General features: G+C 68.4%; 59 protein-coding genes (1 of these 59 only partly in view). 29 read left to right on the top strand and 30 right to left on the bottom strand.

Annotation, left to right across the window (positions count from 1 at the left end):
• Positions 1–920: the 3' portion of a methyl-accepting chemotaxis protein gene (locus CA234_RS13860; protein WP_241213499.1), read on the top strand. 904 nt of this gene lie to the left of the window's left edge; 920 of the gene's 1824 nt are visible here — the last part of the coding sequence; its start codon lies off the left edge, out of view; it ends in the stop codon at positions 918–920.
• A 129-nt stretch (positions 921–1049) separates the two neighbouring features.
• Here the strand turns inward: CA234_RS13860 and CA234_RS13855 are convergent, their stop codons facing one another.
• From CA234_RS13855 to queG, 4 genes are all read right to left on the bottom strand, one after another.
• Entirely contained in the window at positions 1050–2027 is a 978-nt protein-coding gene (locus tag CA234_RS13855) for an agmatine deiminase family protein (RefSeq protein WP_126001963.1), read from the bottom strand.
• Between the two features lie 190 nt (positions 2028–2217).
• The gene (locus tag CA234_RS13850) at positions 2218–3852 is read right to left on the bottom strand and encodes a M28 family metallopeptidase (protein WP_126001962.1); all 1635 of its coding nucleotides are present in this window, start codon (positions 3850–3852) and stop codon (positions 2218–2220) included.
• Positions 3853–3959: 107 nt separating this feature from the next.
• The gene (gene rpsD / locus CA234_RS13845) at positions 3960–4574 is read right to left on the bottom strand and encodes a 30S ribosomal protein S4 (RefSeq protein WP_019369873.1); all 615 of its coding nucleotides are present in this window, start codon (positions 4572–4574) and stop codon (positions 3960–3962) included.
• 146 nt (positions 4575–4720) lie between these two features.
• Complete coding sequence (queG, locus tag CA234_RS13840) at positions 4721–5866, bottom strand: tRNA epoxyqueuosine(34) reductase QueG (RefSeq protein ID WP_241213498.1); 1146 nt, start codon at positions 5864–5866, stop codon at positions 4721–4723.
• Positions 5867–5908: 42 nt separating this feature from the next.
• Here queG and CA234_RS13835 point away from each other — a divergent pair, with 42 nt between their 5' ends.
• Positions 5909–6835 (top strand): ATP-binding cassette domain-containing protein, encoded by a 927-nt coding sequence (locus CA234_RS13835; RefSeq protein WP_126001961.1) that lies wholly within the window; start codon positions 5909–5911, stop codon positions 6833–6835.
• Positions 6832–8040: an ABC transporter permease gene (locus CA234_RS13830; RefSeq protein WP_125974112.1), complete on the top strand. Its 1209-nt coding sequence runs from the start codon at positions 6832–6834 to the stop codon at positions 8038–8040. Before CA234_RS13835 ends, CA234_RS13830 begins: the two co-directional genes overlap by 4 nt.
• Before the next feature lie 179 nt (positions 8041–8219).
• On the opposite strand, the gene CA234_RS13825 is transcribed toward CA234_RS13830, so the two are convergent.
• A complete protein-coding gene (locus tag CA234_RS13825; RefSeq protein WP_125974110.1) occupies positions 8220–8483 on the bottom strand; it encodes a hypothetical protein in 264 nt (87 codons plus the stop codon).
• Positions 8484–8535: 52 nt separating this feature from the next.
• Here CA234_RS13825 and rpiB point away from each other — a divergent pair, with 52 nt between their 5' ends.
• The 4 genes from rpiB to CA234_RS13805 are packed head-to-tail and all read left to right on the top strand — an operon-like array spanning position 8536 to position 11473.
• Complete coding sequence (gene rpiB, locus CA234_RS13820) at positions 8536–8988, top strand: ribose 5-phosphate isomerase B (protein ID WP_126001960.1); 453 nt, start codon at positions 8536–8538, stop codon at positions 8986–8988.
• A complete protein-coding gene (glyA, locus tag CA234_RS13815; protein ID WP_126001959.1) occupies positions 8985–10292 on the top strand; it encodes a serine hydroxymethyltransferase in 1308 nt (435 codons plus the stop codon). The genes rpiB and glyA overlap by 4 nt, the downstream gene beginning before the upstream one ends.
• Positions 10293–10754 carry a transcriptional regulator NrdR gene (nrdR, locus tag CA234_RS13810; RefSeq protein WP_084582537.1) on the top strand — a complete coding sequence of 154 codons (462 nt, stop codon included), beginning with the start codon at positions 10293–10295 and terminating at the stop codon, positions 10752–10754.
• A gap of 8 nt (positions 10755–10762) precedes the next feature.
• Positions 10763–11473 (top strand): RNA methyltransferase, encoded by a 711-nt coding sequence (locus tag CA234_RS13805; RefSeq protein ID WP_277600217.1) that lies wholly within the window; start codon positions 10763–10765, stop codon positions 11471–11473.
• A 171-nt stretch (positions 11474–11644) separates the two neighbouring features.
• On the opposite strand, the gene CA234_RS13800 is transcribed toward CA234_RS13805, so the two are convergent.
• Entirely contained in the window at positions 11645–13366 is a 1722-nt protein-coding gene (locus CA234_RS13800) for a DEAD/DEAH box helicase (RefSeq protein WP_126001957.1), read from the bottom strand.
• 68 nt (positions 13367–13434) lie between these two features.
• Entirely contained in the window at positions 13435–13683 is a 249-nt protein-coding gene (locus tag CA234_RS13795; protein WP_125974102.1) for a hypothetical protein, read from the bottom strand.
• A 75-nt stretch (positions 13684–13758) separates the two neighbouring features.
• Between CA234_RS13795 and CA234_RS13790 the strand changes: the two genes are divergently transcribed.
• From CA234_RS13790 to CA234_RS13780, 3 genes are all read left to right on the top strand, one after another.
• On the top strand, positions 13759–13971 hold the full coding sequence (locus CA234_RS13790) for a hypothetical protein (RefSeq protein WP_125974100.1): 213 nt from the start codon (positions 13759–13761) through the stop codon (positions 13969–13971).
• 123 nt (positions 13972–14094) lie between these two features.
• A complete protein-coding gene (locus CA234_RS13785; RefSeq protein ID WP_125974098.1) occupies positions 14095–15867 on the top strand; it encodes an SLC13 family permease in 1773 nt (590 codons plus the stop codon).
• A gap of 14 nt (positions 15868–15881) precedes the next feature.
• Positions 15882–16859, top strand: a complete 978-nt coding sequence (locus CA234_RS13780; protein WP_125974096.1) for a quinone oxidoreductase — start codon at positions 15882–15884, stop codon at positions 16857–16859.
• Positions 16860–16925: 66 nt separating this feature from the next.
• Here the strand turns inward: CA234_RS13780 and CA234_RS13775 are convergent, their stop codons facing one another.
• Positions 16926–17312, bottom strand: a complete 387-nt coding sequence (locus tag CA234_RS13775) for a hypothetical protein (protein WP_125974094.1) — start codon at positions 17310–17312, stop codon at positions 16926–16928.
• 73 nt (positions 17313–17385) lie between these two features.
• On the opposite strand from CA234_RS13775, the gene CA234_RS13770 reads away from it, so the two are divergent.
• Positions 17386–18384 (top strand): adenosine kinase, encoded by a 999-nt coding sequence (locus CA234_RS13770; RefSeq protein WP_125974092.1) that lies wholly within the window; start codon positions 17386–17388, stop codon positions 18382–18384.
• 245 nt (positions 18385–18629) lie between these two features.
• Here CA234_RS13770 and CA234_RS13765 read toward each other — a convergent pair whose 3' ends face one another.
• The 3 genes from CA234_RS13765 to CA234_RS13755 all read right to left on the bottom strand — a co-directional run bounded on the left by CA234_RS13765 (position 18630) and on the right by CA234_RS13755 (position 21205).
• Positions 18630–20183, bottom strand: a complete 1554-nt coding sequence (locus CA234_RS13765; RefSeq protein ID WP_126001956.1) for an amino acid permease — start codon at positions 20181–20183, stop codon at positions 18630–18632.
• A 129-nt stretch (positions 20184–20312) separates the two neighbouring features.
• A complete protein-coding gene (locus tag CA234_RS13760) occupies positions 20313–20690 on the bottom strand; it encodes a histidine triad nucleotide-binding protein (RefSeq protein ID WP_125974088.1) in 378 nt (125 codons plus the stop codon).
• A 200-nt stretch (positions 20691–20890) separates the two neighbouring features.
• Positions 20891–21205, bottom strand: coding sequence for a phosphoribosyl-ATP diphosphatase (locus CA234_RS13755; RefSeq protein WP_126001955.1), 315 nt, complete (start codon positions 21203–21205; stop codon positions 20891–20893).
• Between the two features lie 108 nt (positions 21206–21313).
• Between CA234_RS13755 and CA234_RS13750 the strand changes: the two genes are divergently transcribed.
• On the top strand, positions 21314–21715 hold the full coding sequence (locus CA234_RS13750; protein ID WP_126001974.1) for a YbaN family protein: 402 nt from the start codon (positions 21314–21316) through the stop codon (positions 21713–21715).
• 60 nt (positions 21716–21775) lie between these two features.
• Here the strand turns inward: CA234_RS13750 and CA234_RS13745 are convergent, their stop codons facing one another.
• The 6 genes from CA234_RS13745 to hisB all read right to left on the bottom strand — a co-directional run bounded on the left by CA234_RS13745 (position 21776) and on the right by hisB (position 25258).
• Complete coding sequence (locus CA234_RS13745) at positions 21776–22123, bottom strand: hypothetical protein (protein ID WP_126001954.1); 348 nt, start codon at positions 22121–22123, stop codon at positions 21776–21778.
• Between the two features lie 170 nt (positions 22124–22293).
• Positions 22294–23055 carry an imidazole glycerol phosphate synthase subunit HisF gene (gene hisF / locus CA234_RS13740; protein ID WP_126001953.1) on the bottom strand — a complete coding sequence of 254 codons (762 nt, stop codon included), beginning with the start codon at positions 23053–23055 and terminating at the stop codon, positions 22294–22296.
• The gene (gene hisA / locus CA234_RS13735) at positions 23052–23780 is read right to left on the bottom strand and encodes a 1-(5-phosphoribosyl)-5-[(5-phosphoribosylamino)methylideneamino]imidazole-4-carboxamide isomerase (protein ID WP_125974080.1); all 729 of its coding nucleotides are present in this window, start codon (positions 23778–23780) and stop codon (positions 23052–23054) included. The genes hisF and hisA overlap by 4 nt, the downstream gene beginning before the upstream one ends.
• Positions 23781–23787: 7 nt before the next feature.
• Positions 23788–24390, bottom strand: a complete 603-nt coding sequence (hisH, locus tag CA234_RS13730) for an imidazole glycerol phosphate synthase subunit HisH (protein WP_125974078.1) — start codon at positions 24388–24390, stop codon at positions 23788–23790.
• Positions 24387–24671, bottom strand: coding sequence for a YciI family protein (locus tag CA234_RS13725; RefSeq protein ID WP_125974076.1), 285 nt, complete (start codon positions 24669–24671; stop codon positions 24387–24389). The genes hisH and CA234_RS13725 overlap by 4 nt, the downstream gene beginning before the upstream one ends.
• A complete protein-coding gene (gene hisB, locus CA234_RS13720; protein WP_116470859.1) occupies positions 24671–25258 on the bottom strand; it encodes an imidazoleglycerol-phosphate dehydratase HisB in 588 nt (195 codons plus the stop codon). Before hisB ends, CA234_RS13725 begins: the two co-directional genes overlap by 1 nt.
• A gap of 72 nt (positions 25259–25330) precedes the next feature.
• Here hisB and CA234_RS13715 point away from each other — a divergent pair, with 72 nt between their 5' ends.
• The gene (locus tag CA234_RS13715; protein WP_125974074.1) at positions 25331–25825 is read left to right on the top strand and encodes a ClpXP protease specificity-enhancing factor SspB; all 495 of its coding nucleotides are present in this window, start codon (positions 25331–25333) and stop codon (positions 25823–25825) included.
• 361 nt (positions 25826–26186) lie between these two features.
• On the opposite strand, the gene radC is transcribed toward CA234_RS13715, so the two are convergent.
• The gene (gene radC / locus CA234_RS13710) at positions 26187–26870 is read right to left on the bottom strand and encodes a DNA repair protein RadC (protein ID WP_125974072.1); all 684 of its coding nucleotides are present in this window, start codon (positions 26868–26870) and stop codon (positions 26187–26189) included.
• A 296-nt stretch (positions 26871–27166) separates the two neighbouring features.
• Here radC and CA234_RS13705 point away from each other — a divergent pair, with 296 nt between their 5' ends.
• The 11 genes from CA234_RS13705 (at position 27167) to CA234_RS13655 (ending at position 40751) form a co-directional block, all read left to right on the top strand.
• Complete coding sequence (locus CA234_RS13705; protein WP_126001952.1) at positions 27167–27451, top strand: AtpZ/AtpI family protein; 285 nt, start codon at positions 27167–27169, stop codon at positions 27449–27451.
• A gap of 20 nt (positions 27452–27471) precedes the next feature.
• The gene (locus tag CA234_RS13700) at positions 27472–28230 is read left to right on the top strand and encodes a F0F1 ATP synthase subunit A (protein WP_206431199.1); all 759 of its coding nucleotides are present in this window, start codon (positions 27472–27474) and stop codon (positions 28228–28230) included.
• A 69-nt stretch (positions 28231–28299) separates the two neighbouring features.
• Complete coding sequence (locus CA234_RS13695; protein WP_010544368.1) at positions 28300–28512, top strand: F0F1 ATP synthase subunit C; 213 nt, start codon at positions 28300–28302, stop codon at positions 28510–28512.
• A gap of 21 nt (positions 28513–28533) precedes the next feature.
• Positions 28534–29028 carry an ATPase gene (locus CA234_RS13690; protein WP_125974067.1) on the top strand — a complete coding sequence of 165 codons (495 nt, stop codon included), beginning with the start codon at positions 28534–28536 and terminating at the stop codon, positions 29026–29028.
• Entirely contained in the window at positions 29021–29575 is a 555-nt protein-coding gene (locus tag CA234_RS13685; protein WP_126001951.1) for a hypothetical protein, read from the top strand. The genes CA234_RS13690 and CA234_RS13685 overlap by 8 nt, the downstream gene beginning before the upstream one ends.
• A 36-nt stretch (positions 29576–29611) precedes the next feature.
• Positions 29612–29815, top strand: a complete 204-nt coding sequence (locus CA234_RS13680) for a hypothetical protein (protein ID WP_126001950.1) — start codon at positions 29612–29614, stop codon at positions 29813–29815.
• 266 nt (positions 29816–30081) lie between these two features.
• Entirely contained in the window at positions 30082–33897 is a 3816-nt protein-coding gene (locus CA234_RS13675) for an autotransporter outer membrane beta-barrel domain-containing protein (protein WP_126001949.1), read from the top strand.
• Between the two features lie 110 nt (positions 33898–34007).
• A complete protein-coding gene (gene uvrC, locus CA234_RS13670) occupies positions 34008–35930 on the top strand; it encodes an excinuclease ABC subunit UvrC (protein ID WP_126001948.1) in 1923 nt (640 codons plus the stop codon).
• A 99-nt stretch (positions 35931–36029) separates the two neighbouring features.
• A complete protein-coding gene (locus CA234_RS13665) occupies positions 36030–38834 on the top strand; it encodes a DUF3857 domain-containing protein (protein WP_241213497.1) in 2805 nt (934 codons plus the stop codon).
• An 82-nt stretch (positions 38835–38916) separates the two neighbouring features.
• Entirely contained in the window at positions 38917–39870 is a 954-nt protein-coding gene (locus tag CA234_RS13660; RefSeq protein WP_126001946.1) for a polysaccharide deacetylase, read from the top strand.
• Positions 39867–40751, top strand: coding sequence for a GNAT family N-acetyltransferase (locus CA234_RS13655; RefSeq protein ID WP_241213496.1), 885 nt, complete (start codon positions 39867–39869; stop codon positions 40749–40751). Before CA234_RS13660 ends, CA234_RS13655 begins: the two co-directional genes overlap by 4 nt.
• A gap of 306 nt (positions 40752–41057) precedes the next feature.
• Here the strand turns inward: CA234_RS13655 and CA234_RS13650 are convergent, their stop codons facing one another.
• The 5 genes from CA234_RS13650 to dnaK all read right to left on the bottom strand — a co-directional run bounded on the left by CA234_RS13650 (position 41058) and on the right by dnaK (position 46138).
• Positions 41058–41435 (bottom strand): PRC-barrel domain-containing protein, encoded by a 378-nt coding sequence (locus tag CA234_RS13650; protein WP_126001945.1) that lies wholly within the window; start codon positions 41433–41435, stop codon positions 41058–41060.
• A 126-nt stretch (positions 41436–41561) separates the two neighbouring features.
• Positions 41562–41948, bottom strand: coding sequence for a hypothetical protein (locus CA234_RS13645; protein ID WP_126001944.1), 387 nt, complete (start codon positions 41946–41948; stop codon positions 41562–41564).
• 220 nt (positions 41949–42168) lie between these two features.
• Positions 42169–42837 (bottom strand): spermidine synthase, encoded by a 669-nt coding sequence (locus CA234_RS13640; protein ID WP_126001943.1) that lies wholly within the window; start codon positions 42835–42837, stop codon positions 42169–42171.
• 136 nt (positions 42838–42973) lie between these two features.
• Positions 42974–44092 (bottom strand): molecular chaperone DnaJ, encoded by a 1119-nt coding sequence (dnaJ, locus tag CA234_RS13635; protein WP_126001942.1) that lies wholly within the window; start codon positions 44090–44092, stop codon positions 42974–42976.
• Between the two features lie 123 nt (positions 44093–44215).
• On the bottom strand, positions 44216–46138 hold the full coding sequence (gene dnaK, locus CA234_RS13630; protein WP_126001941.1) for a molecular chaperone DnaK: 1923 nt from the start codon (positions 46136–46138) through the stop codon (positions 44216–44218).
• 243 nt (positions 46139–46381) lie between these two features.
• Between dnaK and CA234_RS13625 the strand changes: the two genes are divergently transcribed.
• Positions 46382–46753 carry a copper chaperone PCu(A)C gene (locus CA234_RS13625; RefSeq protein WP_241213495.1) on the top strand — a complete coding sequence of 124 codons (372 nt, stop codon included), beginning with the start codon at positions 46382–46384 and terminating at the stop codon, positions 46751–46753.
• Positions 46754–47127: 374 nt separating this feature from the next.
• Here the strand turns inward: CA234_RS13625 and CA234_RS13620 are convergent, their stop codons facing one another.
• On the bottom strand, positions 47128–47868 hold the full coding sequence (locus CA234_RS13620; protein ID WP_125974043.1) for a TorF family putative porin: 741 nt from the start codon (positions 47866–47868) through the stop codon (positions 47128–47130).
• A complete protein-coding gene (locus CA234_RS13615; RefSeq protein WP_125974041.1) occupies positions 47868–48293 on the bottom strand; it encodes a hypothetical protein in 426 nt (141 codons plus the stop codon). The genes CA234_RS13620 and CA234_RS13615 overlap by 1 nt, the downstream gene beginning before the upstream one ends.
• A gap of 190 nt (positions 48294–48483) precedes the next feature.
• Between CA234_RS13615 and fumC the strand changes: the two genes are divergently transcribed.
• From fumC to gmk, 3 genes are all read left to right on the top strand, one after another.
• Positions 48484–49875 carry a class II fumarate hydratase gene (gene fumC, locus CA234_RS13610; protein WP_125974039.1) on the top strand — a complete coding sequence of 464 codons (1392 nt, stop codon included), beginning with the start codon at positions 48484–48486 and terminating at the stop codon, positions 49873–49875.
• Between the two features lie 65 nt (positions 49876–49940).
• Positions 49941–50159, top strand: coding sequence for a hypothetical protein (locus tag CA234_RS13605; RefSeq protein WP_125974037.1), 219 nt, complete (start codon positions 49941–49943; stop codon positions 50157–50159).
• A gap of 56 nt (positions 50160–50215) precedes the next feature.
• Positions 50216–50902 (top strand): guanylate kinase, encoded by a 687-nt coding sequence (gene gmk / locus CA234_RS13600; RefSeq protein WP_125974035.1) that lies wholly within the window; start codon positions 50216–50218, stop codon positions 50900–50902.
• 6 nt (positions 50903–50908) lie between these two features.
• Here gmk and CA234_RS13595 read toward each other — a convergent pair whose 3' ends face one another.
• The 5 genes from CA234_RS13595 to crcB all read right to left on the bottom strand — a co-directional run bounded on the left by CA234_RS13595 (position 50909) and on the right by crcB (position 54085).
• Positions 50909–51586, bottom strand: a complete 678-nt coding sequence (locus tag CA234_RS13595; protein ID WP_125974033.1) for an ATP12 family protein — start codon at positions 51584–51586, stop codon at positions 50909–50911.
• Positions 51583–51804, bottom strand: coding sequence for a hypothetical protein (locus tag CA234_RS13590; RefSeq protein ID WP_125974031.1), 222 nt, complete (start codon positions 51802–51804; stop codon positions 51583–51585). The genes CA234_RS13595 and CA234_RS13590 overlap by 4 nt, the downstream gene beginning before the upstream one ends.
• Entirely contained in the window at positions 51801–52460 is a 660-nt protein-coding gene (locus CA234_RS13585) for an HAD-IA family hydrolase (protein WP_125974029.1), read from the bottom strand. The genes CA234_RS13590 and CA234_RS13585 overlap by 4 nt, the downstream gene beginning before the upstream one ends.
• A 141-nt stretch (positions 52461–52601) precedes the next feature.
• Complete coding sequence (locus tag CA234_RS13580; RefSeq protein WP_126001940.1) at positions 52602–53708, bottom strand: RluA family pseudouridine synthase; 1107 nt, start codon at positions 53706–53708, stop codon at positions 52602–52604.
• The gene (crcB, locus tag CA234_RS13575; protein WP_126001939.1) at positions 53705–54085 is read right to left on the bottom strand and encodes a fluoride efflux transporter CrcB; all 381 of its coding nucleotides are present in this window, start codon (positions 54083–54085) and stop codon (positions 53705–53707) included. The genes CA234_RS13580 and crcB overlap by 4 nt, the downstream gene beginning before the upstream one ends.
• Positions 54086–54696: 611 nt before the next feature.
• On the opposite strand from crcB, the gene CA234_RS13570 reads away from it, so the two are divergent.
• Positions 54697–54945 carry a hypothetical protein gene (locus tag CA234_RS13570; RefSeq protein WP_125974023.1) on the top strand — a complete coding sequence of 83 codons (249 nt, stop codon included), beginning with the start codon at positions 54697–54699 and terminating at the stop codon, positions 54943–54945.
• The last annotated feature ends 192 nt before the right edge of the window (positions 54946–55137 follow it).

Here is a 55137-nt window from a genome sequence, read left to right as displayed (position 1 = left end):
AGCTGAAGAGCAACTTCAACGAGGCGCTGGACAATCTGCGCACGCTGATCGGCACCGTGATCCAGAGCGCGCAGGGGATCAGCACGGGCTCCAAGGACATCGCCCAGGCCTCCGAGGATCTTGCCCGCCGCACCGAAAGCACCGCCGCCTCGCTGGCCGAGACCGCGGCCTCGATCGGCGAGATCGACGGCCGGCTGAAGGCCACCGCGGCGGCGGCGACCAACACGGTCGAACGCGCCAACGGCGCGATCCACACGGTGGAGGGCGGTCGCGCGATCACCGACGAGGCGGTGCAGGCGATGAGCCGGGTGGCCGACAGCGCCAAGGGGATCGACGGCGTGATCGAGGGGCTCGACAAGATCGCCTTCCAGACCCGCGTCCTCGCGATGAACGCCGCGGTGGAGGCGGGGCGTGCCGGCGAGGCCGGCCGCGGCTTCGCGGTGGTGGCGGATCTGGTCTCGGCGCTGGCGATGCGCGCCGAGGAAGAGGCCAAGCGCGCCTGCGACCAGCTTACCGTCACCCAGTCCGAGATCGGCACGGCGGTGGAAGCGGTGCAGAAGGTCGACGGTGCGCTCTCGAACATCTCGCAGGACGTCGCGCAGGTGCACCAGCTGCTCGGCAGCATGGCGACCGACAACAACGCCCAGGCTGCCGCGATCGTGCAGGTGACAACCGCGGTGCACACCATGGACAGCGCTACCCAGCAGAACGCCGCGATGGTCGAGGAGACCTCGGCGGCGGCGCGCAACCTGTCGAACGAGACGCGGTTGCTCAGCGATCAGGCGAGCAGGTTCCGCGTGGCAGGCGACGGCGGTGCGTCGCTCCAGGGCAGGTTCGCCACCCCCGCCGAGGCGCGGCCGCTGCCTGTCGCCGCCGTCCGCGCGATGACCCGCGATGTCGAGGACTGGCAGAGCTTCTGACGCACCGGAGCGGGCGCAGAGCGTGATGCCGAAGCGCGCGGGCGCCGCGACGGTCACGCAGCAGAGCAGATCGTCCGCGCGATGCCGGCGACGATCAGCCGGACAGCAGCGCGCGGACGGCCAAGGCGGTCACCCGATCGTCGGGATCTGCTGCGAGATGCAGTGGAAGCTGCCCCCGCCGGTGAGAATATGGTCCGCCCGCTGGCCGACGATTTCGCGGCCGGGGAAGAGGCTCTGCAGCGTCTGAATCGCGGCAGGATCGTTCGGCTGGCCGTAGAGCGGCACCACCACGGCGGCATTGCCGATATAGAAGTTCATGTAGCTGGCCGGGATCACCTCGCCATCCTCGTCCAGCACGGCGCCGGGGGAGGGCATCCGCACCACCTCGACGCCGAACGCCTCGGCGCGGGCGACCGCATCGGCGTAGATCGCGGCGTTGGGATCGTCCTCGGCCGGGGTGGGGATCAGCAGCCGGTTGGGGCCGACGAAGCGGGCGAGATTGTCGACATGGCCATCGGTATGGTCGTTGGCGAGGCCGTCGCCCAGCCACAGCACGCGGGTGTAGCCCAGGTCGGCAGCCAGCTTCGCCTCGATGGCCGCGCGGTCGAGATCGGGGTTGCGGTTGGGGTTGAGCAGGCACTGTTCGGTGGTGACGCACAGGCCGGTGCCGTCGCCGTCGATCGCGCCGCCTTCGAGCACCCAGCCATGCTTGACGGCGGTAAGCTGCCGGCGGGCGGCGAGGCGGGCGCCGATCGTGTCGTCGCCTTCCAGGTCGTATTTGCCGCCCCAGCCGTTGAAGCCGAAATCCTGCGCGACATTGTCGCCGGTGACGATGCCGGCGGTGTCGCGCAGCCAGATGTCGCCGAACAGCTCGGTCACGACCTCGGCGGCGTCGCCGGCCATGGCGCGGGCGGCGTCGGCGGCAGCCGCATCAGCGGCGACGAGGATCACGCGCTCGCCGCGGCCTTCGGCATGGACCGCGCGGGCAAAGGCGATCACTTCTTCGCGGGCCGGCGCCAGGTCTTCGACCCAGAGGTCAGCGTGGCTGGGAAAGCCGATCCAGACCGCATCGTGCGGCGCCCATTCGGGGGGAGGGGTACGAGTCATGGCGGGGGCTTTAGCCCCGTACGGTTACAGGGGAAAGGCCGCGGTGGGCGGCGGCAGCTTCCACTCTTCGATCGTCATCCCGGCGGAAGCCGGGACCCATTCGCCTCTCGGTATCGGCAGGTGCCGTGACGGAGACCCCAATGGATCCCGGCTTTCGCCGGGATGTCGACGGAAGGGGCGCTGGACCGCGTTACTGCCCCGCCCGCGCCTTGTCGCGGATGCCGCGGAATTCGGCGTCCTTGAACCAGTTCGGCCAGCCGCTGCCTTCGGCCAGCGCGCGGCCCAGGCCGTAATAGATCCGTAGGTCGGACAGCGCGCCGTCCCAAGTCCAGTTCGGATCATATTCGTCCTGCGGCTTGTGGTAGCGCTGGTCGGTATAGTCCTCCGCCGCCTTGGCGCCGGCCGCCTTGCCGCCGACCACCAGATCGTCGCCGCTCTCACCGTAGAGCATCGGCACCCCGAGCTTGGCGAAGCTGAAATGGTCCGAGCGGTAATAGCTGCCCTTCTCGGGCGTCGACTCGACGCCGATCACCCGGCCCTCGGCGGCGACCAGCGGCTTGACCATCTCCTCCAGCTCGGACTTGCCCGCGCCGACCAGCACGAAGTCCTTCGCCTTGCCGTGGATGTTGAGCCCGTCCATGTTCACGCCGCCCACCGTCTTCGCCAGCGGGTAGACCGGATGCTCGGCATAATATTGCGAGCCGATCAGCCCCTGTTCCTCGGCGGTCACCGCCAGGAACACCATGCTGCGCCTGGCAGGGCCTGCCTTGGCATGGGCCTCGGCGAGCGCGACCAGCCCGGCGGTGCCGGTGGCATTGTCGACCGCGCCGTTGCAGATATCGTCGCCGTTCACCGGCTTGCAGCGGCCGAGATGGTCCCAGTGCGCCGAGAACAGCACCACCTCGTCCGGCGTGGCGGTGCCGGGCAGGATGCCGACGACGTTCTTCGAGGCCTGGCGCTTGATGCCGACGCCGAAGCTGGCCGAGGCCTTCACCCCCAGCGGCACCGCCTTGAAGCCCTTGTGCCTGGCCGCCTCGACCAGCGCGGCATAGTCCTTGCCGGCGCTGGCGAAGAGCGCCTTGGCCGCATCCTGCTGGATCCAGCCGATCAGCTGCGACTGGTCTTCATGGTCGCCGGGCGTATCCTGCTCAAGCTTGGGGCCGCCCCAGCTGCTCTCGACCACGCCCCAGCCATAGGCGGCGGGCTCGGTATCGTGGATGATGATCGCGCCCGCGGCGCCCTGGCGGGCGGCTTCCTCGTACTTGTAGGTCCAGCGGCCATAATAGGTCATCGCGCGGCCGCCGAACGGGCCGTCCAGCGTCATCGTCTGCCAGTCGGGATCGTTGATCAGGATGACGACCGTCTTCCCCTTCACGTCGAGCCCGGCATAGTCGTTCCAGCCGCGCTCGGGCGCGTTGATGCCATAGCCGACGAACACGACCTCGCTGTCCTTCAGGTCGATTTTGGGCGTGACGCGATAGGTGGAGAACACCGCCTCGCTGCCATAGGCGAGCGACACCGGCGTCTTGCCGCCGGTGAAGGCGAGCTTGCTGGGGCTCTGCACGCTGAGTTCGACCAGCGGCACGTCCTGGACCCATTGCCCCTTGTTGCCGGGCTTGAGCCCCGCCTTCTGGAAACGCTCGATCAGATAGGCGATCGTCTTGTCCTCGCCCGCCGTGGTCGGCTTGCGCCCCTCGAAGGCGTCGGAGGACAGCGTGCTCGTGACGGTCTTCAGCGTATCGAGCGAGATGGCCGGGGCGGCGGTCTGCGCCTGGGCGGCGGCAGTGGTCGAGAGCAACGCAAGGGCAAGCAACGAAAAGCGCATGGAATTCCTCCTGGTGCGCTTGTTCTGCGGATTCGTGCCCATCCGCACAACGAAAAAGGGCGGCCCCGAAGGACCGCCCCGTTTCTCGTTTCCCGAAGGAAGCCGAATTAGCGCGAGTAGAACTCGACGACCAGGTTCGGTTCCATCTTCACCGGGTACGGCACTTCGTCGAGCGTCGGCACGCGGGTGAAGGTGACCTTCGCCGCGCCGTCCGGAGCGACATAGTCGGGGATGTCGCGCTCGGCGAGGCTCTGCGCTTCCATGACCAGCGCCATTTCCTGCGCCTTGCTGCTCAGGCTGATTTCCTGGCCCGGCTTGATGCGGCGCGAACCGATGTTGCACTTCTCGCCGTCGACGCGGACATGGCCGTGGTTGACCAGCTGGCGGGCCGCGAAGATCGTCGGCGCGAACTTGGCGCGGTAGACGATCATGTCGAGGCGCTGCTCGAGCAGGCCGATCAGGTTCTGACCGGTGTCGCCCTTCATGCGCGACGCGTCTTCGTACGAGCGCTTGAACTGCTTCTCGGTGATGTCGCCGTAATAGCCCTTGAGCTTCTGCTTGGCGCGCAGCTGGATGCCGAAGTCCGACATCTTGCCCTTGCGGCGCTGGCCGTGCTGGCCCGGGCCATATTCGCGCTTGTTCACCGGGGACTTCGGACGACCCCAGATGTTTTCGCCCATGCGGCGATCGAGCTTATGCTTGGCGCTGGAGCGCTTCGACATGTCAATTCCTTACCAATTGCTGTGACGTTGACCCGGGCGGCACGCCGTCCTGATCGCGATCCCGGTTTCGCCTGTGCTTCTCCGTCAGGAAAAGCGCAGGGCCACCGCTTCACCGGGGGTGCGGGGCCAATTGCGAAGCGGCGCGCCTAGCGGGGTGGGGCGGGTGAGTCAAGCCCGAGCCATTCGGCGCGAACCTGCGGGTCGGGGTCGTGCGCTGCCCGGGCACCGCTTTCTATCTGCCAGCGAGCCCGATCGAGCCGTTCCAGCGCCCACGCAGCTGCGCCCCGTACGACCGGCGCGGGATCGTCGAGCAGCGCCAGCACCGGCGCAACCAACCGATCGCTGCCGCTGTTGCCGGCGGCGATCAGGCAGTTGCGCACCATCCGGTCGCGGCCGATGCGCTTGATCGGCGAGCCGGCGAAGACTGCGCGGAAGCTTGCGTCATCGAGCGCCAGCAGATCGGCGAGGTAGGGCACGGTCAGCTCGGCGCGGGGGTGGAAGGCGAGGTTCGCCTGGGCGGCGGCGGCGAACTTGTTCCACGGGCACACCGCCAGGCAATCGTCGCAGCCATAGATACGGTTGCCCAGCCCCTCGCGCAGCTCGCGCGGGATCGGCCCCTTGTTCTCGATGGTGAGGTAGGAAACGCAGCGGCGCGCGTCGATCCGATAGGGCGATGGGAACGCGTTCGTCGGGCAGGCGGTCTGGCAGGCGTCGCAACTGCCGCAGCCGCCGCCGCTCGGGCCATCGGAGGCGAGGTCGAGCGTGGTGTAGATCGCGCCGAGGAACAGCCAGCTGCCATGGCTGCGGCTGACCAGATTGGTGTGCTTGCCCTGCCAGCCGAGCCCGGCGGCTTCGGACAGCGGCTTTTCCATTACCGGCGCGGTATCGACGAACACCTTCACGTCGGCGCCCGGCGCCTCGGCGACCAGCCAGCGCGCGAGCTCCTTCAGCCTGCGCTTGACCACGTCATGATAGTCGGCGCCTTGCGCATAGACCGAGATGCGGCCGATCTCGCCCTCGGCCGCCAGCGCCAGCGGATCGGCGGCGGGGGCGTAGCTCATGCCGAGCGCGATCACCGAGCGGACCTCGGGCCACAGGCCTTTGGGGCTGCCGCGCTGCTCGGCGCGTTCCTCCATCCACAGCATGTCGCCATGCGCGCCCTCGTCCAGCCATTGGCGCAGCCGCTCTGCGGTACGCGGCGCGGCATCGGCATGCGCGATCCCGCACGCCGCGAAGCCGATCTCCGCCGCCTTCGCCTTCAGCCGTTCCTCGATGGACTTGTCTTGCCGCACGCGCACCCGCTACCACGTTGCGATTGCTAGGGGGAGGCATCGTTGCAGCAACTCGCCGTCAGTGCCTCCGGGCTGGTCAAGCGCTTCGGAGACCGGCGCGCCGTCGACGGCGTCGGCATCGCGGTGCCCAAGGGGCTGATCTACGGCGTGCTCGGTCCGAATGGTGCGGGCAAGACGACGACCTTGCGCATGCTGCTCGGCATCATCGAGCCCGACGAAGGCGAGCGCACCCTGCTCGGCAGCCGCCACCCGCGCGACCGGAGCGACCAGGTCGGCTATTTGCCCGAGGAGCGAGGGCTCTACCCCAACATGAAGTGCCGCGAGGCGATCGCCTTCATGGGCGCGCTGCGCGGGCTGCCCTGGGCGACCGGCCGCAAGCGGGCAGGGGAACTGCTCGAAAGCGCGGGGCTCGGCCATGCCGCCGACGACAAGATCCGCAAGCTGTCCAAGGGCATGGCGCAGCTCGTCCAGCTGCTCGGCTCGGTGGTGCACGAACCCGAGCTGCTGGTGCTCGACGAACCCTTTTCGGGGCTCGATCCCGTGAACCAGGAGCGGCTGGAATTGCTGATTCGCGGCCAGCGCGATCGCGGCGCGACGATCCTCTTCTCCACCCATGTCATGGCGCATGCCGAGCGGCTGTGCGAGCGGATCTCGGTGATCGCGGGCGGCAAGGTGCGGTTCGAAGGCACCGTCGACGAAGCGCGCGCGCTGCTGCCGCTGCGTGCCCGCTATACGCCGCACCACGATGCCGATGCGATCGGCGCGATGCTGCCGGACGACGCGGTGCGCGAGGGCGGCAGCTGGCGCTTCACCATGCCCGATGGCGGGATCGAGGCGCTGCTCGTCCGGCTGATCGATGCGGGGCACGGCATTTCCGGCCTGTCGATTGAGCGGCCGGGGCTGCACGATGCCTTTGTCCGGATCGTCGGTGCCGAGGCGCTGGCCGACCAGCCGGAGACGATCGCATGATGCCGCGCTTCCTCCGTCAGGCGCTGACCATCGCGCGCCGCGACCTCACCGCGACGGTGATGACGCCGACCTTCCTGCTGTTCCTGCTGAGCCCGCTGCTGATGATCGGGTTCGGGATCATCGGCGGGCTGAGCGGGCAGGCGGCGGGCGCCGCCGGCGAGGCCCGGCAGGTACTCGTCGCAATCGTGCCTGTTGACCAGCACGAGGACCTGCGCGCCGCCGATCGCGAACTGCGCAGCGTGTTCAGCCGCGATTCCGCGCGGCCCCGGCTGCAGCTGGAGGCGCCGCAGGGCGACGCGGCGCGGCAGGCGCGCGCGCTGTTCGACTCGGATGCGATCGAGGCGGCGGCGGTTCTGTATGGCCCACTCGATCATCCGATGGTGCTGCGCCGCGCCGGTGCCGAGGCGGAAGGACGCTATCTCGCCGCGCTCGCCACCCAGACGCTGCGGGCCGCGCATGCGCCGGACGTCCGCAGCACCGCGCGCTTCGAGATCATTGCCGTGCAGGCGCCCACCGTCAGCGGACGCGGGCAGGCGGCCTATTTCTCCACCTTCGCGATCTTCCTCGTCACGCTGATGCTCTCGGGCCAGGCGGTGGGGGCGATGGCCGAGGAGCGGTCGAACAAGGTGATCGAGATCCTTGCCGCGGCGGTGCCGTTGGAAAGCGTGTTCTTCGGCAAGCTGCTCGGCGCCTTCGGGTCGGCGCTGCTGTTCGTTGCCTTCTGGGGCACGCTGATCGCCAATCTGCCCAAGCTGCTGCCTGCGGGCATGGGGAGCGGGCTGTCCGATCTGAGCGTCGCGGTGGGGCCGATCTTCCCGCTGCTGCTGATCGGCTATTTCGTAATGGCCTATCTGCTGCAGAGCGCGGTGTTCCTCGGCATCGGCGCGCTCGCCTCCACCCAGCGCGAGATCCAGATGCTGTCGCTGCCGATCACCATCTTCCAGTTCGCGATGTTCGGCATGGCCTCCTATGCGGCGGGCAATCCGGAAAGCTGGGTGGCGATGGCGGCGGAGATCATGCCGTTCAGCTCGCCCATGGCGATGGCCGCGCGCGCGGCGAATGCGCCCGAGCTCTGGCCCCACGCGCTCGCCTTTGCCTGGCAGGCGCTGTGGGTGGCGATCACGTTGACGATCGCGGCGCGGCTTTTCCGGCGCGGGGTGCTCAAGTCCGGGAGCCCGAAGCGGGGAAAGAAGGCGGTGGCGTAGGATCCTCTCCCTTGAGGGAGAGGATAGCGAAGCTTGGCGCGGCAGCGCCTAGCGTAGCTTGGAGAGGGTGAGCGGCTGCGGAGCAGTCGCGCGAGGCAACGCCGCGCATTGCCCCTCTCCCTCCCACCGCCTCCGGCGGCGGGCCCCTCCCTCTCCCCGGTGGGGAGAGGGAAGGAAGGTCAATGCGTCGCGTCGTCGATCGCGTTGCCGGTGCGGTCCACGCCGTTGGCGAGCGCATCGCCGGTGTCGTCCGCGCCCTCGCGGATCGCGCGACCGGCGGCATCGGCGCGGTTCTCGATCCGATCGCCCAGCCGGTCGGCCGCATTGGCCAGCGAGTCGCCGGTACGGTCGAGCGAATTGTCGACGCGGTCCTCGGTGCTCGGCGAGCAGGCGGCGAGGCCGAGAGCGAGCGCGGGAAGCAGAACGGACAAAGTCTTCGGCATATGGTCTCCTGGGTGTCTAGCCAGCGGGCGCACACGCGCGTAGAGGGCCGCCATGTCACATCGCATCGCCCTCGCCTCGGATCACGCCGCCTACGGAATGAAGGCAGAACTCGCCGATTGGTTGCGCGCAGCCGGTCATGACGTGCTCGATCTGGGCACCAACGGACCCGAGAGCGTCGACTATCCCGACTATGGCTACCGCCTCGGCAAGGCGATCGAGACCGGCGAAGCCACCTTCGGCATCGCGCTGTGCGGATCGGGGATCGGCATCTCGATCGCGGTCAACCGCAACCCCGCCGCCCGCTGCGCGCTCGTCTCCGAGCCGCTCTCCGCCGGCCTTGCGCGCGAGCATAACGATGCCAATGTCATCGCCCTCGGCGCGCGGATGATCGGCATCGAGATGGCCAAGGCCTGCATCACCCAGTTTCTCGAAACGGCTTTCCTTGGCGACCGGCATGTCCGCCGCGTGGAGAAGCTGAGCAACCCCGAAAGGAGCCCCGCATGAGCACCAACCCAGTTACGGCAGGCCTTCAGCCGGATGGCTTCTTCACCAAGACCCTGAGCGAAGTCGATCCGGCGGTATTCGCCGGCGTCGAGCACGAGCTCGCCCGCGAGCAGTATCAGATCGAGCTGATCGCCTCGGAGAACATCGTCTCCAAGGCGGTGCTCGAGGCGCAGGGCTCGGTGTTCACCAACAAATATGCCGAGGGCTATCCGGGCAAGCGCTATTACCAGGGCTGCCACCCGTCGGACGAGGTCGAGCAGCTGGCGATCGATCGCGCCAAGCAGCTGTTCAACTGCGGCTTCGCCAACGTCCAGCCGCACTCGGGCGCGCAGGCAAACGGCGCGGTGATGCTCGCGCTGACCAAGCCGGGCGACACCATCCTCGGCCTCAGCCTCGATGCCGGTGGCCACCTGACCCACGGCGCCCGCGCGGCGATGAGCGGCAAGTGGTTCAATGCGGTCCAGTACGGCGTGCGCCCCGACGATCACCTGATCGACTATGACCAGGTCGCCGCGCTTGCCCGCGAGCACAAGCCCAAGCTGATCATCACCGGCGGCTCGGCCTATCCGCGCCACATCGACTTCGCCCGCTTCCGCGCGATCGCGGACGAGGTCGGCGCGATGTTCATGGTCGACATGGCGCACTTCGCCGGCCTGGTCGCCGGCGGCATGCATCCAACGCCGTTCGGCCACGCCCATGTCGTCACCACCACCACGCACAAGACGCTGCGTGGCCCGCGCGGCGGCATGATCCTGACCAACGACGAGGCCATCGCCAAGAAGATCAACTCGGCGGTGTTCCCAGGGCTCCAGGGCGGCCCGCTGATGCACGTGATCGCCGCCAAGGCGGTCGCGTTCGGCGAGGCGCTGCGTCCCGAGTTCAAGAGCTATGCCGCGGCGGTGGTCGAGAACGCCAAGGTGCTGGCGGCGACGCTCAAGGAGCGCGGCGCGAACCTCGTCTCGGGCGGCACCGACACGCATCTGGCGCTGGTCGACCTCACCCCGCTGGGCGTGACCGGCAAGGACGCCGACGAGGCGCTGGAGCGCGCCGCGATCACCTGCAACAAGAACGGCATCCCCAACGATCCGCTGCCGCCGATGAAGACCAGCGGCATCCGCGTCGGCTCGCCGGCGGGCACCACCCGCGGCTTCGGCCCGGCCGAGTTCCGCGAGATCGGCAACATGGTCGCCGACGTGCTCGATGGCCTCCGCAACAAGGGCGAGGCGGGCGATGCTGCGGTCGAGGCCGATGTGAAGGCCCGCGTCCGCGCGCTGTGCGAACGCTTCCCGATCTACGGCGGCTAAGTGCGCTGCCCATTCTGTTCCAATGAAGCCAGCCAGGTAAAGGATAGCCGCCCCACCGACGACGGGGCGGCGATCCGCAGGCGCCGGCAGTGCGAGGCGTGCGGCGCGCGCTTCACCACCTTCGAGCGCATCCAGCTGCGCGACCTGACCGTGGTAAAGAGCGGAGAGCGGCGCGAGCCGTTCGAGCGCGAGAAGCTGATGCGCTCGGTCTCCACCGCGTGCCGCAAGCGGCCGATCCAGCCCGCGCAGATCGAGCGGCTGGTCTCCGGCATCCAGCGGCAACTTGAGACGACGGGCGAGAGCGAAATCCCCTCCCAGCGCATCGGCGAGCTGGTGATGGAGGCGCTCAAGGGCCTCGATTCGGTGGCCTATATCCGCTTCGCCAGCGTGTATAAGGATTTCCGCGAGGCGAAGGATTTCGAGGAATTCGCCGGTAACGTCAGCGAGGTCGGCAAAAGTTGAATTCCCCCGTGATCGTGCTCGTCCGCCCGCAGCTGGGCGAGAATATCGGCAAGGCCGCGCGCGCCATGCTCAACTTCGGGCTGACCGAGATGCGGCTGGTGAGCCCCCGCGACGGCTGGCCCAATCCCTCGGCCGGTCCCGCGGCGAGCGGCGCCGATATCGTGCTCGAAAAGGCGCAGCTGTTCGAGAGCGTCGCCGATGCGGTGGCGGACTGCACCCATGTCTATGCCACCACGGTGCGCAAGCGCGGCGTGACCAAGCCGGTGGTGACGCCCGAGGTCGCCGCGCGCGAGATACACGGTGCGCCGACGCGCAGCGCGATCCTGTTCGGGCCGGAGCGCTCGGGGCTGGAGACCGACGATGTGGCGCTCGCGCGCACGATCATCACCGTGCCGATCAATCCCGAGTTCGGCTCGCTGAACCTGGCGCAGGCGGTGATCCTGATCGCCTATGAATGGTCGAAGCATGTCGGGCTGGAGAGCCCGCCCGCGGTCGATCTCGATCCCCCTGCGCCGCAGGAGGAGCTGGACGGGATGATCGGCCAGCTCGATGCGATGCTGGACGATTCGGGCTATTATTTCCCGCCGGACCGGGTGCCCTCGACCAAGCGCACGCTGCGCACGCTGCTCACCAAGCCGCGCTGGTCGAGCCAGGAACTGCGCACGCTGCGCGGCGTGCTGTCGGCGCTGGATGGCCGGAAGCGTCACCGGGCGGAGTAACGGCCCAGCCCATAATCGTCATTCCGGCGAAAGCCGGAATCCATTGGGGTCCCCGGTGCGGCTTTTGCTTTGGCGTAGTGGCGAATGGATCCCGGCTTTCGCCGGGATGACAGCTTCAAGTAGAGCGAACAGCTCCCCCTCCGTGCCGGGAAGGGGAGCATATTCCAAAGCTCAACGCCCGCGCGGCGGGCCCTTGCGGAAGCCGCCGGGCTTGCCGTTGGCGTTGCTGCGGTTCGGCGGCCCGCGACGCGCGGGGCCATCGGCACGCGCACCCGGCTGCGGCGCATCGGTCGCGCGCTCGATGCGGATGCCGTCATCATCGTCGCCCGCAGTGCGCGCGAACTTGTCGACAGCCGCCGCGAACTTCGCCGCCAGCGGCGCCGGGATCTGGAAGTGCGTCTCGTTCGCCGCGATGCGGATCGCGCCGACTTCGTTGCGGGTGATGTGCCCGCGACGGCAGATCAGCGGCAGGATCCAGCGCGGGTCGGCGTTCTGGCGGCGGCCGATATCCATGCGGAACCACACGGTGTCGTCGAAGCCGGGGCGGTGACGCTCCTGCTGCGCGGCGCGGCGTGCCTCCGGCGTCGCCTCGATCAACTCCTCGGGCTCGGGCAGCCGCGAACGGTGCGCACGCACCAGCGCCGCGGCGATCTCGGCCGGGGTCTTCTCGGCGAGCAGGCGCTCGGCGAGTGCGACGTCTTCCTCGTCCGTCTCGATCGGCTGGAGCAAGGCGGCGATCAGCCGCTCGCGGTCCGCCGCGCGGATCTGCTCGGGCGTGGGTGCGTCGATCCACTCGGCCGGGATGCGCGCGCCGTGCAGCATCTGCTCGACGCGGCGGCGGCGCGGATAGGGGACGATCAGCACCGCGGTGCCCTTCTTGCCCGCACGGCCCGTACGGCCCGAGCGGTGCTGCAGCGTCTCGGCATCGCGCGGCAGTTCGACGTGCACCACCAGCGTCAGTGTCGGCAGATCGATGCCGCGCGCGGCGACGTCGGTCGCGACGCAGACGCGGGCACGGCGATCGCGCAGCGCCTGCAGCGCATGGTTGCGCTCGGACTGCGAATGCTCGCCGGAGAGGGCCACGGCCGCGAAGCCCCGCTCCATCAGGCTGGCATGGAGGTGGCGGACATTGTCGCGCGTCGCGCAGAACAGGATCGCCGTCTCCGCCTCGTGCAGGCGCAGCAGGTTGATCACGACATGCTCGATATCGGCCGGCGCGACGGTCACCGCCTGGTAGCTGATGTCGCCATGGCCGCGATCGTCGCTCTTGGTGGTGATCTGGAAGGCGTTGCGCTGGTAGCGCTTGGCCAGCGCCACGATCGGGCGCGGCATCGTCGCCGAGAAGAGCAGCGTGCGGCGGTCTTCGGGCGTTGCATCGAGGATCGCCTCCAGCTCTTCGCGGAAGCCCATGTCGAGCATCTCGTCGGCCTCGTCGAGCACCGCGACGCGCAGGCTGGAGAGGTCGAGCGCGCCGCGCTCGAGATGGTCGCGCAGGCGGCCCGGCGTGCCGACGACGATATGCGCGCCGTGGTTGAGCGTGCGACGCTCCTTCGAGGCGTCCATGCCGCCGACGCAGGTGGCGATGCGCGCGCCGGCCGGGCTGTACAGCCAGATCAGCTCGCGGCTGACCTGCAGCGCCAGCTCACGCGTCGGCGCGATGATGAGGGCGAGCGGCGCGCCGGCGGGCGGCAGCATCTCTTCGCCGGCGAGCAGTTCGGGCGCCATGGCGAGGCCGAAGGCGACCGTCTTGCCCGAGCCCGTCTGGGCGGAGACGATGAGGTCGCGGCCGGCGGCCTGGTCTTCCAGGACGGCGGACTGAACGGGGGTCAGCGTGGAATAGCCACGCTGTTCCAGCGCCTCGGCGAGGCGCGTCGGTAGATTCGAAATAGACATTGAGACCCTAAAATTGGGGCTACGCGCGGCGCACCGCAAGCCCGATACAGTGTTGCAGGCGCGCCCCTCTAACCTCGCGCGCGATCGATCAGCCAGACGGCGAGCGTGAGGAGACACCCCACTGCCAGCCCGGCCAGCAATCCCACCGTCGCTTCTCCGCGTAGGGCCCCGGCCACTGCGCCGACGAGAATGCTCGCCGTCAACAGGAAGCCGCCGGCCATCGGCGTGCGCGAAGGGGTGGACTGCATGGTGCCCCTTGCCACGAATCTGCGCGAAGCGCCAGCCTTAGCCATGGTTTCCCGATCGTTCACCAGCATCGTCCACCGGAGCGGAAGGGAAACCGGTGTATCAGGCCGGCACGGGCCGGGGGCTGCCCCAGTGTTGGAGTTGCAATGGACGTCTACCCCTATCTGAGCGATCGCGACGAAGTGCACGACGCGGCCGATCTGATTCGGCGCTTCGGCCATGCCGCCTGCGGCGAAGCCGCCGCGCGCGCCGAGGCGAGCCGCGATCTCGGCAACGTCATCCACTTCTGCCGCTGGCGCCAGATCGAACGGCTGGTGGTGCTGCTGTCCGTGCCCAAGGTGCTGGGGACGGTCCACTGAGGCTGTGCTGAGCATCCGAAGGTAAAAAGCGTATCCCTCCCCCTGTGGGGAGGATGTAGCGGGCTTCGGACCCAACCTCGCACCGCGGCGTTCCATCCTCGCACCCCCTTCCGCGAGGTACGCTTGACCACACCCCAGATCCTGTCCCTCGTCGTGCTCGCCGGCATGATGCTGCTCTTCATATGGGGCAAGCTCCGCTACGACATGGTGGCCGTGCTGGCGCTGCTCGCGGCGCTGGCAGTGGGCGTGGTGAAGCCCAAGGAGGCGTTCACCGGGTTCGCCGACGACATCGTCATCATCGTCGCCTCGGCGCTCGTCCTCTCCGCCGCCGTCCAGCGCTCGGGCGTGATCGAGCGCGCGATGCTGCTGCTCCAGCGACGGGTGACGCGGGTGCGGTCGCAGCTGCTGCTGCTCAGCGCCAGCGTCGGCTTCGCCTCGGCGCTGGTCAAGAACATCGGCGCGCTGGCGATGATGATGCCGGTCGCCTTCCAGATGGCCAAGCGCTCCAAGGCCTCGCCGGCCACCTTCCTGATGCCGATGTCGTTCGCGTCGCTGCTCGGCGGGCTGATCACGCTGATCGGCACCTCGCCCAACATCATCGTCAGCCGGGTGCGCGAGGAAATGACCGGCCAGCCCTTCGGCATGTTCGACTATGCGCCGGTGGGGCTGGGGCTGACGCTGGTCGGCCTCGTGTTCCTGCGCTTCGCCTATCGGCTGATCCCGCGCGACCGCCGCGCCGCGCCGACGCTGGGCGAGGCGATGGACATCGAGGACTATGTCACCGAGGCGGCAGTGCCGGAAGGATCGGCCGCGGAAGGCGAGACGGTCGCCGAGTTTCGCGAGCGCCACGATCATGCGGTGGCGGTGACCACCATCCTGCGCGGCGGCATCCGCAGCACGCCCTTCCCGGACAATCGCCTGCGCGCCGACGACGTGCTGATCCTCGCCGGCGCGCCCGACGATCTGGAACGCGTGATCGCCACCGATGCGCTGGTGCTGGAGGGGCAGGACCGTGCCCAGCCCGAAGGCAATACCAGCGAGGTCGGGGTGATCGAGGCGGTGATCGGCACCGACTCCGCACTGATCGGCCGCACCGCCGGGCGGCTGGGACTGCACGAACGCTTCGGGGTGAACCTGATCGCCGTTTCGCGCCAGGGCGAGCGGCTGTCTGCCCGGCTGGGCGATATCGAACTGCGCGCGGGCGACGTGATCGTGCTGCAGGGGCCGCTCGACCTTTTGTTCGAGCGGCTGGGCGAGCTCGGCTGCCTGCCGCTCGCGCAGCGCGAGCTGCGGCTGGGCAGCGCCCGCAAGGGCCTGCTGCCGCTGGCCATCCTCGGCGTGGCGATGGCGGCGACGGCGACCGGCTATGTCCCAGTGGCGGTCGCGTTCTTCGCCGCGGCGGGGCTAACCATCCTGCTCGGCGCGCTGCCGGTGCGCGAGGCCTATGAGCATATCGAATGGCCGATCCTGGTGATGCTGGGCGCGCTGATCCCGGTGAGCGATTCGCTGCGCACCACCGGCGCCAGCAAGATCATCGGCGACAATCTCGGCCATATCGCCGCGACGCTGCCGCCCTGGGGCGCGGTCGCGATGATCCTGGCGGCCGCGATGGCGGTGACGCCCTTCCTCAACAACGCCGCGACGGTGCTGGTAATGGCGCCGATCGCCGCCACCTTCGCAGGCGAGCTCGGCTACCGGCCCGAGGCGTTCCTGATGGCGACGGCGGTGGGCGCGGGCTGCGACTTCCTCACCCCGATCGGCCACCAGTGCAACACGCTGGTGATGGGGCCGGGCGGCTACAGGTTCGGCGACTATGCGCGGCTCGGCGCGCCCTTGTCGTTGCTCGTGCTGCTGATAGGCACGCCGCTGATCATGGCCGTGTGGCCGATACATTGAGGGACGGAGTTTCCATGGAACAGATGATTCGCTTCGAGCAGACCGGCGGTCCCGATGTGCTGCAATGGGTCGAGGTCGACCTTCCCGCGCCCGGCCCCGGCGAGGTGCGGCTGCGGACGCAAGCGGCGGGGCTCAACTTCATCGACGTGTACCACCGCACCGGCGTCTATCCGGCGCAGCTGCCCTCGGGCATCGGCGTCGAGGGCGCGGGGGTAATCGAGGCGGTGGGAGAGGGCGTCACCGGCTTCGCGGTCGGCGATCGCGCGGCGACCTTCGGGCCGGCCCTCGGCGCCTATGCCACGGCGCGCAACCTCAAGGCGGACAGCCTGTTCAAGCTGCCCGACGATATCAGCTGCGAGACCGCTGCCGCCGTGCTGCTCAAGGGCTGCACGGTCGAGTTCATGGTCGAGCGCGCCGCCAAGGTGCAGCCGGGCTGGACCGTACTGGTGCACAGCGCTGCCGGCGGCGTCGGGCAGATTGCGGTCGGCTGGCTCAAGGGCATCGGCGCGACGGTGATCGGCACGGTCGGCCACGAAGCCAAGGTGGAGAAGGCGCGCGCGGTTGGCTGCGACCATGTGCTGCTGTCGCGCGGGCAGGAGGATGTCGCGGCGCGGGTGCGTGAGATCACCGGCGGCGAAGGCGTGCCGGTGGTCCTCGACGGGATCGGCAAGGCGACCTGGGAAGCCTCGCTGGGATCGGCGGCGCGGCGCGGGCTGATCATCAGCTATGGCAATGCCAGCGGCTCGGTGGAGGGGGTAAAGCTCGCCACGCTCAACCAGCATGGCTCGCTGTTCGTCACCCGGCCGAAGCTGTTCGACTATTATGTCGCGCCCGAGGAGCGGCAGGCGGGCGCGGCGCGGTTGTTCGAGATGCTGGAAAAGGGCGCGGTGAAGCCGGAGATCGGCCAGCGCTTCGCGATCAAGGATGCAGCGGAGGCGCACCGCGCGATCGAAAGCGGGCAGACGACGGGCTCGACGATCCTGCTGCCGTAAGACGCAGGGCGGAGGGATAAGCCTGCGCCCCCCTCCCGCTTGCGGGAGGGGGGCGGGGGAGGGGAGCTACTTCCGCTTGCTCAGCGCCGCGACGCAGCTCGCCTGGTCGAGCGGGCTGCCGTTGCGCTGGCGGGCATCCACCCAGGTCACCGCCGCCGCGCCGCCGCCGCGCTCGGGCGGGTACAAGTACGCGTCGAGCACGCAGATCGGCCCCACGAACTGCAGCTTGCGGCCCTTGCCCTCGGTCACGTCGAGCCGGGGCTGGCCGAAGCGCGCGAGCAGCTGCGGGGCGGTGAGCCCGCGGATCGGCGCGAGGTTCGCCGGCTGCTCGGGCACGCGCCCCGGCACCGGCAGCGGCGCCGCCGGCCGCGCCGCCGGTACCGTTCCCGAACAGGCGGCGAGCAGCAGCGCCGACAAGGGCACCGAGGACTTGGCGAGACGGACAGCGTTCAAACGGTTTTCCCTTGGTTGCACTTGTATCTGCCTCTCTCTAGGGCGACGCCCACTATCATTGGAGCCCTGAACCTTGACCAACCCCAGCTACGACGTGGTCGCGATCGGCAATGCGATCGTCGACATCCTCGCCCAGGCCGACGACGCCTTCATCGAATCGATCGGCGTGCCCAAGGGTTCGATGCAGCTGATGTTCTCGCCCGAAGAGGCCGATGCGCTCTACGCCAAGATGGGCCCGGGTCGCGAGGTTTCCGGCGGTTCGGCGGCGAACACCGTCGCGGGGATCGCGGCACTCGGCGGCAAGGCGGCGTTCATCGGCCAGGTGGCCGACGACCAGATCGGCGCGGTGTTCGCGCACGACATCCGCGCCGCCGGCGTCCATTTCGACACCGCGGCGCGCCCCGGCCAGCCGACCTCCGCGCGCTGCCTGATCTTCGTGACGCCGGACGGCCAGCGCACGATGAACACCTTCCTCGGCGCCTCGCAGTATCTGCCCGCCGCCGCGCTCGACGAGCAGCTGATCGCGAACGGCGCGATCCTCTATCTCGAAGGCTATCTCTGGGATCCCGAAGAGCCGCGCGCCGCGATGCGCAAGGCGATCGACATCGCCCGCGCCGCCGGCCGCAAGGTCGCCTTCACCCTGTCCGACGTGTTCTGCATCTCGCGCCACGGCGACGATTTCCGCAAGTTGATCGAGGACGGGCTGATCGACATCCTGTTCGCCAACGAGGCCGAGTTGCTCGCCTTGTGCGCGCATGAAGATTTCGAAGCGGCGGTGCAGCACATCCATGGCAAGGTGCCGCTACTCGTCGTCACCCGCAGCGAGAAGGGGGCGATGGCCCTCCAGGGCGACGAGCGGATCGAAGTTCCCGCCGAACCGATCGCGGCGCTGGTCGACACCACCGGCGCGGGCGACATGTTCGCCGCCGGTTTCCTGCACGGCCAGGCGCAGGGCAAGGGGCTGAAGGAGTCGCTCCAGCTCGGCGCGATCTGCGCGGCGGAGATCATCCAGCATTATGGCGCGCGTGCCGAGAAGGACCTGAAGGCGCTCGCCGCCGCGAAGATCGGCTGACACGGCGGTTGTGGCGGGGCCGACGCTCCCAGGGAACGTCATCCCGGCGAAAGCCGGGATCCATTGGGGGCTCCGCCTAGGCTCTTGCTGCTGCCGAGAGGCGACTGGATCCCGGCTTCCGCCGGGATGTCGATTGCGGAGAGGCATGGGCCTCGGCCAGTCGTTGCATAACCACCAGCCACCAAAGAAGAAGGGCCGGAGGATCGCGCCTCCGGCCCTTTCTTTTTGCGCCTGCAAGCCGCGGATCAGGCGTCCTTGTAGCCCGGCGTGTGGGCGTCGCCGATCGGCGGCACCGGCTGGGGCGGCGCGTCGGCATCGATTTCCGGCACGTCGACCAGCCCGCGGCCGACATGGCTGCGCGAGCGGCTGTAGCTGTAATAGACCACCAGGCCGACGACGGCCCAGCCGAAGAACAGCGCGATCGTCGGGCCGGAGAGGCTGACGAACAGATAGAGGCAGCCCGCGATCGCGATGGGCGCGGTCACCATGATCGCCGGGGTGCGGAACGGGCGGTGGCGCGTGGGGTCGGTCCGGCGCAGCACCAGCACCGCGATCGACACTGCGGCGAAGGCGAACAGCGTGCCCGAGTTCGACACGTCCGCCAGCAGGCCGACGGGGAAGAACGCCGCGAACAGCGACACGAAGATGCCGGTCAGGACGGTGATGACGTGCGGGGTGTGGAACTTCGGGTGCACGCGCGAGAAGAATTCGGGCAGCAGGCCGTCGCGGCTCATCACGAAGAAGATGCGGGTCTGGCCGAACATCATCATCAGGATGACCGAGGGCAGCGCGATGATCGCCGCGGCGCCCACCAGCCAGCCGAGGAACGGATGGCCGATCGAGCGCAGCGTCCAGGCCAGCGCTTCCTTCGAGCACACCACGACCTGCTCGGTGAGCGCCGAACATGCCTGCGACAGCGCGGGCGTGCCGGGCGAGAGCACTTCGCCGCCCGGGCCATAGACCGGCTGCGCGCCGACGGTGCCGATCACGCCGGCGGCGACGAGCATGTAGAAGATGGTGCAGATCGCGAGGCTGCCGATCAGGCCGATTGGCATGTTGCGCTGCGGGTTCTTGGTCTCCTCGGCCGCGGTCGAGACCGCGTCGAAGCCGACATAGGCGAAGAAGATCGAGGCGGCGGCGCCCGAGATGCCGGCGAAGCCGAGCGGCGCGAACGGGGTGAACTGGCCGGTCTTCAGCACCGGGATCGTCACGATCACGAACATCGCCAGGGCGAGGATCTTGATGCCGACCAGGATCGCGTTGACCGAGGCGCTTTCCTTGGTGCCCTTGACCAGCAGCGCGGTGACGATCGCGGCGACCGCCATCGCCGGCAGGTTGATCATGCCGCCGTCGAACGGCCCGCGGATCAGCTGCAGCGGCACGACGATGCCGAAATTGTTCTGGATGAACCCCATCATATAGCCGGACCAGCCGACCGAGACGGCCCCCGCCGCGATGGCATATTCGAGGATCAGCGCCCAGCCGACCATCCAGGCGACCAGCTCGCCCATCACGGCGTAGCTATAGGTATAGGCGGAGCCCGAGACCGGCACCATCGCCGCCATCTCGGCATAGCAGAGCGCCGCGACGGCGCAGACGAAGCCGGCGATGACGAACGAGACCATCATGCCCGGCCCGGCCTTCTGCGCGGCCTCGGCGGTCAGCACGAAGATGCCGGTGCCGATCACCGCGCCGATGCCGAGCATGGTCAGCTGGAAGGCACCCAGCGAGCGGTGGAGCGATTTCTTTTCGGCTGTAGCGAGAATGGCATCGAGAGGCTTTACGCGCCCGAATATCATTGCGTGATCCCCATATGCGGCGAGCGTAGCGCCGCCCCCAATTGGTAAAGGCGCGAGCCTAGCCCCAAACGCGGCCCGCGCAATCCCCTACCGCGTGCGGATGTGAAACAATGTTGCGTGCGCACGCAATTACCGCGCGAGCATCGGCCCGAGCGGCTGGCCCGCGAAGATATGGACGTGCAGGTGCGGCACTTCCTGCCCGGCATGGAGGCCGGTATTGGCGAGCAAGCGGTAGCCGGGTTCGACGAACCCCGCCTCGCGGGCGACCTTGCCGACGGCGCGGATGAACCCGGCGATCTCGGCGTCGGATGCACGGGCCGAGAAATCGTCCCAGCTGACATAGGCGCCCTTGGGGATCACCAGGATATGGTGCGGCGCCTGGGGCGCGATGTCGTGGAAGGCGAGGGCGTGCTCGTCCTCAAATACCTTCTTCGCCGGAATCTCGCCGCGCAGGATCTTGGCGAAGATGTTCTGGTCGTCATAGGGCTGGGTCGGGTCGATCGGCATTTGTGGCTCCGTGGCTTAAATCCTCCCCGGCACGGGGAGGGGGACCGCGCGGCGCAGCCGCGTGGTGGAGGGGCCGCGCCGCGAGGCGCGGTGCCCGATTTCAGCGCAGGATCCCGCCGCGTGCCGCGGCGGCCCCTCCACCATTCGCTGCGCGAATGGTCCCCCTCCCCGTGCCGGGGAGGAATTGGAGGGGAGCAACCTCATCCCCGCGCCGCCTTTTCGGCAATACCGGACACGCCTTCGCGTCGCGCCAGCTCGGCGCGGACATCGTCGAGGCTCAGCCCCATGTCCGCCAGCAGCACGAGCAGGTGGAAGAGCAGGTCCGCCGATTCCTTCACCAACTCCGCGCGATCGTCCTGGATCGCGGCGATTACCGCTTCGGTGGCTTCCTCGCCCAGCTTCTGCGCGATCTTGGCGCGGCCGCGGGCGGTGAGCTTGGCGACATAGCTGGTCGCGGGATCGCCCAGGCGGCGGTCGCGGATGGTCTGTTCGAGCGTGTCGAGAAGGTCGGCCATGGTCTCCGGCTGCGGGAGCCGTGCGGCGCTGTCAATCCTGGGGCGCGGGATTGCGGGGCTTCCCCTATGGTAGCTGCGAGTGATTCGCGGCAGCAGGGCAGGATGACGATGGTGCAGGAACGCGAATCGGGGGCAGGGCACGAGCGGCTCTCACGACCCTTGTGGCTGGTGCTGGGTTTCGTGTTCGTCGCGCTTGGCTTCATCGGCGCGATGCTGCCGCTGCTGCCGACGACGATCTTCCTGATCCTAGCCGCCGGCTGCTTCGCCCGCTCCTCGCCGCGGCTGGAGGCCTGGCTGCTCGACCATCCGCGATTCGGGCCCACGCTGGTCGCCTGGCGCGAACAGGGCGCGATCTCGCGCAAGGGCAAGGCGATGGCCTGCGCGGGCATGGCGCTCGGCTACGGCCTGTTCGCCTGGGGCGCACGGCCGGGGCCCTGGCTGGCGGTCGGGGTAGCGGCGGCGATGCTGGGGTGCGCGTGGTATGTGCTCAGCCGGCCGACGGCGGTGTAGAGCAAGTGCCGTAGCCACGGTCCAAAGGGCGGGTAGTGGCCAGAGTTGCCTCAGCTTCTTTTATCGTGCGTTATCCGTTACGCTAAAGAAATTTGGCCCCTCGCGCCCTTTTTCCGGATTGCTTTGCATAGAGAGTACGCGCCTAAATCGAAAGCTTCCGTAATAGGTGTCGCCGTCCGTTGCATAGACGTAATATCGGACATTCGGCGTCAGCTTCTTCGCGGGCGTAGAACCCGTGGCATCTCCCGGCGTTGCGCCATATTTTAGAGGAAAGTTGCTGCGACAGTCTGAATGTTTCAGGGGTTTGTCGAAGCTCCACATGAGATCGCCCGTTTCACTGGTAACCTCAAAGTGATTGAGGCAACCGGAATTACGGTCTTTTACGCTGAAGATGATTTCGCCGCCCACGAAATCAACATCTATCGGATATGCATAGCTGCAACCCGCCAGGGCTAACAGGAAGAGTGTGCTCAGCCCAAGAAAGACGGGATGGGCTGAGGATGCTATCCGGCTCACAACCAGAACTTAGCAGCAGACAGGCGAGCTGCAACTGGCGCTTCGCCGGTCGGCAGCCAAAACTACCCCCTTACCGGTATCCCCGCTGCCGCCAGCGCGGCATGCGCCTCGGCGATGGTCGCCTGGCCGAAGTGGAAGATCGACGCCGCGAGCACCGCCGAGGCATGGCCGTCGCGGATGCCCGCGACCAGATCGTCCAGCCCGCCGACGCCGCCCGAGGCGACCACCGGCACCGTCACCTGGTCGGCGATGGTGCGGATCAGCGCCAGGTCATAGCCGTCGCGGGTGCCGTCGCGGTCCATCGAGGTGACGAGCAACTCGCCTGCGCCCAGTTCGGCGAGGCGCAGCGCATGCTCGACCGCGTCGATGCCGGTGGCGCGGCGGCCGCCATGGGTGAACACTTCCCAGCGCCCGTCGCCGGTCCGCCGCGCGTCGACCGAGGCGACGACGCACTGGCTGCCCATGCGGTCGGCGATTTCCGCCACCACTTCCGGTCGCGACACTGCGGCGCTGTTCACCGCGACCTTGTCGGCGCCGGCCAGCAGCAGCGCGCGGGCATCCTCGACGCTGCGCACGCCGCCGCCGACGGTGAGCGGCATGAAGCACACCTCGGCGGTGCGGCGCACCACGTCGAGGATCGTGCCGCGCGCCTCGTGGCTGGCGGTGATGTCGAGGAAGCACAGCTCGTCGGCGCCCGCGGCGTCATAGGCGCGGGCCTGCTCGACCGGATCGCCGGCGTCGCGCAGCTCGACGAAGTTGACGCCCTTGACCACGCGGCCGTTCGCCACGTCGAGGCAGGGGATGACGCGGGCGCGGACGGTCATCGCCCCGCCTCGATCGCCTCGGCGAGGTCGAGCCGGCCGTCATAGAGCGCGCGGCCCGAGATCACGCCTTCGATGCCGTCGTCGACATGGGTGCGCAGCGCATGGATGTCGTGGATGTCGGTGACGCCGCCGCTGGCGATCACCGGGATCGACACGGCGCGGGCGAGCGCCACGGTCGCCTCGACATTGCAGCCCTTGAGCAGTCCGTCGCGGCCGACATCGGTGAAGAGCAGCGCGGCGACGCCCGCGTCCTCGAAGCGGCGGGCGAGATCGACGACGCTCACGTCCGACACATCGGCCCAGCCATGCGTCGCGACCATGCCGTCGCGGGCGTCCACCGCGACGACGATCTGGCCGGGATGCGCGCGGGCGGCTTCGCGGACGAGGTCCGGGTTCTCCAGCGCGGCGGTGCCGATCACGACGCGGGTCACGCCCATGTCGAGCCAGCGGCTGATCGATTCATGGTTCCGGATGCCGCCGCCGAGCTGCACCTTGCTCGGCGTCCGGGCGAGGATGTTGGCCACCGCGAGGCCATTGACCGATTCGCCCGCGAACGCGCCGTCGAGGTCGACGACGTGCAGCCACTCGGCGCCGGCCTCGGCGAACAGCGCTGCCTGGGCGGCGGGGTCGTCGCCATAGACGGTGGCGCGCGCCATGTCGCCTTCGGCCAGGCGGACGACCTGGCCGGCCTTGAGATCGATGGCGGGGAAGATGTGCAGGGTCATGGGGATCTTAGGGCTTCCAGGCGAGGAATCGTTCGAGCAGCGCGATGCCGTAGCGCTGGCTCTTCTCGGGGTGGAACTGCAGGCCGACGATGTTGTCGCGGCCGATCGCGGCGGTCACCGGGCCGCCATGCTCGGTGGTCGCGAGCACCGCGTCGCCGTCAAACGCGAAGCTGTGGAGGAAATAGGCCTCGCCGCGCTCGATCAGCGGGTGGTCGGCCACCGGCACCACGTCGTTCCAGCCCATGTGCGGGACGCGCAGCTCGGGGCTCGCGGGCAGCTGGCGGACGGTGCCGGGGATCCAGCCAAGCCCGGCATGGCTGCCGAGCTCCTCGCCAGTCGTCGCGAGCAGCTGCATGCCGACGCACACGCCGAGGAACGGCACCGCATCGCGCAGCACGCGGGTCTCCAGCGCCTCGATCATGCCCGGCAGCGCGCGCAGGCCCGAGGCGCAGGCGCCGAACGCGCCGACGCCGGGCAGCACCACCCGGTCCGCGCCCAGCACCACCGCCGGGTCCGCGGTCACCGCGATGTCGGCAGCACCCGCCGCCTTCAGCGCATTGTGCACCGAATGGAGGTTGCCCGCGCCGTAATCGATCAGCGCGACCGTCACTGGCCGAGCGCTTCCAGCCCCGGTGCGAGGATGCTCGGGGCGACTTCGATGAACGCATATTCGGCCGCGCCTGCCGTCGCGAAGGGATCGCCCGCCGCCCAGGCCTGCACTTCTTCGAGCGACCCGCGCGCCATGAAGAAGCCGCCGGTCACCGGCACCTTGCGGCCCGCGACCAGCAGCCGCCCGTCGGCGACGCCCTGCTTGAGCCAGTCGACATGCGCCGGGCGCAGCGCGTCGATCTCCGAAATGTCCACCTTGTAGGTCAGCAGCACGAGGATCATCACAGCACTCCCTTGGTCGACGGGATGGCATCCGCCTTGCGCGGATCGATCTCCACCGCCTCGCGCAGCGCACGGGCCAGGCCCTTGAACGCGGCTTCGGCGATATGGTGGTTGTTGCTGCCGTACAAAGTCTCGACGTGCAGCGTCAGCCCTGCGGTCTGGGCGAAGCTGTGGAACCAATGCTCGAACATCTCGGTGTCCATCTCGCCGAGCTTCTTCTGCGAGAATTCGGTCTTCCACACGAGATAGGGGCGGCCGGAAATGTCGATCGCGACGCGGGTCAGCGTCTCGTCCATCGGCGAGAGCGCGTCGGCATAGCGGCGGATGCCCTTCTTGTCGCCCAGCGCCTTGGCGATCGCCTCGCCGATCGCCAGCCCGGTGTCCTCCACCGTGTGGTGCTGGTCGATATGGAGGTCGCCCACGGTCTTGACGTCCATGTCGATCAGCGAGTGGCGGCTCAGCTGCTCGAGCATGTGATCGAAGAATCCGATGCCCGTATGGATGGTATAGACGCCGGTGCCGTCGAGGTTGACGGTGACGTCGATCGAGGTTTCGCTGGTCTTCCGGCGGATCGTCGCGGTGCGCATGAGGGTGCACATAACGCTGATAGCGACGCATGCAATCTTGACCCGATATTTTCAGCCGCTACCCAAGGGAGCATGAACGGCACCGTGCCCGATAGTTTGATTCCGTATGACGAGATCGTGCAGGAAGCCCTGCGCGCCGTGGTGGGCCGTGTGCTCGGCTCGGTGGCGCAGTCGGGCGGCCTGCCGGGCGCGCATCATTTCTACATCACCTTCAAGACGCAGGCGCCCGGGGTCGACATCCCGCAGCGGCTGATGGAGCGGTTCCCGGACGAGATGACCATCGTCCTCCAGCACCGCTACTGGGACCTGACGGTGGACGACCGGAAATTCTCGGTGGGGCTCAGCTTCAACCAGATCCCGTCGATCCTGACGATCCCGTTCGCGGCGATCACCGGCTTCCACGATCCGGCGGTGAATTTCGAGCTGCGCTTCCAGGCGACCGAAGGCCCCGAGGGCCCCGAACCGCACGAGCATGACGACGCCGAGAATGACGGCGACGGCCCGGTGGCCAAGCCCGCCGAGGACGGCTCGAACGTCGTGTCGGTGGACTTCAAGCGGAAGAAGTAAGGGCGGGAGCCCATAGCGTTTCCTCCCCCGCCAGGGAGAGGTGGCGCCGAAGGCGACGGAGGGGGGGGCGGAACCTCTCGGACCGTCGTGCTTCCTCCCCCTCCGACCCGCTGGCGCGGGCCACCTCCCCCTGGCGGGGAGAGCAATCGCATATGGCCAAGGACTCCCGTCATCCCGGCGGAAGCCGGGATCCATTGGCGCTGATGCCACGGTTCTTTCCCCCAGCGCACAGGGCAATGGATCCCGGCTTCCGCCGGGATGACGATGGTTTTCGATGTACCGATATCCTTCGGGTTCAAATGCGATAGCCCTGCCCGCCAGGGGGAGGATACACTCTGCCCTTGAGCGTCTTCCGACTCCCCTAAATCAGCCCCTTCGCCCTTAGGCTGGCATGGCCTTCGCTGCCGATGATGATGTGGTCGTGCACCACGATGCCGAGCGGCTTGCCCGCCTCGGCCACCCTGCGCGTCACGTCGATGTCGGCGCGGCTCGGGCTCGGGTCGCCCGAAGGGTGGTTGTGGACCAGGATCAGCGCCGCCGAGCCCAGGTGCAGCGCGCGGGCGATCACCTGGCGGACGTAGAGCGGCGCCTCGTCGATCGAGCCTTCGTTCATCAGCTCGTCGCGGATCAGCATGTTGCGGGTGTTGAGGTGTAATACGCGCACCCGCTCGATCGCATGCGGGGCCATATCGGCGCGCAGATAGTCGAGCAGCGCCTGCCAGTTGGCCAGCACCGGCTGTTCGCGCACCCGCGCCTGGAGCAGCCGCAGCGCGGCGGCGTGCACCGCCTTGAGTGCGGCGATCTGGGTGTCCTTGACGCCCTCGATCCGCAGCATCGCCTCGGCATCGGCGGCGAGCAGCCCGGGCAGGCCGCCGAACTCCTTGAGCAGCGTCTTGGCGAGCGGCTTGGTGTCCTTGCGCGGGATGGTCAGCGCCAGCAGATATTCGACCAGTTCGTGATCGAGCAGCGCCTCCGGCCCGCCCTCGAACAGGCGTTTGCGCAGGCGCGCGCGGTGGCCGCTGTTGTCGGGAGCCTCGTCGGACATCGCCGCGACTATGCAGGGACGGGGGAAGCCCTGCAATCCGCCGGAACGAATAGGGCGCCCCTGCATCGCTCGCACGGCAACCTGTTGCACCGCAACGGAGGTAATTGGCGGATTTCTGCGGCTGCGAAGACCGCGCTGGCGCATGAATCGGCAATGAAGCGCAGCATGCTGCAACGGTTGACTCGGTCGATTGGTCTTCCTAAAGCGCCCGTACGTCGCGGCCATCGGCTGGCGATGTTGTTTGTCGCCCGCCCGATGCGCGGCGGCTTTTTCATATCTGGATCGCCGTGCTCGCTTTGTCTGACGACCCTATCCGTTCCGACCTCGACCGTCGCATCGCCGATGCGAAGGCGGCGGTGCGCGAGGGCCAGACGCCGGTGCGCAAGCCCGGAAAGGGCTATAAGCAGGGCTCGCGGGTGCTCGCCGAACTGATCGGCGCACCGCTGGGCGGCGGGGTGATCGGCTTCGCGCTGGACAGCTGGCTGGGAACGAGCCCCTGGGGGCTCCTGATCCTGCTGGTGCTCAGCGTGATCGTGGCGTTTCGCAACATCTACAAGATTTCGAAGGAGCGCGCAGAGTGAGCGCCGGCAAAATCGATCCGATGGAGCAGTTCAAGGTCGAGCCCGTACTGGGCCGGCATATCGACCTGTTCGGCTATGACATCTCCTTCACCAACTCGGCGCTGTTCATGTTCGTGGTCGCCGCGCTGCTGTTCCTCTTCATGGTGGGCGGCCTGCAGCGCAAGCTGATCCCGGGCAAGTGGCAGCTAATGGTGGAAGGCGCGGTCGGGTTCATCGACTCGATGGTCAACGTGAACATCGGCAAGGGCGGCAAGAAGTTCGCGCCGTACATCTTCTCGCTGTTCTTCTTCATCCTGTTCGCCAACCTGGTCGGCGTGCTGCCGCTGGCGGTGCTGCCGGGGCTGCACACCTTCGCGGTGACCAGCCACATCACCGTCACCGCGGTGCTCGCCTTCTTCTCGTTCGGCATCGTCCTCGCGGTCGGCCTGATCAAGCATGGCTTTAAGTTCTTCTCGCTGTTCGTGCCGCACGGCGCGCCGGGTTGGCTGATGCCGGTGATCATTCCGGTCGAGCTCGTCTCGTTCCTGGTGCGTCCGTTCTCGCTGGGCCTGCGACTGTTCGTCGCGATGACCGCCGGGCACATCCTGCTCGAAGTGTTCGGCAGCTTCGTCGTCCAGGGTTTCACCAGCGGCACGCCGCTGGGCGGGCTGGTCGGCGTGCTGAGCTTCGCGATGATCGTCGGCGTGAGCGCGCTTGAGCTGCTGGTCTGCGCGATCCAGGCCTATGTGTTCGCGCTGCTGACCTCGCTGTATCTCCACGACGCGGTGCACCTGCACTAAGTCGATCCGTTTCGAATTATCGTTTTTACCGAATTATCTAGGGAGCTAGAAATGACTGATCTTGGTGCAATGTACATCGGTGCCGGCCTCGCTGCGATCGGTATCGGCCTCGCCGCGCTCGGCGTGGGCAACGTGTTCGGTTCGTTCCTCGAAGGCGCGCTGCGCAACCCGGGTGCGGCGGACGGCCAGCAGGGTCGCCTGTTCATCGGTTTCGCCGCGTCGGAACTGCTGGGCCTGATCGCGTTCGTCGTCGCGATCCTGATCCTCTTCGTCGTCAAGTAAGCAGAACGGAGGCCTCGGCCGATGCCGCAGTTAGATCAGATCCCGGAGATCTACGCCTCGCAGGTCTTCTGGCTCGCGATCGTATTTGCCCTGATCTACTTCGGGATCGGCAAGGCGATGGTCCCGAAGATCGAGCGGACGATGGAAGATCGCTCCGCCCGCATCAGCGGCGACCTCGCGGCAGCCGAAGCGGCGCGCGACGCCGCCAAGGCTGCGGACGAGGCCTATCAGGCGGGGCTGGACGCTGCCCGTGCCGAGGCGCTGCGGGTGACCGCCGGCGCCAAGGCGCAGGCGGCGACCGCCGCCGAAGCCAAGCTCAAGGCCGCCACCGCGGCCGATGAAGCACGGCTGGCCGACGCGACCCGCTCGATCGCCGAGCGCGAGCAGGCGGCGATCGGCGAGATCGAAGCGGCGACCGTCGAGGCCGTCGAGGCGATCGTCGCCCGCGTCTCGGGCGTCGCGGTCGACCGCGCCAGCGTCGAACAGAAGGTAAAGGCGGCGCTTGCCCATGGCTGAACAAGCTCATTCCGTAAACGCCGAGGTCGGTACCGTGGAACTGCACCATGAGCCGGCGGTGTTCGGCGTGATCACCGCGCCCGGCTTCGTGGCGCTGTCCATGCTGGTCGTGGTGGTGATCCTCCTGGTCAACAAGGTGCCGGGCATGATCGGCGCCATGCTCGACAAGCAGATTTCCAAGATCCGCACCCAGCTCGACGAAGCGTCGAAGCTGCGCGCAGAGGCCGAGGCGATGCTCGCCGAGGCCAAGGCCCGCACCGCGTCCGCCGATGCGGACGCCAAGGCGGTGGTCGCCAACGCCCAGGCCGAAGCGGCTGCGATGCAGGCCAAGGCGGAGGCCGATGCGGCCGAGCTGATCGCCCGCCGCACCCGCATGGCCGAGGACAAGATCGCCGCCGCCGAGCGCACCGCGATCCAGTCGATCCGTGCCCGCGCCGCCGATGCCGCCACGACCGCCGCTGCCGCGGTGATCGCGGAAAAGCACGGCGCCGAGGCCGACAAGGCGCTGGTTGACAAGACCATCGCCGGGCTGGGCCGGCTCAACTGAGCTGGCCTGCCACGCCGCCCGTGCTAAGGGCGTGCGATGGCTGAACCCAAATCCTATCGCTGGCTGAGCGCCGGTGCCCTGGTGGCACTGGCGCTCGCTGCGTTTGTGGCCGTGGTCGCGCTGCGCCACGCGTCCGACGACCATAGCCGGGCGACCAATGTGAAGGTCCGCGCGGACCAGGCGATGCAGCGGATCGAAGCCGAGGTCGACCGGCTCGAGAACGAGGCCGCCGCACCCTGATTCTCCCGCGTCGCCTTCCAGCCGATCGCCCGCCGGCAGCTGCTCCCAACTGCCTCCGGTTTCGCGAAAATTACGGATCCATGACGGCGGCTTGCGCAAGTCTCCTATAAGGAAAGTGCGGGGCTTGCCGGGGCAATTCCACGACGATTCAACGGGCTATGGTCACCAGGCCGCAAATGCGGCGGGGGAGGACAGCTGCGCCCTGTGGCGGCGGGAAGGGTTTGGCGGGCGGCCGCACGGGACGTGCAGGTTAGCTTAGGGGCGTTATGCAGAAGATTGTCGAAGGTGCGCGGACGCAGGGCGTCGTCGCGCAGAAGGTTCGTGGTGTCCGCGGCATTCTCGCCGCATCGACCATGCTGGGGATGCCGGTTGCGGCCGCAGCGCTCGGGCTGCTCGCGCCAGCGGCGGCGCAGGCGCAGTCGACGATCCTCGCCGGGGATTACATCAAGGTCGGCATCAACGGCAGCATCGGCTCGCTGGGCTATGATGGCAACACCTCGCCTGGGATCCTGTACGATGGCTCGGGCTCGGGCACGTTCAACACGGCCTATGACTATCTGACGCCGGGCAGCCCGTTCGAAGGGTTCGTGGTCACGGCGAACGGCCTGGCACCGATCGTGAACAACAACGGCCAAGGCGCGGCGTTCACCGGCTCGCTCACCAGCTACAACGGCGTCGCCTATGGCGGCACCACCTATGACCAGCGCGCGGTGTGGACGGGTACCTATGGCAGCCTGTTCACCATCACGAACGACTATTTCTTCAACAAGACCAGCCAGCAGGTCGGCATCCGCACGACCATCACCGCGCTGAGCGACCTGACCGATCTCGCCTTCTCGCGGGCGCTCGATCCCGACGCGGTGGCGGCGGCCGGCGATAGCTCCATGACCAACAATTTCCGCGGGAACGGCACCGTTTCGGTGAACGATCTCGTCTATGCCGAGGCGCTGGTCTCGAAATATGCCATCGGGCTCTACACCATCTCGGCCTATACGCATAACTCGGCGGTGACGGGCTGGACGACCGACACGGCCTCCTATCTCGCCGGCACCGATGTCGGCAACGGCGACAACACGATCGGCCTGGGCTTTAGCCTCGGCTCGCTGCTCGCCGGCAATTCCGCGGTGATCGACTATTCCTACATCTTCGGAACCGACATCGGCAAGGCGCTCGCCAGCGCCGGCGGCGGCCGCGGCAACATCGCGACCGACGTGACCGCGGGCGATGTCGTCGCGGGCAACGTCAACCCGGTGCTCTCGGGCGGCAAGATCACCTTCGGGGCCGATCAGACGCTGGGCAACGACCTGACCATCGATCCCGCCGGCGGCACGATCGACACCACCACCGCCAATGCGACGCTGGCCGGCGTCATTTCGGGCGCGGGCGGCCTCACCAAGACCGGCACCGGCACGCTGACGCTGACCGGCGCGAACAGCTATACCGGCGGGACCACGGTGGCGGCGGGCAGGCTGGTGGGCGACACGGGCTCGCTGACCGGCAGCATCGTCAACGACGGCGCGGTGGAATTCGCGCAGGGAAGCGACGGCAGCTTCGGCGGCGCCGTCACCGGCACCGGCGCGCTGATCAAGAGCGGCACCGGCACGCTGACGCTGACCGGCGCGAACAGCTATACCGGCGGGACCACGGTGGCGGCGGGCAAGCTGGTGGGCGACACGGGCTCGCTGACCGGCAGCATCGTCAACGACGGCGCGGTGGAATTCGCGCAGGGAAGCGACGGCAGCTTCGGCGGCGCCGTCACCGGCACCGGCGCGCTGATCAAGAGCGGCACCGGCACGCTGACGCTGACCGGCGCGAACAGCTATACCGGCGGGACCACGGTGGCGGCGGGCAAGCTGGTGGGCGACACGGGCTCGCTGACCGGCAGCATCGTCAACGACGGCGCGGTGGAATTCGCGCAGGGAAGCGACGGCAGCTTCGGCGGCGCCGTCACCGGCACCGGCGCGCTGATCAAGAGCGGCACCGGCACGCTGACGCTGACCGGCGCGAACAGCTATACCGGCGGGACCACGGTGGAGGCGGGCAAGCTGGTGGGCGACACCAGCTCGCTGCAAGGCACGATCTTCAACAACGCCACGGTCGAGTTCGCCCAGGCGACTGCCGGTACCTTCGCCGGTACCCTCGCCGGCACCGGCTCGCTGGTGAAGTCGGGGGCGGGCACGCTCACCCTGGCGGGCACCGCGCAGCGCCTGACGCTCGACGTCACCCAGGGCAAGGTCATCGCGACCAGCCAGGCAGCGATCGGCAGCGACGGCGGCGCGATCAAGCTCGAGAACGCCGGCACGCTGGCGGCAGGCGCGAACCTCACCATTACCCAGGCGGTGCTGGTCGGCAACGGCGGCGGGGTGATCGATACCGGCGCGAGCACGGTGCGGCTCACCGGCGGCAGCATGGGCGGCAACTGCCTGATCAAGCAGGGCAGCGGCTTGCTGGTGCTGGCGTCCGACGCGAGCAACGCGATCGGCGCCTGTGTCGAGCAGGGCACGATGAGCTTCGATTCGACCTTCGCCGGCAACGTGTTCGTCGATGCGGTGGGTACCGCGCGCGGCAACGGCACCGTCCAGGGCAACATGCAGGTCTCCGGCACGCTGGCGCCGGGCAATTCGCCGGGCCGTCTGGTCGTGGCGGGCAGCGTCACCCAGGCGGCGGGCAGCACGCTCTCGATCGACGTCGACGGCACCACCGCAGGCGTCGGCGCAGGCCATTACGACACGCTGGTGCTCACCGGCGCGACGAGCGTGTACACCGCCGCCGGCACGCTGGCGCCGAAGCTGCGCGGCATCACCGGCGATGCCACCAACAGCTTCACGCCGACCGTGGGCCAGACGTTCGAGATCGTCACCGCCGAGGGCGGCGTGACCGGCAGCTTCGATGCGCTGACCCAGCCGAGCGCAGGCCTCGCCGCGAACACCCGCTTCGACGTGATCTATGGCAGCAAGGCGATCCTGCTGGCGGTGACGCCGGACAGCTATGCCCGCTACCTCGCCACCGGCGCAGGCTCGAACGCCGTCGCCGCGGCGACCGCGCTCGACGCGGCGCGTCCGGCGGCGGGCGTGCGCACCGCAGGGACCACGGGCGCGCTGTTCGCCAATCTCGCCACGCTGTCGGGCGGCGCGATCGGCACCAGCTTCCAGCAGCTCGCCGGCGGCCTCCATGCCGATGCCATCGAGGCGCAGTTCCAGGCCAACCAAGCGCTGCGCGACACCATGGTCCAGCGCGTCCGCAGCCGCGGCGGCGTGGCTGGCGAAGGCGCCCGCAAGACCGGCCTGTGGGGCGCGTTCAACGCCCAGCGGATCGACGTGGACGCCGACGCCACCGGCAACGGCTATCGCGCCACCAGCTATGGCTACACGCTCGGCGTCGACCATCAGGCGACCAACACCCTCGTGCTCGGCCTCGCCGCCAGCTACAAGGATGTCGACACCCGCGCCACCGCGCTCGGCACCGCCAAGGTCAAGGGCTATGGCGGCGCGCTCTACGGCGTGTGGAACAAGGGCCCGGACTATGTGACCGGTGTGATCGACTTCAACGTCGACGACTATACCGTCCGCCGCAACGTGCAGCTGGGCGGCGGTGTCGAGGCGCTGAAGGGCGACGGCAAGGGCTTCTCCTTCGGCGCGGACATCGAGGCGGGCCACCGCTTCGATCTGGGCGCGCTGGGCGTCACGCCGGTGGCGGGCATCGCCTATGACCGCGTCGAGCGGAACGCGTTCGGCGAGACCGGCGGCAGCGCCGCGCTGCGCTTCGATGGCGAGGGCCGTACCGGCTGGACCGGCCGCGCCGGCGCCCGCGTCGATGGCGCGGTGGGCAGCATGGTCCGTCCGTTCGTCTCGGCGATGGCGGTGCAGCAGCTGGGCGACAACCGCACGTCGCTGCAGGCCCGGCTGGTCGGCGCGCGGATCGATACCCGCTCGGTCTCGGTCGGCGACACCCAGCTCCGCGCCGAAGCGGGCCTGAGCGCCAACCTGACCGGCGGCGTCTCGGTGGACCTGCGCTACCGCTATACCGGCCTCGGCCATGCCGATGCGCATTCGGGCAACGCGGCGATCAGCCTGCGCTTCTGAGCGTCAAGGGGTTGAGAGGGGAAGGGGCCGGTGCGGGGAACGCGCCGGTCCTTTTCCTTTCCTGTTCCTGCGCGTGGCAATCCGCCGCCGCCGCGCCTACATCGGCGGCAATGAACGACCCCAATTCCCCCGAGCGATTCAACGAGGAAAAGGCCACTTTCGCGGTGCGCGGCGCCGAGACGCCCGACCTCGAGGCCGGCGTCGCCGCGATCCGCAACGTGCTGCAGACGCTGCCGATTCGCCCCGGCGTCTATCGCATGCAGGATGCGCGCGGCGACGTGCTGTACGTCGGCAAGGCGCAAGCGCTGAAGAACCGGGTGACCAACTACACCCAGGTCAACCGCCTGTCGAAGCGGCTCCAGCGGATGGTCGCGCAGACCCGCTCGATGACGATCGTCACCACCAACAACGAGGCCGAGGCGCTGCTGCTCGAGGCGCAGCTGATCAAGCGCTACCGGCCGCCCTACAATGTGCTGCTGCGCGACGACAAGTCGTTCCCGTTCATCCTGCTGCGCCAGGACCACGACTTCGCCCGCGTCCAGCTCCATCGCGGCGCAAGGCGCGCCAAGGGCGATTATTTCGGGCCGTTCGCAGGCGCCGGGCAGGTCCGCAAGACGCTCAACGCGCTGCAGAAGCTGTTCCTGCTGCGCAGCTGCACCGACGGCTTCTTCGCCAGCCGCGACCGGCCGTGCCTGCTCTACCAGATCCGCCGCTGCTCGGCGCCCTGCGTCGGCCGGATCGACCAGGACGGCTATGCCGAGCTGGTCAACGACGCGCGCGACTTCCTCCAGGGCAAGTCGACCAAGGTGCAGGCCAAGCTCGGCGAGCAGATGCAGGCCGCGGCCGAGAATCTCGATTTCGAGCTGGCCGCGATCCTGCGCGACCGGCTCAAGGCGCTCACCTTCATCCAGGGCAGCCAGGCGATCAACGCGGAAGGGGTGGGCGATGCCGACATCTTCGCGCAGGCGTGCAAGTCGGGCGTGATCGGCATCGAGGCCTTCTTCATCCGCGGCGGCCAGAATTGGGGCCATCGCAGCTTCTTCCCCAGCCACACCCAGGACGTGCCCGAGGACGAGGTGCTCGCCGCCTTCCTGATGCAGTTCTACGAGGAGGTGCCGCCGGCGCGGAACGTGTTCGTCGATCGCGAGCTGCCCGAGGCGGAACTGCTCGCCGAGGCGATGGGCGAGCGCGCCGGGCACAAGGTGGTGCTGTCGGTACCCCAGCGCGGCACCCGCCGCCGCCTGCTCGACCAGGCCAGGCGCAATGCGGAGGAGGCGCTCGACCGCCGCCTCGCCGAGAGCACCACCCAGACCAAGCTGCTCCGCGAGATGGCCGACCTGTTCGACCTGCCCGAGCCGCCGAACCGCATCGAGGTGTACGACAACAGCCATATCCAGGGCACCAATGCGGTGGGCGCGATGATCGTCGCGGGGCCGGAGGGCTTCCGCAAGAGCCAGTATCGCAAGTTCAACATCAAGCGCCCCGAGACCATCGCCGGCGACGATTACGGGATGATGCGCGAGGTGCTCAGCCGCCGCTTCGCCCGCGCGCAGGACGAGGACCCCGATCGCAGCCAGGGTGACTGGCCGGACCTGGTGCTGCTCGACGGCGGCCGCGGCCAGCTCAACGCCGCCAAGGCGGTGCTCGAGGAAATGGGCATCGAGGATGTCTGCATGGTCGGCGTCGCCAAGGGTCCGCACCATGGCCGCGACGGCCGCGAGGTGTTCCACCTGATGGACGGCAGCGAGCGGATGCTGCCGGTCAACGCGCCCTTGCTCTTCTACCTCCAGCGGCTGCGCGACGAGGTCCACCGCTTCGTCATCGGCGCGCACCGCGACAAGCGCGCCAAGGCGATCGGCGCGAGCCCGCTCGACGAGGTGCCGGGCATCGGTCCGGCGCGGAAGAAGGCGCTGCTGATGCACTTCGGCACCGCGCGCGCGGTGCGCAACGCCAGCCTGGAGGATCTGCAGAAGGCGCCGGGCGTCTCGGCGGGCGTGGCACAGCAGGTGTACGACTTCTACCACAGCCGATAGCTGCCACGGCTCGTCGTTCGTAACGGGCACTTGAGCGTCGTTCCGCATGCGCTACTGTCTCCCCTCGATTTGAGGGGGAGTTGCATGCCGGGGCGTCGAATGTTGGTGGCCGTGTTGTTGTCCACGGCCGGGGTGGCGCATGCCGGGGACAAGCCGCTCTACCAGCCGGCGCCCGCCTGGGTGCTGCCCGCGCCGGCGGTGGACACCGCCAAGCTCGACGATGCCGCGCCCGTGCTGCAGATCTTCGACCAGCAGCAGCGGCTGGAGGACGGCCAGGTCGCGATCTATTTCGAGAGCGCGATCCGCATCGCCTCGCCGCAGATGCTCACCCAGAGCGGCACGCTGCCGCTGCAATGGGATCCGGCCAAGGGCGACCTGATCGTCCACAAGCTGCAGATCCTGCGCAAGGGCGAGCGGGTGGACCTGCTCGCCAAGGGCACCCGCTTCACCGTGCTCCAGCGCGAGCAGAAGCTGGAGCAGGCGTCGCTCGACGGCATGCTCACCGCCACCGTGGCGCTGGAGGGGCTGCGCGTCGGCGACGTGATCGACATCGCCTTTTCGATCACCCGCAAGGACCCGGTGCTCGGCAAGGAGATGATGAGCGTGGTGCCGATGGTGCCGGCGCCGACCAAGCTCGGCTTCGGCCGCGCGCGCGTGCTGTGGAAGGACGGCGTGCCGCTGGCGTGGCGCGACTATTCGGGCGGGGTGGTCGGATCGGCCGAGCGCAGCAAGGCGGAGGCCAAGCTGATCGCGGGCGGCACGCGCGAACTCACCCTGACGCTGCCCACGCCCAAGCCCGCCGAACTGCCCGACGACGCGCCCGCACGCTACAAGCCGCTGCCGATGGTCGAGCTGAGCAGCTACCCCGACTGGGCGGCGATCTCGCGCGGCATGGCGCCCTATTATCGCAGCGAGGGCGCGATCCCCGCGGGCAGCCCGCTCGCGGGCGAAGTCGCGCGCATCGCCGCTGCGAGCAAGGACCCGCGCACCCGCGCGGCGCTGGCGCTGCGGCTGGTGCAGGATCAGGTCCGCTACCTGTTCCGCGGCATGGACAATGGCAATTACCGGCCCCAGGCGCCGGTTGATACCTGGTCGCTGCGCTATGGCGACTGCAAGGCCAAGACGCTGCTGCTCGTCTCGCTGCTCCGCGCGCTCGACATCGAGGCCGAGCCGGCGCTGGTGAGCAGCGGCCTCGGCGACCTCGTGGAGTCGCGGCTGCCTTCGCCGGGCGCGTTCGACCATGTCATCGTCCGCGCGAGCATCGCGGGGAAGACGCTGTGGCTGGACGGCACCCAGGGCGGCTCGCGCGCCGAGGATCTCGACGACGTGCCGCCGTTCAAGACCGCGCTGCCGATCCGCGCCGCCGGGGCTGGGCTGGAGGCGATGCCGATGCGGCCGCCCGCGCGCCCGGCGCAGCAGGTGTCGGTGACGCTCGACGCCACTGCGGGCATCGCGTTCCCGCAGCTCTACACGATCAGGATCGTCTATAGCGGCGCGATGGCCGAGGCGCTGCGCGGCGCCCGCTCGCAGATCGACAAGGACAAGCTCGCCGCCTTCCTCGATCCGCAGATCAGCGCGGTGATCGGCAATCACAGCAGCTACGACCAGAAGATGGAGGACGACGCCGCCAGCGGCACCGTGACGGTCAGCGCGGCGGGCGTCGCCTATCAGGACTGGAATTTCGACCGCGGCCGCTTCCGCGAGACGCTCGATACCACGGCGGCGTCGCTGAACTTCGCCCCCAACCGGGCGCGGACGGCGTGGAAGACGATCCCGGCGACCAGCGGGGCGCTGAGCGACGTCTGGGTCGAGCGCCGCTGGCAGCTGCCCAACGGCGGCACCGGCTTCACGCTGGAGGGCCAGCAGACGCTGCCGGCTGCCGTGGCGGGCATGCAGCTGGCGCGCAAGGTGACGCTGGCCGATGGCTGGCTCTCGCTGCAGGATCGCACCACCACCGGGCTGGCGGAAGTCCCCGCCGCGCAGATCCCGGCGGCGCGTGCCGAGGTGGCGCGGGTCAAGGCGAACCCGCTGCGGCTGGTCGCCCCCGCCGATCTGCCGCCGCGCTGGGCAGCGGTCACCGCCGCCAAGCAGGGCACCCGACTCAAGCCGATCTTCGAGGCCTATGCCAAGGCGATCGCCGCCACCCCCGACGATCCCGACGGCTACACCAACCGCGCCTGGTTCTACGAGACGCTCTACGAGCGCGAGGGGGCGATCGCCGACCTCGGCAAGGCGATCGAGCTCGCGCCTACCGCCGACACCCTGGTGCGCCGCGCCCAGGCCTATTACGCGCTGCGTCAGGACGACAAGGCGCTGGCCGACGTCCAGGCGGCGTTGGAGCTGGAGCCCGATTCGGACGGCGCCACCGGCTTCCTCGCCACGCTCAAGCGCGATCGCGGCCAGCTGGACGAGGCGCGCGCGCTGATCGAGGCGCGGATCGACCAGGGCGGCGAGAAGAAGCTCGGCTGGCAGGTGCAGCTCGCCGATCTCCTCGCCGAGGGGGGGAAGGTCGACGATGCCGTCGCCGTGCTCGACGAGGCGATCGCCGCCGCCCCGCGCAACGCCGCGCTGCTCAATCTGCGCTGCTGGGTCCGCGCGACGCACAATGTCGCGATCCCGCAGGCGCTGCAGGATTGCACCAGCGCGGTCGAGCTGAGCAGCAGCGCCGCCGCGGTCCTCGACAGCCGCGCCATGGTCTATTTCCGCATGGGCAAGCTCGACGCGGCGCAGACCGATCTCGACGCGGCGCTGCAGGGCAACCCCGAGCAGTCCGCCAGCCTCTACATGCGCGGGGTAATCGGCAAGCGGACCAAGGCCAGGGATGCCGACGCCTATCTCGCCGCGGCGCGGATGATCGAGCCGCGCATCGACGAGCAGTTCGGCCGCTACGGGATCAAGCCCTAGGCTTTGCCATTTGTTCACGCGGGCGGGGGTAGGACGGGGGCAATGGTCCCCCGTCTCCGGGACGCTTGCGAGACGCGCCTGCATGCCCACCCAAGTCTTCCTGACGATCGATACCGAGCTGATGTGGCGCCACCACGTCGCCGGGCTCGATCTGGCGGAGATGGCGGCGCGCTCGTTCGAGCCGGCGGGGGTGGGGGTCGGCTGGCAGCTCGAGCGGCTGGCGGCGCATGGGCTCAAGGCGTGCTTCTTCGTCGATCCGATGCCCGCGCTGGTCCATGGCCTGGTGCCGATCGCCGCGGTGGTGCGGGCGATCCGCGCGGCCGGGCAGGAGGTGCAGCTGCACCTCCACCCCAACTGGACCGGGGCGAGCGCGACGGATCGCGCCAAGATGCCGGCGCGGTTCGACCTCGTCGATTACGCCGCCGACGAGCAGCGCGCGCTGCTCCGCCAAGCCCGCGCGCTGCTGATCGAGGCGGGGGCACCGGCGCCGATCGCCTTCCGTGGCGGCAGCTATGCGGCCAACGACGCGACGCTCGCCGCGCTGGCCGAGGCGGGCTTCGCCTATGATTCGAGCCACAACGGCTCCGAGCACCCCTGGCCGAGCGGCATCGGCCTGTCGCCGCGGCGGATCGCGCCGGTGCGGCACCAGGGGGTGATCGAAGTCCCGGTGACGCTGATCGATACGGGCAGCCGGCTGCGCCACTTCCAGATCTGTGCGCTCTCGGCCCGCGAGATGCGCGCCGCGCTCGACCATGCGGTGGCGCAGCGCCATGCCGCGGTGACGATCGTCAGCCATGGCTTCGAGCTCGCCAACCGCGCGGGGACGCGGCCCAACGCCGTGCATGTCCGCCGCTTCGAGGCGCTGTGCGCCATGCTCGCGGCGCGGCGCGACGTGCTGCCGACCGCGCATTTCGCCGATCGGCCCGCGCTGGCGCTCGACCAGGACGACGCGCCGCTCGCCCCCAGCCTGCTGCGCACCCGGCTGCGCCAGGCCGAGCAGCTCTGGTCCAACCTCGTCGAGGAGCGGGCGGGGTGAGCGAAGCGCAGGCGGTGCCGCTGCGGTTCATGGTGGGCGCGCGGACGCTGGCGTCGGTGCGGCGACGGCTGGTGCGGGTGCCGCGGACGCTGGCCGAGGCGCGGGCGGGGGGCTCCCCCGCACTGCCGCCGCTTCCGGCCGAGGCGCAGGGCTATCTGGTGACCTCGCTGCCCGAGGGGCAGTGCGCCGCGCTGCTCGGCGGCGGGATGCTGGGGTTCGTCCGGCAACGCTACACACGCTTTTACGTCGACCTGACGCTGGAGTTCGACGCCTGGTTCGCCGGGCTCTCGGCGAACACCCGGCAGGGCCTCACGCGCAAGGCCAGGCGGCTCGGCGGCGAGGTGCGCTGCTATCGCACGCCGGCGGAGATGGCGCAGTTCCACCCGCTCGCCCGCGCGCTTTCGGCGCGGACCTATCAGGAACGGTTGCTCGGGGCCGGACTGCCGGAAGACCTGGCCGACCTGCAGCGGTTGGCTGCGGCGGATGCGGTGCGGGCGTGGCTGCTGCTGCTGGAAGGGCGGCCGGTGGCCTATCTCTGCTGCCCGGCGGTGGGGGACACGCTGGTCTACGCCCATGTCGGGCATGATCCGGAGCTTGCCGCGCTGTCCCCCGGCGCGGTGCTGCAGCTGGCGGCGCTGCGCGACCTGTTCGCCGAAGGCCGCTTCGCCTGGTTCGACTTCACCGAGGGCGAGGGCCGGCACAAGCGCCAGATGGCGAGCGGCGGTGTGGCCTGCGTCGACCTGATGCTGCTGCGCCCGACGCTGGCCAACCGGGCGCTGGTGGCGGCGCTGGCGGGGTTCGACAGCGGGGTGGCGCTGGCCAAGCGCGCGGTGCGGCGAGCGGGTGCCGAACGCATCGCCAGACGCCTCCGGCGCGGGTGAGCCCTGCAAATTCGCCTCCCGCAAGCGGGAGGGGCGCTCAAGCGCAAGGGCAACCGAAAGCCGTTTCCTCCCCTTGGCGGCAGGGCTCTCGCATTTAAACCCGAAGGATATCGGTGCATCGAAAACCATCGTCATCCCGGCGGAAGCCGGGATCCATTGCCCTGTGCGCCGGGGGAAAGAACCGCGGCATCAGCGCCAATGGATCCCGGCTTCCGCCGGGATGACGGGAGTCCTTGGCCACATGCGATTGCCCTCCCTCTGGCGGGGGAGGAAATGCTCTTCTCTCTGTCTGCGCCGGTTAAGCCCTCACGCCAGCGGCACGCGGTCCACCCGTGCGGCGGAGAGGCCGTAATAGTTGGAAACGCGATCGGCATAGGCCTGGGTGAATTCGGGCGCGTTGCTCGCCCAGCTCGGGCCGCCCTCGAGCACGCGGCGATCGATCGTGACGACATAGTCGTCGCCGGTGGCATCGTAGGAGATCAGCTCGAAGGGCAGGGGGTAATAGCTCTTGCCCATGCCGAGGAACCCGCCGAGGCTGAGCACCGCATAGAGCGTGCGCCCGCTGCCCTTCTCGACCATGAACGCCTGCACCTGCCCCAGCGAATCGCCATCGCGGCTGCGCACCTTGAGCCCGTCGACGCGGGCGGTGACGAGCAGGCTGTTGGTTTCGGGGGTATCGGACATGGTCGTACTTCCTTCTGGGAACGTGCGCCCTTTGGAATGCACGAGGCGGGGATGTCGTTCCGCAGACGGGATGACCGGGGGAAGTTTGGGGCTCGCGGAAGTCCGCTTGACGGCTGAATGTGGTGGCTAGCTGCCGCTCGTTGGCAACGGACCCGGCTCCGCAATGAGCGCGAAGCGAATCCGTGCAAAATCGATTGCCGACGTGTCTTCGCCGCCTACGGAGTAGCCCTCCAACAGATTCACATAGCCACCCTTCAAGTGGAGAATCATCCCCAACCCGTATTGAAGACCGTAGATTCCGAAGTAGATGTTCTCTCCGAAGGGAATCGTACCTTCATTCAGTCGGCTTGCGCTGGAGTCGACTTTGAGTTCTGCGAAAAAGCCGCCTCCTGTATTTTTGCGCGAAAGAACGCTGCTACGCGTAAGCTGCTGCTCAACTACTACCCGCCTTTCGCCGGACTCATCAAGGATCGCGGCTATGGCGGCCTGTTCCAAGGGAGTAAACGCCATCATGCCTTCATGATGCGAAGGCGAGCGAATGTCCGCAAGTGGGGCGCGAGCCGACGAGTCGCTTCGACATCTCGCGGAGCGTCCCAAGGTGGTGCTCCTGCGAAAGCAGGAGCCCAGGGTGGCCAGGTTGGCGCGCTTGGCAATGGGCGCCGGCTTTCGCAGGAGCACGGGTGTTTCCGTCGGATCGGGGTAAACGAGGCGCGGAGACCCGGCGCCCGACGTCTTACCGCCGCTGGCCGAACCAGATGACGTGGCGCGGGCCCTTGCCGTTCTGTCGGGCGCGCACCGCGACCTCTTCCACCTGAAACCCGCTGTCGCGCAGCCGGCGCGCAAAGGGCGCGTCCGGCGCCGCCGACCACACCGCAAGGATGCCGCCGGGGCGCAGCGCCTGCCGCGCGGACTCGAGGCCGCGCATCGAATAGAGGCTGTCGTTGCCGACGCGGGTCAGCCCGTCGGGGCCGTTGTCGACGTCGAGCAGGATCGCGTCATAGGCGTTCTGGCCGTCGGCAATCACCCGGCCGACATCGTCGAACACGATCCTGACGCGCGGATCGTCCAGGCACCCGTTGGTGAGCGCCGCCATCGGGCCGCGCGCCCAGTCGACGATCTTGGGGACCAGCTCCGCCACCGTCACCTTGGCATTGCTGCCGAGCACCGCCAGCGCGGCGCGCAGGGTAAAGCCCATGCCGTAGCCGCCGATCAGCACCCGCGCCTCGCGCTTGCCGAGCCGTTCGAGCGTCATCACCGCCAGCGCTTCTTCCGACCCGCTCATCCGGCTGTTCATCAGCTCGTTGCGCTCGAGCACGATCATATGGTCGTCGCCCCGGCGGAACAGCCGCAGCGGTTCGCCGCCGGGAACGTCGGCGGTGTCGAGCAGTTCGCGGGGGGTCATTGCCTGCCCCACAAATTGTCATCCCGGCGGAAGCCGGGATCCATTCGCCACTCGGTTCCAGCTTGAACCTTGACGGCGACCCCAATGGATTCCGGCTTTCGCCGGAATGACGCCTTATGGGTACGGGTAAAAGCCCTCAACCGAGCGCCGCCTTCAGCTTGGCGAAGAAGCCGCTCGACTGCGGGCATTCCTCGCCCGTTTCGGTCTTGCGGAATTCCTCGAGCAGCTCGCGCTGCTTGGCCGTCAGCTTGGTCGGCGTCTCCACCTCCAGCCGCACGACCAGGTCGCCGCGGCCGCGGCCCTGGAGTACCGGCATGCCGGCGCCGCGATGGCGCATTTCGCGGCCGGACTGGGTGCCGGCATGGATCTTGATCACATGCTCCTCGCCGTCGAGGCCCGGGATGCGGATCTCGCCGCCCAGCGCCGCGGTGGTGAAACTGATCGGCGCGTTGGCGTACAGCGTCGTGCCCTGCCGCTCGTAGAGCGAATGGCGCGTCACGTGGAGGAAGATGTAGAGATCGCCCGCAGGCGCCCCGCGCGCGCCGGCCTCGCCCTCGCCGGTCAGGCGGATGCGGGTGCCTTCGTCGACGCCGGGCGGAATTTCGATCTTGAGCGTCTTGGTCTTGTCGGTCCGGCCCTCGCCGCGGCAGGTGCGGCACGGTTCGGCGATCACCTCGCCGGCGCCGTGACAGGCGGGGCAGGTGCGCTCGACCATGAAGAAGCCCTGCTGCGCGCGCACCTTGCCGTGGCCGGCGCAGGTGGTGCAGGTCTTGGCCTTGGTGCCGGGCGTCGCGCCCGAGCCGTGGCAGCTGTCGCAGGGGCCGGAGACGTCGATGGTGATCTCGGTCGAATGGCCGTGGAACGCCTGTTCGAGCGAGATTTCCATGTCGTAGCGCAGGTCCGCGCCGCGCCGCTGGGGCCGGCCGCCGCCGCGCCCGCCGCCCATGAACTCGCCGAACACGCTTTCGAAAATGTCGCTGAACGCGCCGAAATCGCCCTGGCCGCCATGATGGCCGCCGCCGCCGTTCTGGAAGGCGGCATGGCCGAAGCGGTCATAGGCCGCGCGCTTCTGGGGGTCCTTCAGGCAGTCATAGGCTTCGCTGATCGCCTTGAACTTCGCCTCGGAATCCTTGCACCCGGCATTCTTGTCCGGGTGATATTTCATCGCGAGCTTGCGGTAGGACGACTTGATCGTCGCATCGTCCGCGGTGCGCTCGACTTCGAGCAGTTCGTAATAATCGACTTCGGTGGTCATCCAGCAAGCCCTCTCCCCATCAAGGGACAGGGAGAGAGATCAGGCCGATGCGGGATCGCATCGACCATGCCCGCTCCCCCCATCCCCGGCCCTCTCCCCGGCGGGGAGAGGGAGGGGCGTTCGTTACGCCTTGTTGTCGTCCACTTCCGAGAACTCGGCGTCGACCACTTCCTCGGCCCCGGCTTCGCCGCCGGCCGCGGCACCCGCGTTCGGCGAGGCGTTTTCGGCAGCCTGCTTCTCGTAGATCGCCTGGCCGAGCTTCATCGCCACCTGGGCGAGGTTCTGGGCCTTGGCGGTCATCGCATCGGCATCGCCGCTCTCGATCGCCGACTTGGTCTCGGCAATCGCCGCCTCGATCTCGCCCTTCAGCGCCGCATCGACCTTGTCGCCATTCTCGGCGAGCTGGCGCTCCGTCGTGTGGACGAGGCTTTCGGCGTTGTTCTTGGCCTCAGCCGCGGCACGCCGCTTCTTGTCCTCTTCGGCGAACTTCTCGGCATCGCGCACCATCTGCTCGATGTCGGCGTCGTTCAGGCCGCCCGAGGCCTGGATGCGGATCTGCTGCTCCTTGCCGGTGCCCTTGTCCTTGGCGGACACGTTGACGATGCCGTTGGCGTCGATGTCGAAGGTGACTTCGATCTGCGGCACGCCGCGCGGCGCCGGCGGGATGCCGACCAGGTCGAACTGGCCGAGCAGCTTGTTGTCGGCCGCCATCTCGCGCTCGCCCTGGAAGACGCGGATCGTCACCGCCTGCTGATTGTCGTCAGCGGTGGAGTAGACCTGCGACTTCTTGGTCGGGATCGTGGTGTTGCGGTCGATCATGCGGGTGAACACGCCGCCCAGCGTCTCGATGCCGAGGCTCAGCGGAGTCACGTCGAGCAGCAGCACGTCCTTAACGTCGCCCTGCAGCACGCCGGCCTGGATCGCCGCGCCGATGGCGACGACTTCGTCCGGGTTGACGCCGGTGTGCGGCTCCTTGCCGAAGAAGTCCTTCACGACCTGACGGACCTTGGGCATGCGGGTCATGCCGCCGACGAGCACGACTTCGTCGATCGCATCGGCCTTGACGCCGGCATCGGCCAGCGCCTTGCGGCACGGCTCGAGGGTGCGCTTGATCAGGTCGTCGACCAGACGCTCCAGATCGGCGCGGGTGATCGTCTCCACCAGGTGCAGCGGGGTGGTCGCGCCACCTTCCATGCGGGCGGTGATGAAGGGCAGGTTGATCTCGGTCGTCGCAGCCGACGACAGCTCGATCTTCGCCTTCTCGGCCGATTCCTTCAGCCGCTGCAGCGCCAGCTTGTCGGTGCGGAGGTCGAGGCCTTCCTTCTTCTTGAACTGGTCGGCCAGGTAATCGACGATCTTGTTGTCGAAGTCCTCGCCGCCGAGGAACGTATCCCCGTTCGTCGCCTTCACTTCGAACACGCCGTCGCCGATTTCCAGCACGGAGATGTCGAAGGTGCCGCCGCCAAGGTCATAGACCACGATGGTCTTATTGTTGTCCTTGTCGAGGCCATAGGCGAGCGCGGCCGCGGTCGGCTCGTTGATGATGCGCAGCACTTCGAGGCCCGCGATCTTGCCGGCGTCCTTGGTCGCCTGGCGCTGGGCGTCGTTGAAATAGGCCGGCACGGTGATGACGGCCTGCGTCACGCTCTCGCCGAGGTACGATTCGGCGGTTTCCTTCATCTTCTGCAGGATGAAGGCCGAGATCTGCGACGGGCTGTATTCTTCGCCGCCGGCCTTGACCCAGGCGTCGCCGTTCGAGCCGCGCGCGATCGTGTAGGGCACCAGCTCGGTGTCCTTCTTGGTCACGGGGTCGTCGAAGCGGCGGCCGATCAGGCGCTTCACTGCGAAGATGGTGTTGTCCGGGTTGGTCACCGCCTGGCGCTTGGCCGGCTGGCCGATCAGACGCTCGCCATCCTTGGCGAAGGCGACGATCGACGGCGTGGTGCGTGCGCCTTCGACATTCTCGATGACCTTGGGCTTGCCGCCTTCCATCACCGCAACGCAGCTGTTGGTCGTGCCCAGGTCGATACCGATAACTTTAGCCATGGTCCTCGTTGGCCCCCACAATCGAAACAAAAGGGTTCATAAGCGTTATCCGGATGCCGGCCCCAGAAGAGGCGACCGCCGTCCAGATGTCCGAGGGGGGATATAGGTGCGTCGTGCCTTGCCGCAAGACGCCCGGGTTTCTACAAGATTTCCCAAATCAAAGAGGGAGGATGCCGAATGCGCACTCTGGCGGGACTTGTAGCGGTTCTAGGGCTGGGGGCGTGTTCGCCCCAGGCGGATGGCGTGAAGGTAGACGGCGCCTGGATTCGGCTGCCCGCCGTGGCAGGCCAGCCCGGGGCGGCCTATTTCACGCTGCATGGCGGTCGCGAGGCGGAGACGCTGGTCAGCGTCTCGACTCGCGCGGCGGACAAGGCGGAGATTCACGAGAGCATCAAGGATGCCGCGGGCATGGCGAAGATGACCCAGCTCGCCAGCCTCGACCTGCCGGTCGGCGCCGAGGTGAAGTTCGCGCCGGGCGGCAAGCATGTCATGCTGTTCGGGCTGGTGCCGAACGTCCATGCCGGCGAGAAGGTGCCGCTGACGCTCCACTTCGCCAGCGGGCACGAGGCGACGGTGGTGGCCGATGTCGCCGTGCCGGGTGCCGAGCAGCGGTAGGCTTGAACGCCCTCTCCCCGCCGGGGAGAGGGAGGGCCCCGCCGCCGCAGGCGGTGGGAGGGAGAGGGGCATTGCGAGGCATTGCCTCGCGCGGCAGCTGCGCAGCCGCTCACCCTCTCCAAGCTTCGCTAGGCGCTGAAGCGCCAAGCTCATCTATCCTCCCCCTCGAGGCGGAGGGCAATCGCATATGGCCAAGGACTCCCGTCATCCCGGCGGAAGCCGGGATCCATTGGCGCTGATGCCACGGTTCTTTCCCCCATCGCACAGGGCAATGGATCCCGGCTTCCGCCGGGATGACGATGGTTTTCGATGCACCGATATCCTTCGGGTTCAAATGCGATAGCCCTGCCCTCGAGGGGGAGGATAGATGGCGCTCAGAACGAAAGCCGTGCCCGCCCCAGCACGCGGTTGCCGCTGTGCCGCAGGTCCGCATAGGGCGACGACATTGCGCGATTGGTGTCGATGTCGGTTCCGACATAGTCGACCCCCAGCGTCAGCGGCCCGCTGACATGCTCCACCCCAATCCGCCAATCGGTATAGTCGCCGGTGGGGCGCAGCCGCGCAGCGCGAAGGTCGTCGGTGCTGCCGGTGGTGTGGCCGATCGAGCCGGACACGGTGAACGGCGTCGACGGCACGCCCACCGCGGCGCCTGCATGCAGATAGAGATTGTCTCCGCCGATCGGCCCCTGGTCCGGCGCGTAGGTCGCGCCGCCGTTCAGCTGCAGCGGCCCGAGCGAGAACCTGCCGTCCGCGCCGACCTCGACATAGTCCATGTTGCGCGCTGCGCCCGTGAAGACATGGCCGGTGACGAACCCGCGCAGCTTGAACAGGCCGATGTCGAAGCCGCGACCGGCTTCCAGATCGAACACCGTGTCGGCACCGGCGTGGCGGCGCGATTCGCGCACCATCGCCACGCGCGCCGAAGCGTCGAAGCCGAGGATGCCGGCGGAGAGGTCGCCCGAGGCGCTCAGCTGGTTCTCGCTCCAGCTGAGGCCGCGGCGGCTCTCGTCGGTCGAGAGTTCGACGCCGCCCGAAACCTTGGGCAGCACCTGGGCCTGGGCCGCGAGCGGAAGGGCGAGCGCGGCGCAGGCGGCAACGGCAATGGGGATACGCATCAGGTGTTTACACGTCCTATCTGATCGAGTTCGGCGCGCAGCATCTCGGCATCCTGGCTGGCCAGCGCCTCGACCGCGCCTCGCATGTCCTTGGTGGCGCTGGCAACATCCTTCGCGATCACCGCGCGGTTGGCGGTGCACCAGCCGGGACGGCTGCCGGCCGCGACGCTTTCCTGGCGCAGCGCGCGCTGGAGCGTGCCGGCGCTGTGGCGCGCCTGGCGATCGACCACCAGATCGGCCTCCCAGCGGCAGCGCAACGTCGAGGCGCGGCCGCCGGGGCCTGCGACGCCGAGCTGCTGGTGGCGAACATCGACCCGCATGCGATAGTCGGCATGGACCGGGCCGCTGTCATGGTCGATGCGCACGCTGTGCGCGATTTCGGAAAAGGGGGCGGCGAGCAGCAGCCCCAGAATCAACGGGATCATGGCTCTTCTCCTGCGGTTGCCCCGACTGTTGTCGCCGGTGGCACGGCGTCTTTGCGCGACGCCTTCGCCGGAATGCAAGTTACCAAGTGTTTCCGGGGCCTTGGCCGGCGCCGCTGAAATGCCGACCCTCGGACGGGTTGTGGGGCGGGGCGGGAGGCTTACATCGCGCACAAACCAAGCGGAGAAGCACATGACCGGCACGCGCACCGAAACCGATTCGATCGGCGCGATCGAAGTTCCCGCCGACGCCTATTGGGGCGCACAGACCCAGCGATCGATCCAGAATTTCCCGTTCGGGCCCGAGGAGCGGATGCCGATCGGCATCGTCCATGCCCAGGCGATCGTGAAGCAGGCCGCGGCGCGGGTGAACGTCAAGCACGGGCTCGACCCCAAGATCGCCGAGGTGATCGACCGGGTCGCGCAGGAAGTGATCGACGGCAAGCTCGACGACCAGTTCCCGCTGGTGATCTGGCAGACCGGCAGCGGCACCCAGACCAACATGAACGTCAACGAGGTGATCGCCGGCCGCGCCAACGAGATCCTCACCGGCAAGCGGGGCGGCAAGAGCCCGATCCACCCCAATGATCACGTCAACATGGCGCAGTCGTCCAACGACAGCTTCCCGACCGCGCTGCACATCGCCGCCGCCCGCGCGGTGACGCTCGACCTGTTCCCGGCGCTGGAGCGGCTGCACACGTCGCTCGACCGCAAGGCGAAGGATTGGGACCACATCGTCAAGATCGGCCGCACCCATCTGCAGGACGCGACGCCGCTGACGCTCGGCCAGGAATTCTCCGGCTATGCGGCGATGCTCGCCTCGGCGCGGGCGCGGTTCCAGAGCGTGCTCGAGCTCGACATCTTCAAGCTGGCGCTGGGCGGCACCGCCGTGGGCACCGGGCTCAATTCGCCGCCGGGCTATGCCGAGGACGTGGCGGCGGAGATCGCCAAGATCACCGGGCTGCCCTTCGTCTCGGCACCCAACAAGTTCGAGATGCTGGCGACCAAGGACCAGCTGGTGAACCTGTCGGGGGTCTGCAACACGCTGGCGGTGTCGCTCACCAAGATCGCCAACGACATCCGCCTGCTAGGCTCCGGCCCGCGCTCGGGGCTCGGCGAGCTGGAGCTGCCGGCGAACGAGCCGGGCAGCTCGATCATGCCGGGCAAGGTCAACCCCACGCAGAGCGAGTCGCTGACGATGGTCGCGGCCCAGGTGATCGGCAACCACGCCGCCGTCACCGTCGGCGGCATGCAGGGCCATTTCGAGCTCAACGTGTTCAAGCCCCTGATCGGCGCCAATGTGCTGCGCTCGATCACCCTCATGTCGGTGGGCATGACCAACTTCGCCGAGCGCGCGGTGGACGGCGCGGTGGCGAACGAAGCGCGGATCAGGGAGCTGGTCGATCGCTCGCTGATGCTGGTGACCGCGCTCGCCCCGGCGATCGGGTATGATGCGGCGGCAAAGATCGCCAAGAATGCGCATGAGAAAGGCCTTACCTTGAAGGAATCGGGCCTGGCGCTCGGCCTTGTCGACAGCGCGACCTTCGATAAGTTCGTGAAGCCGGAGACGATGATCGGCCGTTGACCGGCTGCGGCGAGCGGCGGGAACGCAGCCGCCGCAACGCCGTTCTTGCGGGGAAGGAGAAGACGATGATCGGCAAGTTGATTGCAGGCTGGATCGGCAGCAAGATCGACCGGCGCGACGGCGAAGGCGGCGCAGTGGGCGCGGCGGTCGGCGTCGCGACCTGGGAAGTCGCCAAGCGGGTGGTGCCGGCGGCGTTCGTGCTCGGCGCGGGCGCGGTGGGCGCGGCCTATCTCAAGCGCAAGCTCAGCACCGAGCACGGTCCCGATACGGGCCTTGGCGCCTAAGCCGCGAAACGGTGCCCGGGCTTGACGGCCCGGGTGCCGCTACGCCAAAGGCCCGCATGGCCCATACGCACCAGAACGACCCGCATGGATTCCATCGCCGCGGGGTTTTGTTTGTCCTTTCCTCGCCCTCGGGCGCCGGCAAGTCGACCATCGCTCGCAAGCTGCTGGCAGCCGAGCCCGATCTCGCCGTCTCCGTCTCGGTAACCACGCGCGAACCGCGGCCGGGCGAAGTGAACGGGGTCGACTATACGTTCGTCAGCGTCGACCGGTTCCGCGAGATGGTCTCGCAGCACCATTTCATCGAGTGGGCGCACGTTTTCAAGCATCGCTACGGCACGCCCAAGGGCCCGGTCGACGCGGTGCTCGCCACCGGTCGCGACATGCTGTTCGACATCGACTGGCAGGGTGCGCAGCAGCTGCACCAGACGATGGGCGGCGACGTGGTCCGCGTGTTCATCCTGCCGCCGTCGATGGCCGAGCTGCACCGCCGCCTCGAAGGTCGGCAAACCGATTCGCCCGACGTGATTGCCCACCGCATGGCGCGCGCCTCGAACGAGGTGAGCCACTGGGACGGCTATGACTATGTCCTGGTCAACGACGATGCCGACAAGTGCTTCGAGGCGGTCCACACCATCCTCAAGGCCGAGCGCCTGAAGCGCTCGCGCCAGACCGGCCTGATCGGCTTCATCCGCGGCCTGATGAAGCGCGGCGACCCCACCGGGGAATCCTCGGACGTCCTTTGAGGCTTCTCAAAGGAGGCTAAGGAACCGCGCTGCCGCGTCGAAGTCGGCGCGGCGGACGTTGCGGGCGCGGGTGGCTAGTTCGTCCTCGCCCCATTGCTCGGCCTGCCAGTTCTCGTCGAGCTGGGCGGCACGCCATATCGTCTCGCGATCGGCCGCGCCTTCGAGCAGCGCGAGCGCCGCGACCAGCGAGCCGCTGATCGTCACCAGCGGGCTCAGCGCCGCCAGCCGGAACGGGTCGAGCGCGGCGACCACCTCGTTCAGCCGCGCGATCGTCGCGGGCGGTTGCGGGCGGTGCATGATGCCGGCGGTCGTCTCGAAATGCACATCGTAGCGGGTCCGCGCCCAGTCGAGCAGCGGGTCCCATTGCGCGGCCTGGCGCTCGACCAGCGGCTCGGGCAGCTCGGCGCGGTAGCAGAGCAGGTCGCTCTCGCCGTAGCGGGCGAGGTCTGCCGCGAAGGGAGCCGGGTTCGGTGCGATCTGGTCGATCGCTGCATTGGTGAGCCCGGTGAGCGGCATCGCGCGCGGATCGAGTTCCTCGCCGACACTTCGCCATTCCTCCGCCACGGCCTCGGCGAGTTGCGGCGTCGGCAGTATCAGCGGCGCGCGGTCGGGGGTGCGGACGGGGCGCCCATCGAGTTCGATTGCGCCTCCGACGATCGTCACGGTCTTCCAGAAACGTTTCATGCTTCGGGGGGTGTCCTCCAGCGGCGGGCGAGCATCCTAGGGATCGCCGCCATTACCCAGAACGCGGCGAGCATCAGCGCGATGCCCAGCATGGTCTGCTCGGTGGTTGTGGCGCGGCCCAGGATAAGCAGCGCCAGCACGGCGCCGGCGACGCCAACGCAATTCGCGCCCATCATCAGAAAATAGCGGTTGCGCGCAAGGCGATCGGCGTCGATCACAATCTCTCCAGATATGCCGGGATCGCCGACGCATGCTCCACGACCCGCACCGCGCCGGCCGCGTGCAGATCATGGGGAGTGTGGTAGCCCCATGCAACACCCAAGGGATGCGCATTGGCGGCGACCGCCATCGCCATGTCGAAGCTGGTGTCGCCGATCATCACCGTCGTCTCGGGCGCCGCGCCGGCCTCGGCGATCGCGGTCTCGATCATCGACGGGTGCGGCTTGGAGGGGTGGCGGTCGGCGGTCTGTAGCGTGACGAAGCGCTGGCGCAGCCCATGTGCCTCCAGCACGCGGATCAGCCCGCGATCGGACTTGCCGGTGGCGACGCCGAGCAGCCAGCCATTCGCATCCAGCGTCTCGATCGCCTCCAGAATGCCGTCATAGAGCGGCTCATCCTCGATATGGCCCGCGGTACGCAGTGCGAAATAGGCGCGCTTATATTCCTCGGCGAGGTGGCGGTGGAGATCGTCCTCCGCGTCCGGCAGCAGCTGGGCGATCGCCTCGACCAGGCTCAGGCCGACGATGCGACGGATCGCCGCATGCGCCGGGGGCTCGAGCTTCTGGCCGGTGAAGCAATGCTCCATAGCGAGGCAGATGCTCGCCTGGCTGTCGACCAGCGTACCGTCGCAATCGAACAAGGCGAGGCGGTTCATGCGGAGGTGCTCACCAGATCGCGGTCATCCCGGCGGAAGCCGGGATCCATTCGCCACTCGGCAACAGCAAAAGCCGTAACGGCGACCCCAATGGATCCCGGCTTTCGCCGGATGACGAAGGTAGCGGAGGCACGCGCACGCCTACTTCGCCTGTCCCCGGCCCCGCCGTTCGCCGCGGCGTTCCTTGCGGTAGTTCTTGGCGTGGGCCTTGGCCTTTTGCTTGAGCAGTTCCTTGCTCATCGGCGGCGGGCCGTCGTCGATCTCCAGCGCATTGCCCACCGCCAGGTCGAAGCCCAGCGTGTGCATCGACTCGGCGAAATGGTGCGGCAGCTCGGCGCGGACGTCGATGCGGCCGCCATCGGGATGGTCGATGCGGATGCGGCGTGCGTGCAGGTGCATCTTGCGGCTGATGCCGCCGGTGAGGAACGCCTCCTGCAGCCCGTACTTCCCGTCGCCGACGATCGGGTGGCCGATCGCCGCCATGTGGACGCGCAGCTGGTGGGTGCGGCCGGTGAACGGCTGGAGCTCGACCCAGGCGCAGCGGTTTCCGGCTTGCTCGATCACCCGGTAGCGGGTGCGGGCGGGCTGGCCCTCTTCGGTATCCACCTGCATCTTCTCGCCGCCGGTGCCCGGCTGCTTGCCGATCGGCAGCTCGATGAAGCCGTCCTCGATCTCCGGCACGCCCATCACCAGCGCCCAGTAGATCTTGCGCGCGGTGCGGCTGGAAAAGCTCTTCGAGAAGAACGCCGCCGCGCGCGCCGAGCGGGCGATCAGCAGCGCGCCCGAGGTGTCCTTGTCGAGCCGGTGGACCAGCTTGGGCCGGCCTTCCGCCTCGAACTGCAGCGCGTCGAGCAGACCGTCGACATGCTCGAACGTCTTGGTGCCACCCTGCGTTGCGAGGCCCGGCGGTTTGTTGAGCACGATCGCCTGGGCATCGCGGTGGATGACCATGGACTGGGCCAGCTCGGTCTGCTCGGCGCTGAGCGGCGGGCGGTTCGACTTGGGGCGCGCTGCGGTCGCGGGCTTGGCGGGCTCGGCCGGGGGGACGCGGATCGACTGGCCGGCGGCGATACGGTCGCCGGGCTGGGCGCGCGCGCCGTCGACGCGGAGCTGGCCGGTCCGCGCCCAGCGCGAGACGATGTTGAAGCTCACGTCCGGCAGGTGCCGCTTGAACCAGCGGTCGAGCCGAATGCCGTCATCGTCATAGCCGACGACGAACTGGCGGACGCCGTCCTCGCTGCCGCTCATGCCGTCACCGCCCGGGCCAGCGTCATGCCGATGGCGACCGCGCCGATCGCGCCGATCACCGAGGCGAGGACATAGCCGAGCGCCACGAGCACATCGCCGCGCTCGATCATCGCAAAAGTTTCGAGCGAGAAGGAGGAGAAGGTGGTGAAGCCGCCGAGCACGCCGACGCCGAGCAGCAGCCGCGCCTGTTCGGCCTCTTCGCCGAAGCGCAGCAGGCCGGCGCCGAGCAGCCCCATCAGGAAGCCGCCGACGATATTGACGGTCAGGGTCCCCCAGGGGAAGACCGGGCCGAGCAGGGCGACGCCGGCGCGGCCAACGCCGTAGCGGGCCGCGGAGCCGAGGGCCCCGCCGAGCATCACGAGAAAAAGATTGGGCATGCCGCGCCCCTAGCGCGAATCGGGGCAAAGGGGAAGTTTCGGGGTGGGCGGCTATCGGTGGGCCCAAAACGGCCGCTGCTGCGGCCGCCAGTCGCAGGCCTAAGTTCACAAAGTTCACGCATATGCGCACTTCGACAAGGGGCAGATCGGGACTTGCGAGCGCGCAAAGTTGCCAAAGTTCACATGCACGCGCGTTCACCTATGCGCGCGAGCAGGTGCACTCGTACCACCAGAGCGAGCGATGCGCGCGTCCGCGAGACGTGCTCTCGCCGTGGACGGGCAGGGGAGAAGCCGGACCTTGTCAAAGAGCGGCGCCGGACTGCGGCTAACATGCGTACATATAGGGAACATTTCCAAAGGGACAAGCGTGTAATTTGAAGGCGGCCGCGCTTGTGCGGCCACCCGCAGATGCCGTTTCGCTCAGGTAATGTTCGGAGTGTCGGAGCGGGCGATCGTTAAGCAGCGCGCGGTACCAGTTACTGGTCGTCACCTTCGCGCTTTCCTGGTCGAACCTAAGAAGGATACCGGTTGGTTGCGGCAGCAATTGGATCATGCGGGGTTTCACGGAACGTACCCCAAGCGACAACCGATCTGGCGGAAGGAGTGTTGGTGTGAGTGCGAGAGATCACTCTGCGGGACGAGAGATCGTCGATTGCGTGGACGAGGGCCTGCATAGCGGCGCGACCGTCCAGCTCTATCTCCGGGCGCGCTCCGAGCCGATCGCTATCGTTCGGATCAACAAGAGCCAGTTTTCCGTCCGCGTCTACACGCAGAGCGGGGAGTTCTTCGATTTCGCGTACAGCGCCATCGAGGGCGCGAAGTACAAACGCCTGCCGACGATGGACCTGTCGGGCGTCTGAAGCGATGGGGTTGAGGCGCACGTCGCGCGGATGACGCGGATGCGGTGAATGGCAGGGATTGGGTGGATTGTGTTGAAAAAGGCGGCTTCGAGCGCCGTTTGGCATAATGGCTGAGCGCCGCTGACGAGCAAGCCCGGCGCTTACTGCGCTCCGGCTATGGCCGGCATCGGGATAAGCTTGGCGAGCTTTCGT

This window comes from Sphingomonas sp. ABOLE (genome assembly GCF_003950455.1).
Classification (GTDB): Bacteria; Pseudomonadota; Alphaproteobacteria; order Sphingomonadales; family Sphingomonadaceae; genus Sphingomonas; species Sphingomonas trueperi.
This window is presented reverse-complemented; position numbering and strand designations above follow the sequence as displayed.

Bases quoted from the DNA above. Each gene is read 5' to 3' on its own strand.
- CA234_RS13855 (WP_126001963.1), bottom strand. From the start codon at position 2,027: ATGACTCGTACCCCTCCCCCCGAATGGGCGCCGCACGATGCGGTCTGG.
- CA234_RS13850 (WP_126001962.1), bottom strand. From the start codon at position 3,852: ATGCGCTTTTCGTTGCTTGCCCTTGCGTTGCTCTCGACCACTGCCGCC.
- rpsD (WP_019369873.1), bottom strand. From the start codon at position 4,574: ATGTCGAAGCGCTCCAGCGCCAAGCATAAGCTCGATCGCCGCATGGGC.
- CA234_RS13830 (WP_125974112.1), top strand. From the start codon at position 6,832: ATGATGCCGCGCTTCCTCCGTCAGGCGCTGACCATCGCGCGCCGCGAC.
- CA234_RS13825 (WP_125974110.1), bottom strand. From the start codon at position 8,483: ATGCCGAAGACTTTGTCCGTTCTGCTTCCCGCGCTCGCTCTCGGCCTC.
- rpiB (WP_126001960.1), top strand. From the start codon at position 8,536: ATGTCACATCGCATCGCCCTCGCCTCGGATCACGCCGCCTACGGAATG.
- glyA (WP_126001959.1), top strand. From the start codon at position 8,985: ATGAGCACCAACCCAGTTACGGCAGGCCTTCAGCCGGATGGCTTCTTC.
- CA234_RS13800 (WP_126001957.1), bottom strand. From the start codon at position 13,366: ATGTCTATTTCGAATCTACCGACGCGCCTCGCCGAGGCGCTGGAACAG.
- CA234_RS13795 (WP_125974102.1), bottom strand. From the start codon at position 13,683: ATGCTGGTGAACGATCGGGAAACCATGGCTAAGGCTGGCGCTTCGCGC.
- CA234_RS13790 (WP_125974100.1), top strand. From the start codon at position 13,759: ATGGACGTCTACCCCTATCTGAGCGATCGCGACGAAGTGCACGACGCG.
- CA234_RS13780 (WP_125974096.1), top strand. From the start codon at position 15,882: ATGGAACAGATGATTCGCTTCGAGCAGACCGGCGGTCCCGATGTGCTG.
- CA234_RS13765 (WP_126001956.1), bottom strand. From the start codon at position 20,183: ATGATATTCGGGCGCGTAAAGCCTCTCGATGCCATTCTCGCTACAGCC.
- CA234_RS13760 (WP_125974088.1), bottom strand. From the start codon at position 20,690: ATGCCGATCGACCCGACCCAGCCCTATGACGACCAGAACATCTTCGCC.
- CA234_RS13755 (WP_126001955.1), bottom strand. From the start codon at position 21,205: ATGGCCGACCTTCTCGACACGCTCGAACAGACCATCCGCGACCGCCGC.
- CA234_RS13750 (WP_126001974.1), top strand. From the start codon at position 21,314: ATGGTGCAGGAACGCGAATCGGGGGCAGGGCACGAGCGGCTCTCACGA.
- hisF (WP_126001953.1), bottom strand. From the start codon at position 23,055: ATGACCGTCCGCGCCCGCGTCATCCCCTGCCTCGACGTGGCGAACGGC.
- hisA (WP_125974080.1), bottom strand. From the start codon at position 23,780: ATGACCCTGCACATCTTCCCCGCCATCGATCTCAAGGCCGGCCAGGTC.
- CA234_RS13725 (WP_125974076.1), bottom strand. From the start codon at position 24,671: ATGATCCTCGTGCTGCTGACCTACAAGGTGGACATTTCGGAGATCGAC.
- hisB (WP_116470859.1), bottom strand. From the start codon at position 25,258: ATGCGCACCGCGACGATCCGCCGGAAGACCAGCGAAACCTCGATCGAC.
- CA234_RS13715 (WP_125974074.1), top strand. From the start codon at position 25,331: ATGAACGGCACCGTGCCCGATAGTTTGATTCCGTATGACGAGATCGTG.
- radC (WP_125974072.1), bottom strand. From the start codon at position 26,870: ATGTCCGACGAGGCTCCCGACAACAGCGGCCACCGCGCGCGCCTGCGC.
- CA234_RS13700 (WP_206431199.1), top strand. From the start codon at position 27,472: ATGGAGCAGTTCAAGGTCGAGCCCGTACTGGGCCGGCATATCGACCTG.
- CA234_RS13695 (WP_010544368.1), top strand. From the start codon at position 28,300: ATGTACATCGGTGCCGGCCTCGCTGCGATCGGTATCGGCCTCGCCGCG.
- CA234_RS13690 (WP_125974067.1), top strand. From the start codon at position 28,534: ATGCCGCAGTTAGATCAGATCCCGGAGATCTACGCCTCGCAGGTCTTC.
- CA234_RS13685 (WP_126001951.1), top strand. From the start codon at position 29,021: ATGGCTGAACAAGCTCATTCCGTAAACGCCGAGGTCGGTACCGTGGAA.
- CA234_RS13680 (WP_126001950.1), top strand. From the start codon at position 29,612: ATGGCTGAACCCAAATCCTATCGCTGGCTGAGCGCCGGTGCCCTGGTG.
- CA234_RS13675 (WP_126001949.1), top strand. From the start codon at position 30,082: ATGCAGAAGATTGTCGAAGGTGCGCGGACGCAGGGCGTCGTCGCGCAG.
- uvrC (WP_126001948.1), top strand. From the start codon at position 34,008: ATGAACGACCCCAATTCCCCCGAGCGATTCAACGAGGAAAAGGCCACT.
- CA234_RS13665 (WP_241213497.1), top strand. From the start codon at position 36,030: ATGTTGGTGGCCGTGTTGTTGTCCACGGCCGGGGTGGCGCATGCCGGG.
- CA234_RS13660 (WP_126001946.1), top strand. From the start codon at position 38,917: ATGCCCACCCAAGTCTTCCTGACGATCGATACCGAGCTGATGTGGCGC.
- CA234_RS13650 (WP_126001945.1), bottom strand. From the start codon at position 41,435: ATGTCCGATACCCCCGAAACCAACAGCCTGCTCGTCACCGCCCGCGTC.
- CA234_RS13645 (WP_126001944.1), bottom strand. From the start codon at position 41,948: ATGATGGCGTTTACTCCCTTGGAACAGGCCGCCATAGCCGCGATCCTT.
- CA234_RS13640 (WP_126001943.1), bottom strand. From the start codon at position 42,837: ATGACCCCCCGCGAACTGCTCGACACCGCCGACGTTCCCGGCGGCGAA.
- dnaJ (WP_126001942.1), bottom strand. From the start codon at position 44,092: ATGACCACCGAAGTCGATTATTACGAACTGCTCGAAGTCGAGCGCACC.
- dnaK (WP_126001941.1), bottom strand. From the start codon at position 46,138: ATGGCTAAAGTTATCGGTATCGACCTGGGCACGACCAACAGCTGCGTT.
- CA234_RS13620 (WP_125974043.1), bottom strand. From the start codon at position 47,868: ATGCGTATCCCCATTGCCGTTGCCGCCTGCGCCGCGCTCGCCCTTCCG.
- CA234_RS13615 (WP_125974041.1), bottom strand. From the start codon at position 48,293: ATGATCCCGTTGATTCTGGGGCTGCTGCTCGCCGCCCCCTTTTCCGAA.
- fumC (WP_125974039.1), top strand. From the start codon at position 48,484: ATGACCGGCACGCGCACCGAAACCGATTCGATCGGCGCGATCGAAGTT.
- CA234_RS13605 (WP_125974037.1), top strand. From the start codon at position 49,941: ATGATCGGCAAGTTGATTGCAGGCTGGATCGGCAGCAAGATCGACCGG.
- gmk (WP_125974035.1), top strand. From the start codon at position 50,216: ATGGCCCATACGCACCAGAACGACCCGCATGGATTCCATCGCCGCGGG.
- CA234_RS13595 (WP_125974033.1), bottom strand. From the start codon at position 51,586: ATGAAACGTTTCTGGAAGACCGTGACGATCGTCGGAGGCGCAATCGAA.
- CA234_RS13585 (WP_125974029.1), bottom strand. From the start codon at position 52,460: ATGAACCGCCTCGCCTTGTTCGATTGCGACGGTACGCTGGTCGACAGC.
- CA234_RS13580 (WP_126001940.1), bottom strand. From the start codon at position 53,708: ATGAGCGGCAGCGAGGACGGCGTCCGCCAGTTCGTCGTCGGCTATGAC.
- crcB (WP_126001939.1), bottom strand. From the start codon at position 54,085: ATGCCCAATCTTTTTCTCGTGATGCTCGGCGGGGCCCTCGGCTCCGCG.